At 67.2% G+C, this 57,671-nt stretch carries 45 protein-coding genes, 3 tRNA genes and 1 pseudogene (1 of these 49 running past the window's edge); 36 read left to right on the forward strand and 13 right to left on the reverse strand.

What is annotated here, in order from left to right:
* The 3 genes and pseudogenes from D472_RS25635 to D472_RS0115255 all read right to left on the reverse strand — a co-directional run.
* A pseudogene (locus D472_RS25635) lies at positions 1–1,043 on the reverse strand (tetratricopeptide repeat protein); the annotation flags it as partial.
* Positions 1,044–1,201: 158 nt separating this feature from the next.
* Positions 1,202–2,143 carry a hypothetical protein gene (locus D472_RS27990; RefSeq protein ID WP_017605346.1) on the reverse strand — a complete coding sequence of 314 codons (942 nt, stop codon included), beginning with the start codon at positions 2,141–2,143 and terminating at the stop codon, positions 1,202–1,204.
* A 96-nt stretch (positions 2,144–2,239) separates the two neighbouring features.
* A complete protein-coding gene (locus tag D472_RS0115255; protein WP_017605347.1) occupies positions 2,240–3,430 on the reverse strand; it encodes a DUF695 domain-containing protein in 1,191 nt (396 codons plus the stop codon).
* A 66-nt stretch (positions 3,431–3,496) separates the two neighbouring features.
* Here D472_RS0115255 and mnmA point away from each other — a divergent pair, with 66 nt between their 5' ends.
* The 11 genes from mnmA (at position 3,497) to gatA (ending at position 17,732) form a co-directional block, all read left to right on the forward strand.
* Positions 3,497–4,603, forward strand: coding sequence for a tRNA 2-thiouridine(34) synthase MnmA (gene mnmA / locus D472_RS0115260; protein WP_017605348.1), 1,107 nt, complete (start codon positions 3,497–3,499; stop codon positions 4,601–4,603).
* A 305-nt stretch (positions 4,604–4,908) separates the two neighbouring features.
* Positions 4,909–5,409 carry a DedA family protein gene (locus D472_RS0115265; protein WP_017605349.1) on the forward strand — a complete coding sequence of 167 codons (501 nt, stop codon included), beginning with the start codon at positions 4,909–4,911 and terminating at the stop codon, positions 5,407–5,409.
* An 89-nt stretch (positions 5,410–5,498) separates the two neighbouring features.
* Entirely contained in the window at positions 5,499–6,149 is a 651-nt protein-coding gene (locus D472_RS0115270) for an HAD-IA family hydrolase (protein WP_017605350.1), read from the forward strand.
* A 20-nt stretch (positions 6,150–6,169) separates the two neighbouring features.
* Positions 6,170–7,204, forward strand: a complete 1,035-nt coding sequence (locus tag D472_RS0115275) for a methionine synthase (RefSeq protein WP_017605351.1) — start codon at positions 6,170–6,172, stop codon at positions 7,202–7,204.
* A gap of 26 nt (positions 7,205–7,230) precedes the next feature.
* Entirely contained in the window at positions 7,231–9,435 is a 2,205-nt protein-coding gene (gene ligA / locus D472_RS0115280; RefSeq protein WP_017605352.1) for an NAD-dependent DNA ligase LigA, read from the forward strand.
* 131 nt (positions 9,436–9,566) lie between these two features.
* Positions 9,567–11,615, forward strand: a complete 2,049-nt coding sequence (locus tag D472_RS0115285; RefSeq protein ID WP_017605353.1) for a putative bifunctional diguanylate cyclase/phosphodiesterase — start codon at positions 9,567–9,569, stop codon at positions 11,613–11,615.
* A gap of 149 nt (positions 11,616–11,764) precedes the next feature.
* Positions 11,765–12,100 (forward strand): hypothetical protein, encoded by a 336-nt coding sequence (locus tag D472_RS0115290; RefSeq protein ID WP_017605354.1) that lies wholly within the window; start codon positions 11,765–11,767, stop codon positions 12,098–12,100.
* Between the two features lie 66 nt (positions 12,101–12,166).
* Positions 12,167–14,515, forward strand: coding sequence for a TPR repeat region-containing protein (locus D472_RS25650; RefSeq protein ID WP_017605355.1), 2,349 nt, complete (start codon positions 12,167–12,169; stop codon positions 14,513–14,515).
* Positions 14,516–14,610: 95 nt separating this feature from the next.
* Positions 14,611–15,855: an outer membrane protein assembly factor BamB family protein gene (locus D472_RS0115300; protein WP_152447967.1), complete on the forward strand. Its 1,245-nt coding sequence runs from the start codon at positions 14,611–14,613 to the stop codon at positions 15,853–15,855.
* An 80-nt stretch (positions 15,856–15,935) separates the two neighbouring features.
* The gene (gene gatC / locus D472_RS0115305) at positions 15,936–16,235 is read left to right on the forward strand and encodes an Asp-tRNA(Asn)/Glu-tRNA(Gln) amidotransferase subunit GatC (protein ID WP_017605357.1); all 300 of its coding nucleotides are present in this window, start codon (positions 15,936–15,938) and stop codon (positions 16,233–16,235) included.
* Entirely contained in the window at positions 16,236–17,732 is a 1,497-nt protein-coding gene (gatA, locus tag D472_RS0115310; protein WP_017605358.1) for an Asp-tRNA(Asn)/Glu-tRNA(Gln) amidotransferase subunit GatA, read from the forward strand. It abuts the gene before it with no gap.
* A gap of 71 nt (positions 17,733–17,803) precedes the next feature.
* Here gatA and D472_RS29315 read toward each other — a convergent pair whose 3' ends face one another.
* The 4 genes from D472_RS29315 to D472_RS0115330 all read right to left on the reverse strand — a co-directional run bounded on the left by D472_RS29315 (position 17,804) and on the right by D472_RS0115330 (position 22,036).
* Positions 17,804–17,938, reverse strand: a complete 135-nt coding sequence (locus D472_RS29315) for a hypothetical protein (protein ID WP_017605359.1) — start codon at positions 17,936–17,938, stop codon at positions 17,804–17,806.
* Positions 17,939–18,016: 78 nt separating this feature from the next.
* The gene (locus D472_RS0115320) at positions 18,017–19,243 is read right to left on the reverse strand and encodes a thioester domain-containing protein (RefSeq protein WP_017605360.1); all 1,227 of its coding nucleotides are present in this window, start codon (positions 19,241–19,243) and stop codon (positions 18,017–18,019) included.
* A gap of 184 nt (positions 19,244–19,427) precedes the next feature.
* Entirely contained in the window at positions 19,428–20,633 is a 1,206-nt protein-coding gene (locus D472_RS0115325) for a thioester domain-containing protein (RefSeq protein WP_017605361.1), read from the reverse strand.
* Between the two features lie 236 nt (positions 20,634–20,869).
* Entirely contained in the window at positions 20,870–22,036 is a 1,167-nt protein-coding gene (locus tag D472_RS0115330; protein ID WP_017605362.1) for a thioester domain-containing protein, read from the reverse strand.
* 248 nt (positions 22,037–22,284) lie between these two features.
* Here D472_RS0115330 and gatB point away from each other — a divergent pair, with 248 nt between their 5' ends.
* From gatB to D472_RS0115395, 12 genes are all read left to right on the forward strand, one after another.
* Positions 22,285–23,793: an Asp-tRNA(Asn)/Glu-tRNA(Gln) amidotransferase subunit GatB gene (gatB, locus tag D472_RS0115335; RefSeq protein WP_017605363.1), complete on the forward strand. Its 1,509-nt coding sequence runs from the start codon at positions 22,285–22,287 to the stop codon at positions 23,791–23,793.
* Between the two features lie 183 nt (positions 23,794–23,976).
* The gene (locus tag D472_RS0115340; protein WP_017605364.1) at positions 23,977–26,682 is read left to right on the forward strand and encodes a GGDEF domain-containing phosphodiesterase; all 2,706 of its coding nucleotides are present in this window, start codon (positions 23,977–23,979) and stop codon (positions 26,680–26,682) included.
* Positions 26,683–27,298: 616 nt separating this feature from the next.
* Positions 27,299–29,059 (forward strand): acetolactate synthase large subunit, encoded by a 1,761-nt coding sequence (locus tag D472_RS0115345; protein ID WP_017605365.1) that lies wholly within the window; start codon positions 27,299–27,301, stop codon positions 29,057–29,059.
* Positions 29,060–29,079: 20 nt separating this feature from the next.
* Positions 29,080–29,604 (forward strand): acetolactate synthase small subunit, encoded by a 525-nt coding sequence (gene ilvN, locus D472_RS0115350; protein WP_017605366.1) that lies wholly within the window; start codon positions 29,080–29,082, stop codon positions 29,602–29,604.
* 35 nt (positions 29,605–29,639) lie between these two features.
* Complete coding sequence (gene ilvC, locus D472_RS0115355; protein WP_193373471.1) at positions 29,640–30,635, forward strand: ketol-acid reductoisomerase; 996 nt, start codon at positions 29,640–29,642, stop codon at positions 30,633–30,635.
* A 342-nt stretch (positions 30,636–30,977) separates the two neighbouring features.
* Positions 30,978–32,567, forward strand: a complete 1,590-nt coding sequence (gene serA / locus D472_RS0115360) for a phosphoglycerate dehydrogenase (RefSeq protein WP_017605368.1) — start codon at positions 30,978–30,980, stop codon at positions 32,565–32,567.
* 521 nt (positions 32,568–33,088) lie between these two features.
* Positions 33,089–34,153 (forward strand): 3-isopropylmalate dehydrogenase, encoded by a 1,065-nt coding sequence (locus D472_RS0115370; protein WP_017605370.1) that lies wholly within the window; start codon positions 33,089–33,091, stop codon positions 34,151–34,153.
* A gap of 220 nt (positions 34,154–34,373) precedes the next feature.
* Positions 34,374–35,489 carry a branched-chain amino acid aminotransferase gene (locus tag D472_RS0115375; RefSeq protein WP_017605371.1) on the forward strand — a complete coding sequence of 372 codons (1,116 nt, stop codon included), beginning with the start codon at positions 34,374–34,376 and terminating at the stop codon, positions 35,487–35,489.
* Between the two features lie 335 nt (positions 35,490–35,824).
* The gene (gene cimA / locus D472_RS0115380; RefSeq protein ID WP_017605372.1) at positions 35,825–37,435 is read left to right on the forward strand and encodes a citramalate synthase; all 1,611 of its coding nucleotides are present in this window, start codon (positions 35,825–35,827) and stop codon (positions 37,433–37,435) included.
* Between the two features lie 325 nt (positions 37,436–37,760).
* Positions 37,761–38,759 (forward strand): ABC transporter permease subunit, encoded by a 999-nt coding sequence (locus D472_RS0115385; protein WP_026117726.1) that lies wholly within the window; start codon positions 37,761–37,763, stop codon positions 38,757–38,759.
* Positions 38,756–39,628 carry a carbohydrate ABC transporter permease gene (locus tag D472_RS0115390; protein ID WP_017605374.1) on the forward strand — a complete coding sequence of 291 codons (873 nt, stop codon included), beginning with the start codon at positions 38,756–38,758 and terminating at the stop codon, positions 39,626–39,628. The genes D472_RS0115385 and D472_RS0115390 overlap by 4 nt, the downstream gene beginning before the upstream one ends.
* Positions 39,629–39,658: 30 nt before the next feature.
* The gene (locus D472_RS0115395) at positions 39,659–41,062 is read left to right on the forward strand and encodes an ABC transporter substrate-binding protein (RefSeq protein ID WP_017605375.1); all 1,404 of its coding nucleotides are present in this window, start codon (positions 39,659–39,661) and stop codon (positions 41,060–41,062) included.
* Between the two features lie 58 nt (positions 41,063–41,120).
* On the opposite strand, the gene D472_RS0115400 is transcribed toward D472_RS0115395, so the two are convergent.
* Positions 41,121–41,882 (reverse strand): DUF3152 domain-containing protein, encoded by a 762-nt coding sequence (locus tag D472_RS0115400; RefSeq protein ID WP_026117727.1) that lies wholly within the window; start codon positions 41,880–41,882, stop codon positions 41,121–41,123.
* Positions 41,883–42,053: 171 nt separating this feature from the next.
* On the opposite strand from D472_RS0115400, the gene D472_RS0115405 reads away from it, so the two are divergent.
* The 6 genes from D472_RS0115405 to D472_RS0115430 all read left to right on the forward strand — a co-directional run bounded on the left by D472_RS0115405 (position 42,054) and on the right by D472_RS0115430 (position 45,769).
* The gene (locus D472_RS0115405; RefSeq protein ID WP_017605377.1) at positions 42,054–42,854 is read left to right on the forward strand and encodes a fumarylacetoacetate hydrolase family protein; all 801 of its coding nucleotides are present in this window, start codon (positions 42,054–42,056) and stop codon (positions 42,852–42,854) included.
* A gap of 83 nt (positions 42,855–42,937) precedes the next feature.
* Entirely contained in the window at positions 42,938–43,813 is an 876-nt protein-coding gene (locus tag D472_RS0115410; RefSeq protein WP_017605378.1) for a GDSL-type esterase/lipase family protein, read from the forward strand.
* A 25-nt stretch (positions 43,814–43,838) separates the two neighbouring features.
* The gene (gene gltX / locus D472_RS0115415; RefSeq protein WP_083903491.1) at positions 43,839–45,284 is read left to right on the forward strand and encodes a glutamate--tRNA ligase; all 1,446 of its coding nucleotides are present in this window, start codon (positions 43,839–43,841) and stop codon (positions 45,282–45,284) included.
* Positions 45,285–45,465: 181 nt separating this feature from the next.
* Positions 45,466–45,537: transfer RNA gene (locus D472_RS0115420), tRNA-Gln, on the forward strand.
* 51 nt (positions 45,538–45,588) lie between these two features.
* Positions 45,589–45,664, forward strand: a tRNA-Glu gene (locus D472_RS0115425).
* A 29-nt stretch (positions 45,665–45,693) separates the two neighbouring features.
* Positions 45,694–45,769, forward strand: a tRNA-Glu gene (locus D472_RS0115430).
* 50 nt (positions 45,770–45,819) lie between these two features.
* Here D472_RS0115430 and D472_RS0115435 read toward each other — a convergent pair.
* Complete coding sequence (locus D472_RS0115435) at positions 45,820–46,506, reverse strand: IclR family transcriptional regulator (protein WP_017605380.1); 687 nt, start codon at positions 46,504–46,506, stop codon at positions 45,820–45,822.
* 135 nt (positions 46,507–46,641) lie between these two features.
* Here D472_RS0115435 and leuC point away from each other — a divergent pair, with 135 nt between their 5' ends.
* From leuC to D472_RS0115450, 3 genes are all read left to right on the forward strand, one after another.
* Complete coding sequence (gene leuC, locus D472_RS0115440) at positions 46,642–48,039, forward strand: 3-isopropylmalate dehydratase large subunit (protein ID WP_017605381.1); 1,398 nt, start codon at positions 46,642–46,644, stop codon at positions 48,037–48,039.
* Positions 48,040–48,068: 29 nt separating this feature from the next.
* Entirely contained in the window at positions 48,069–48,665 is a 597-nt protein-coding gene (gene leuD, locus D472_RS0115445; protein ID WP_017605382.1) for a 3-isopropylmalate dehydratase small subunit, read from the forward strand.
* A gap of 359 nt (positions 48,666–49,024) precedes the next feature.
* Positions 49,025–49,306, forward strand: coding sequence for an HU family DNA-binding protein (locus tag D472_RS0115450; RefSeq protein WP_014910144.1), 282 nt, complete (start codon positions 49,025–49,027; stop codon positions 49,304–49,306).
* A 104-nt stretch (positions 49,307–49,410) separates the two neighbouring features.
* Here the strand turns inward: D472_RS0115450 and cofC are convergent, their stop codons facing one another.
* Complete coding sequence (gene cofC, locus D472_RS0115455) at positions 49,411–50,058, reverse strand: 2-phospho-L-lactate guanylyltransferase (RefSeq protein WP_017605383.1); 648 nt, start codon at positions 50,056–50,058, stop codon at positions 49,411–49,413.
* Positions 50,059–50,240: 182 nt separating this feature from the next.
* Here cofC and D472_RS0115460 point away from each other — a divergent pair, with 182 nt between their 5' ends.
* Genes D472_RS0115460 through D472_RS0115475 form a run of 4 tightly spaced genes read left to right on the forward strand, consistent with a single transcriptional unit; the run spans position 50,241 to position 54,472 of the window.
* The gene (locus D472_RS0115460; RefSeq protein ID WP_017605384.1) at positions 50,241–51,005 is read left to right on the forward strand and encodes a lysophospholipid acyltransferase family protein; all 765 of its coding nucleotides are present in this window, start codon (positions 50,241–50,243) and stop codon (positions 51,003–51,005) included.
* The gene (locus D472_RS0115465) at positions 51,002–52,066 is read left to right on the forward strand and encodes an NAD(P)H-dependent glycerol-3-phosphate dehydrogenase (RefSeq protein ID WP_017605385.1); all 1,065 of its coding nucleotides are present in this window, start codon (positions 51,002–51,004) and stop codon (positions 52,064–52,066) included. The genes D472_RS0115460 and D472_RS0115465 overlap by 4 nt, the downstream gene beginning before the upstream one ends.
* 11 nt (positions 52,067–52,077) lie before the next feature.
* Positions 52,078–53,295 (forward strand): trans-sulfuration enzyme family protein, encoded by a 1,218-nt coding sequence (locus D472_RS0115470; protein WP_017605386.1) that lies wholly within the window; start codon positions 52,078–52,080, stop codon positions 53,293–53,295.
* Positions 53,296–53,350: 55 nt separating this feature from the next.
* Positions 53,351–54,472 (forward strand): D-alanine--D-alanine ligase family protein, encoded by a 1,122-nt coding sequence (locus D472_RS0115475; RefSeq protein ID WP_017605387.1) that lies wholly within the window; start codon positions 53,351–53,353, stop codon positions 54,470–54,472.
* A 241-nt stretch (positions 54,473–54,713) separates the two neighbouring features.
* On the opposite strand, the gene D472_RS0115480 is transcribed toward D472_RS0115475, so the two are convergent.
* The 3 genes from D472_RS0115480 to cydD all read right to left on the reverse strand — a co-directional run.
* Positions 54,714–55,475 (reverse strand): EI24 domain-containing protein, encoded by a 762-nt coding sequence (locus D472_RS0115480; protein ID WP_017605388.1) that lies wholly within the window; start codon positions 55,473–55,475, stop codon positions 54,714–54,716.
* Between the two features lie 9 nt (positions 55,476–55,484).
* Positions 55,485–57,215 (reverse strand): thiol reductant ABC exporter subunit CydC, encoded by a 1,731-nt coding sequence (gene cydC / locus D472_RS0115485; RefSeq protein WP_017605389.1) that lies wholly within the window; start codon positions 57,213–57,215, stop codon positions 55,485–55,487.
* On the reverse strand, positions 57,212–57,671 hold part of the coding region annotated (cydD, locus tag D472_RS25655) for a thiol reductant ABC exporter subunit CydD (protein ID WP_017605390.1) (this coding region is incomplete at its 5' end). Its footprint extends 626 nt past the window's final position; 460 of 1,086 annotated nt are visible. The genes cydC and cydD, both read right to left, overlap by 4 nt.

Genomic DNA, 57,671 nt, shown 5'->3' on the forward strand with positions numbered 1-57,671 from the left:
TGGTCGTGGGCGGTGATCACCAGCGGGGTGGCACGGGAGATCAGGTGCAGCCGTTCCAGGGACGCCAGCGCCAGCCGAACCTCGTGTGCGTCCAGGACGCGGGGTGGGCGCAGGCGCCGGCCCAGGTGGCCACGGACCGGTCCAGACACCAAGACCTGTTCGGGTGTGGTCGGCGGGCCGAGTGAGCAGATCAGTTCCATGAGTGGGCGCGCCAGCCCGGTCGGATGGTGCTGGTCGGCCCGTGCCAGGGCCGCTTCCCGGGCATCGGAGTGTTCGCGGAGCAGGGCCAGGTAGGCGGCGCAGGTGATGCGTTGGTCGGCCATGTGGGCCACGGCCTGCCCCAGCGCGAGCGGTGATCGGTTCAAGGCCTGAGCGAGGGCGTCCCGTTCCCGAGGGTCGTGCGGGACGCCGGCCTCGGTCAGGGCGGTGCGCAGGTACGCGCTGGCCTCGGATTCGGTGAAGACGTCCACGCTGACCAGGCACCGGCCCCGGGGCCCGAACCGTTGTCCGGGCAATCGAGTGGTGACGATCATCCGGCCTCGTTCCCGGCCGGTGGGCGGCCACAGGTCCTCGACCCCGCCGGGGTCGGCCAGGGAGTCCCACACCACCAGCCAGTGTCGCTCGGTGCCGGGGGGCGGGGCGTGCAGCCACGACAGCAACCGCCCGGCGGCGAGTTCGGGATCGTCGGGGCAGTGCTTCAAGAGCCGTCGCGCGGCGTGGGCGTAGGCGAACACCACCCCGTCCCGACTCGTGGCGTCGGCCCAGACCAGCAGGGTGTCGGGGTGCCGGTCCAGGAGGGCTCGGGCGTGGTGTGCGGCCAATTGGGTCTTGCCGACGCCGCCGGGGCCGGTGAGCACCTGGTGCGCGGCGGGTTCCCCGAACCCGGCGAGGGCCTCGTCGAGGATCGGGGACGGTTTCCTGGGATGGAAGGGGCAAACCCGTTCGGGGACGGGGACGGCCCCGGTCTTGAACTGCGAGGTCATCGGGTTTCGGCGGGTGTGGAAAGCATCGGCGTTGTCGCCGTGTCCGTGGCCAGAAGTCAACAGCCGTACCCTTCCCGGGGTCCGAGGGAGTCGTTTTCAGCCCCGGTGAAGGGGTTTCGGTCGATCCAGTTCCCTTTACCCAGGGGAGTCAACCCCATCGTTTTTGTTAGGCCAGGTCACCGCTGTGCACTTTTTCGGGCACTCGGACCACCCACCCATCACCCACCCACGATGGCCTGGGCGAGGTCGTAGCGTTCATGGGGTTCCTCCAGGCGCAACGAGTGGGCCAGGACGCGCAAGTCGTCCGCGCCGATCGAACCCACCGGCCGTACGCTCGCGATGGTCTCGTCGGAGAGGACGACACGGATCTCCACGGCCGCGCCCCGGTACACCGACACCAGCGAACCGTCCTCGAGGCAGTTCACCCCGGTGAGGTCGCACTCGGCGAACACGCCTTCCTCACCGCGCTCCTCGGACCAGCTCACCACGTACACGCCCTCGGTGGCCGTGTGCGCGTAGGTCAGCCGTAGGCCCTCACGAACCTCGTGCACGCCCACCGGGACCCAACCCTCATGGTCCAGCACCACGATCGGGTACTCGAACTCCTCGACCTGGGAGAGGGAACGCTCATCGGACCGTCGCTCGCGCAGGTGGTCGGCGACCAGCGGAAGCGCCACCAGGACGGCGATCACCACGGCCAGACCGGGTAGCACGCCCGGTCGCCGGTATTTCAGTGCCCGGTGGGTGAGCACGCACGCACCCATGGCCACGGTGGTCACCACCGCCGTGGCCACCACGCTGAGCAGGGTCGTCCCGCCGGGCAGCGGCTCGAATACGGGGGGCAGGAAGGACAGGACCATCGGTACGGCCATCCCGGTCCCCACCACCAGGGCCGCGGTCGAGTTCGGATGACTCGCCCCGGCACCCATGAGCCAGTGCCGGGACAACGACCACATGAGCAGCATGACACCGACGGCGACCGGGGCGAGCAGCAGGGCGCCCAGGCCCGCACCGCTCAGGGTCAGGGCCCGGGCGGTGTCCCACATCCCGATCGGGAGCAGCGCCATGATGGGGGACCCCACCAGGCACAGAACGAGGATCGCACCGACCGCGGCGGCCCGGGGTCGGTCCGTGGACACTCGTGTCGGCACGTCGTCCATCAGACTCGGATCAACCTCCCGTGGGAGGAATCACGCTACGCCGGTCGACGCCCGTGCGCCAGGGGCGCAACGCGGGATCCGGACCGTCCTTCGAGGTCAGCGACCGAGGCGACGCACGTAGGGTCGGCGGGCCAGGTTGAACTGCGACCACTTGGGGTCGAGTTGGGTGCGCAGTTGGACGCCGCCCTGGGGCCAGTCCATCAGGGCGGCCTCGAACTCGGGCAGTACCCCTGAGTCCGGGTCGAGGTAGTAGATGTACATCCGTTGCCCGGAACCGGTTTGTCGCATGAACAGGGCGCCGTCCTCCCCGAGGATCCGGGCGAGCCCGGTCTCCAGTTCGGCCAGGGCGGTGGTCGAGGACTCCTGGGGCAGCCGATCACCGTCGGCGTCGGTGTAGGGCACCAGGACCTGTACGAACAGCGACAGGGCGGGGAAGTCGCGACGGGTGACGGGGTGGCGGAGCAGGATCTCCACCGGGCCCTGCAAGGGCAGACGTCCGTGCAGGGTCACCCAACCCCCGGTGCCACCGAGGAGGTCGCCCATCTGTTCGGCGACCGCGGGCATGGAGGTGGGCGGGAGCGGGTCCAGGGGGCGCTCGGCGAGGGAGGTCACCTTGCCCACCCAACGGACCACCTCGTCCTCGCCCAGGGCGAGCATGGTGACGTGGTCGGCGACGGCCTGGCGGGTCTGGTCGGACAGGAACATGTTGTCGGGGTGGTAGACGCCCACATCGATCCTGCCGTTGGCCTGGTCGACCCGCATGGACACCGACACGTGCGACAGGTCGAGTTCGTGCTCGTCCCACAGGACCGTGCTGGAGAGTCGATCGTGGTCGGCGGGGCGCACGGGGTGGAAGAGCCACCGGTCGTCCTCGGGTGCCGCGCGGAACCAGCGTTCGGCCTGGATACGCGCCTCCTCGGAGACCCCCGGACGCAGCGTCAGCGCGTAGGCGGGCGCGTCGGTGAGTTTGGAGGGGTCATCGAGCGCGGCGAGCTGTTCCAGCAGTACGGCCGGGTCGATGTCGGTCGACAGGTCCAGATCCTCCAGCCCGGCCCGGGGTTCGGGCGCCTCGCCGATCTCCCAGTCCAGGTCCGGGTGGATCGCCCGCAGCAGGGCGGAGATCCTTTCGGACGTCTCAGAGTCCACTGGGGCACCGGAGTCCACGGATTCGGCCAACGCCGAGCGCAAGGAGGGCCAAGCCTCCCAGAAGGCGGCCAGACCGGCGGTGGCGGCCGTGGCGGCGGAGTCGGTGGGGTCGTTGGAACGACGACGACGGAACAGAGCCATGTGTCGATTTTCGCAGAAACAAACGAGTACCGCCGCCTCGGAGAGGGCCATACCCTGGACAGCACTATGACTTTGCGTGTACTGGCCGCCATGTCCGGCGGAGTCGACTCCGCGGTTGCCGCGGCCCGTGTGGCCGAGGCGGGATACGACGTCACCGGCGTTCATCTGGCCCTCTCCAAGAATCCACAGTCCTACCGGAGCGGCGCTCGTGGCTGCTGCACCGTGGAGGACTCCCACGACGCGCGCCGGGCGGCGGACGTCATCGGCATCCCCTTCTACGTGTGGGACATGTCGGAGGAGTTCGATCGGGAGGTGGTCCAGGACTTCGTCGCCGAGTACGAGGCGGGCAACACCCCCAACCCGTGTCTGCGCTGCAACGAGAAGATCAAGTTCGAGGCGGTGCTGGACCGCGCCGTCGCTCTGGGTTTCGACGTGGTGGTGACCGGACACCACGTTCGCAAGGTCGATGGTCGGCTGGTGCGCAGCGTGGACGAGGCCAAGGACCAGTCGTACGTGTTGGGCGTGCTCAACGCCGAGCAGTTGGAGCACGCGATGTTCCCGCTGGGCGACTGCACCAAGGAGGAGGTGCGGGCCGAGGCGGAGCGGCGTGGTCTGTCGGTGGCCGACAAACCCGACAGTCACGACATCTGTTTCATCGCCGATGGTGACACCGCCGGGTTCCTCAACAAGCGGCTGGGGGAGAAGCCCGGGCCGATCCAGGACGAGGACGGCAACGTGGTGGGCACCCACAAGGGGTCGCACGCCTTCACCATCGGTCAGCGCAAGGGCCTGGGGCTGAGCGGAGCGCCGAACCCGCGATACGTGCTGTCCATCGAGCCGGTGAACAACACGGTGACGGTGGGGCCGCGCGAGTCGCTGCGGGTGGACGAGATCGTGGGGAACAGGCCGGTCTGGAGCGGCAGCGCGCCGTTGACCGAGCCGACCGAGTGCCACGTGCAGTTGCGGGCGCACGGCGAGGTGTATCCGGCCACCGTGTGGCAGCGCGAATCGGAGGGTGGTCCCGAACTGGTGGTCCGTCTGGCCGAGCCCGCCCGAGGGGTGGCCGCCGGGCAGGCCGTGGTGGTCTACGACGGTGACGCGGTGCTGGGGTCGGCGACCATCGCCACTACTTCCCGCGCCGAGGAGGGTGTCCCCCAGGTCGGGAAGGTGTGATCTGGGCGGTGTCCTTCAGCGCCTCCGCTTCGCTTTGGCGTGTTCGGGCGCCTGGGAGTCAGGAACCCTCGGCACCTACGGTGTGATGGCCCCTACCTCGCGATCCCACCTACGGAGCCTCCACGGGTTTCCAGAAGAAGCCAGGGCCCGACGGCGCCCGAACGGACACCCCCGTGGCCCACCGAACAGGACCTGGATCCTTCAGACGCAGGACACTAGATCCTGTTTTCCGCCCTTTGCCCCTTGTCAAGGTTAGGTTAGGCAATGCAAAGTTGGTGTGGTCAAGGGCTGTAGGGGGTCGTTCCGTGCCGCAGTTCGCGTTCCTGGAGGGGCAACCCTTCTGGGTGGTCTACGCCACCCTGCTCGTGGTGATCATGCTGCGTGCCCCCGCCACCCACCTGCTCGGCCGGGGCGTGGGCGCCGGGGCCAACCGTGGCCGACTCGGGGAACGTCTGGGCCCGAAACTGGAGACGGCCAAGCAGCGAATCGACCGCTACGGCGCACCCGTGGTCACGCTCAGCTTCCTCACCATCGGCATGCAGACCGCCGTCCACTTCGCCTCGGGCACCGTGCGCATGCGCTTGCCCGTCTACCTCACCGCGACGTTCGTCGGCGGGCTGATCTGGGCCGGACTGTGGGGCACCGTGATCTCCGGTCTGGGCGGCACCTGGCTGGTGTTGTTCCTCGACTCGCCTTGGACGGCGGTGGGCGTGGTCGTGGTGGCCGTGCTGATCGTCGGCCTCCTGGTGCTGCGTCATCGTCGGCGCGACGGATCCGACCAGGAAACCTTCGCCGAGGTCCCCTGAGCCCCCTTCGTGCTGGGCCACGGCTCCACCTCCACGGGGCTTGGAGAGCGGGGCCCAACGGTGGTCGACCAACCCTTAGCGTTGAGGCCATGCACATCAACGTGGACGCGATCCTGTTCGACATCGATGGCACCCTGGTGGACTCCACACACGCGGTGGAGCGCACCTGGCGAGTGTGGGCCGAGGCCCACGGCGTCGACCCCGAGGCCGTCCTGGAGGTCTCCCATGGGCGCCGCTCACAGGACACCATCGCCATGTTCCTACCGTCCGAACGGGTCGACGCCGCCGTGGAGGAGTTGGAGGAACTCGAACTCGCCGCCGTTGACGGGACCCTGGCCTTGCCCGCCACCGGTGAACTCCTCAAGGCCCTGCCGGCCGATCGCTGGGCCGCCGTCACCTCGGGTGGACGTCGACTGATGTGCGAACGCCTGGCCGTGGCCGGGTTGCCCGTCCCGGACGTGCTGGTGGCCGCAGAGGACGTGAGCGTGGGCAAACCCGATCCGCAGGGCTATCGGATGGCCGCCGCCGCGCTCGGCCATCCTCCGAGGCGCTGCCTGGTGGTCGAGGACGCGCCCGCCGGTGTTCGGGCCGGCCTGGCCGCCGGTGCCACCGTCCTGGCGGTGGCCACCTCCCACGAGCGCTCCGCTCTGGCAGGTCTGGGCGCCGCCGCCGTGGTGGACGACCTGACGGCCTGCACCCTGCGCACCACGACCGAGGGTCTGGAGCTCTTCCTCCGCTGAACATCGCGGTTGCCCTAACCTTGGGCAACGTGAGTCAACAGCACCCCTACCCCTGGCCCATCGCGTCCTTCACCGGTGTCGGATCCTGGCCCGGCGATGACCCCGATGAGGCGGTGCGCACCGTCCTCGGGGAACTCCCGGACCTGCCGCACCTGCCCGAACTCCCCGGGCGGGGCGCCGGCGCCGACATGATCGGCCGTACCGGGACCCTCCTGGTCGACCTGCCCATCGAGGTCCAGCCCACCGGCTGGCGGGTCGTGGACACCCCTGGCCGCGACCTGGCGCGGGGGGCGAGCTTTTTGTCCTACGACCTGGACGCCCTCACCGAGCACGCGCACTCCTACACCGGACCGCTCAAGGTCCAGGTGGCCGGACCGTGGACCATGGCGGCCTCGGTGGAGCTGCGCAACGGTCAACGTCTGGTCAGCGACCTCGGAGCGGTGCGGGACCTGGCCGAGTCACACCTGGAGGGTGTGCTCGCCCACCTGGCGAACGTGCGCGCACGTGTGCCCGGCGCCGAACTCGTGGCGCAGATCGACGAACCCTCGCTGCCCGCGGTGTTGGTGGGGTCCCTGCCCACCGCCAGCGGCTACGGCCTCCTGCCCTCGGTGGACCGGGTGCGGGTGGAGACGGTGTTGCGGAACCTGTTCGAGGCGCTCCGTGAAGCGGGGGCGACCCCCGCCGTCCACTGTTGCGCCCCCTCGGTCCCCGTGGACCTGTTGCGTCGCAGCGGCGCCCGCGCCCTGGGGCTGAACGCGCACCTGGTGGGCCGCGACCACGACGAGATGATCGGCGCCGCCGTCGAGGACGGGGTGGGCCTGATGTTGGGCGTCGTACCCGCCGTGGGGGGCCGCGAAATGTCGGACCCGGCGACTAACGTCGACCCCGTACGCGAGCTGTGGAATCGACTGGGGTTCAGCCCTGACCTGCTGTCCCGCGCCGTTGTCACCACACCGACCTGCGGGTTGGCGGGTGCCTCCCCGCACCACGCCAGAGCGGCCCTCAAGGCCCTCCGTGACGGGGCCCGGGTCCTTCGGGACGAGCCCCGCAAGTGACCCCGAACAATCCAGAAAGGCAGGCCGTGAGCGCGCCCGACAACACCGAAGTCCCCGACCAGGCACGCGCCCGCCACGCCGAGTTGTGTCGTGACCTGGACGACCACGGCTACCGGTACTACATGGGCAAACCCATCATCTCCGACGCCGAGTACGACCGGCTCATGCTGGAGCTGCGCGAGATCGAGGACCGGTACCCGATCCTGATCACCCAGGACTCGCCCACCCAGAAGGTCGGCGCGCCCATCAGCGTCGACTTCGCCGAGGTCGAGCACCTGGTGCGGATGGAGAGCCTGGGCAACGCCTTCGACTTCGACGAGCTCACCGCCTGGGCGGACCGTGCCTCGGCGGAGGTGCCGGTCGACGCCTACCTGTGCGAGCTCAAGATCGATGGGCTCGCCGTGGACCTGGTCTACGAGAAGGGGCGCCTGATACGCGCCGCCACCCGGGGCGATGGCCGGGTGGGTGAGGACATCACCCTGAACGTGCGGACCATCGCGGTGGTGCCCGAGCGGCTCGACGAGAGTGTTCGCGCGGCCCCCGAACTGTTGGAGGTGCGCGGTGAGGTCTTCCTCCCGGTGGAGGACTTCACCGAACTCAACAAGCGCATCGCCGACGAGGGCCGGCACGCGCCGTTCGCCAACCCGCGCAACGCCGCCGCCGGTTCGCTGAGGCAGAAGGATCCTCGGGTGACCGCCACCCGCCCGTTGTCGATGATCGTGCACGGTGTGGGCGCGTACACACCGGCTCTGGGTGAGGAGGACGTGGCCTTCACCAGCCAGTCCCAGGCCTACCGGTTGCTGGGGGAGTGGGGGCTGCCGTTGAGCGACCGCTACAAGGTGCTCTCCGGCATGGACGAGGTCCGCGACTACGTCGCCTACTACCAGGAAAACCGGCACGAGCCCGCCTACGAGATCGACGGCATCGTCGTCAAGGTGGACGACTTCGCCCTTCAACGACGGTTGGGCTCCACCAGTCGAGCACCGCGCTGGGCGATCGCCTACAAGTACCCGCCCGAAGAGGTCACCACCCGATTGCTCGACATCAAGGTGGGTGTGGGCCGCACCGGGCGCGTCACCCCCTACGGGGTCATGGAACCGGTCGTGGTCGCGGGTTCGGAGGTGGAGTTCGCCACCCTGCACAACGCCCAAGAGGTGGCCCGCAAGGCGGTCCTGATCGGTGACGTGGTGGTGCTGCGCAAGGCGGGCGACGTCATCCCCGAGATCGTCGGCCCGGTGGTGGAGCGTCGTGAGGGCACCGAACGCGAGTTCGTCATGCCCAAGGACTGCCCCGAGTGCGGCACCGAGTTGGGGCAGCAGAAGGAGGGCGACGTGGACCTGCGCTGTCCCAACGCCCGCTCCTGCCCCGGTCAACTGCGCGAACGCCTCGCCTTCATCGCCGGGCGCAAGGCCTTGGACATCGAGGCCTTGGGGTACGTGGCCGCCACCGCCCTCACCCAACCGTTGGAACCCGCCGAGCCACCGCTCAAGGACGAGGGCGACCTGTTCGACCTCACCGTCGAACAACTGTTGCCGATCCGCACCCACGTGCTGGATCCGGACACCACCGAGCCCAAGACCGATCCCAAGACGGGTGAGCCCAAGGTCGTCTCCTTCTTCGCCAACCTCAAGGGCGAGCCGAAGAAGACGGTGGACAAGCTCTTCGAGCAGTTGGAGGAGGCCAAGAGGAAACCGCTGTGGCGGGTCCTGGTCTCCCTGTCCATCCGGCACGTGGGCCCTCGCGCGGCCGAGGACCTGGCTCGACACTTCCGGTCCATGGACGCCATCCGCAACGCCACCGAGGAGGAGTTGGCCGCGGTGGACGGGATCGGCCCGACCATCGCCAGGTCCGTGCGCGAATGGTTCGAGGTGGACTGGCACGCCGAGATCGTTCGCAAGTGGGCGGATGCGGGCGTGCGGATGGAGGACGAGGGCCAGGCCCCGGGTTCGCGCCTGTTGGAGGGGGTGACGGTGGTGGTCACCGGTTCCTTGGAGGGGTTCACCCGCGACGGGGCCAAGGAGGCCATCGCCGAGGAGGGCGGCCGGGCCACGAGTTCGGTGTCCAAGAAGACCTCGTTCGTGGTGGTGGGCGACGCCCCCGGTTCCAAGTACGACAAGGCAGTGAAGTTGGGGGTGCCGGTACTGGACGAAACGGGCTTCAAGGTCCTGCTGGAGGAGGGGCCCGATGCGGCGGAGGCGGTACGAATCAACCCTTCCGACGATCCGTCCTGATTGACAAATAATTTCACCGATAGTTTCCGCCGTGCGACAGTTGGTGACGAAACCTCGTAAGCTGGACGCCAATACCCCGGATATGGACATGGCCGTATCCGGGTTTACGGTCATGAAGCTCGAGGACGCGGATGAAGGACCCCAACAGTAATCGGGACATCGGCCCCCGGATCGGGACCCCGCTGTGGCTCTACATGGCGGGTGCCACCGTCGCGGGGGCCGCCATGCTCACGGCCTCCACCGTGGGGCTCGGTCTCGATCAGCTGTACCGGCTGTCCCAGGAACCGCTCACCTGGGTACTGCTGTGCATGGTGGCCCTCGGTGAACTCAAACCCATCGCCATACCCGGCCGACCACCGGGCACCGGCGTCCCCACCTCACTCCCCTTCAGCTTCGCCCTCGTCATCTTCTACGGGCTTCCCGTCGCCGCCCTCGTCCAGTGCGCCGCCACCATCGTCGCCGGCGTGGCCCGTGGGCACGCCGCCCACCGCACCGCCTTCAACTCCGCCCAGTACGTTCTGACCCTGGGCGTGGCCGACGCGGTCCTTCGTCTGACCCTCCCCCTGCTCGTGGTCACCCCCCGCGTCCCCGAGGGGGCGGAACTCGTCGCCATCGCCCTCGCCGGAACGGCCTCCTTCGTCGTCAACCGCGTCCTGGTGTCGTGCGCCGTGGCCATGCACGAACGCGTGCCACTGAACCAGGTCATGTTCAAGGGGCTGCGCCAACAGGTCTACGTGAACGCAGTCCTGCTCGGCCTGGCGCCACTCGTCGTCCTGGCGATGGTCCACTCGGTCCTGTACGTGCCCCTGTTCCTCCTCCCACTCGGGGCCCTGCACGCCAGTGCTCTGCTACTGGTCAAGCGCGATCACCAGGCCAATCACGACGAACTCACCGGCCTGGCCAACCGCAAGCTCCTCACCGTCCGTTCCAGGCGGGAGATCGCCCAGGCGGATCAGCACGGCACCCGGGTGGGCCTGCTCCTACTCGATCTGGACCGGTTCAAGGAGGTCAACGACACCCTGGGGCATCCCACCGGGGATCGTCTCCTACAGACCCTCGCACGCCGCCTCAGCCACAGTGTTCGCCCCAACGACCTCGTCGCACGCCTGGGCGGAGACGAGTTCGCCATCCTGTTGCCCCACGTCCGCGACTCCGCCGCCGCCCGTGAGGTGGCCCTGCGTCTGCGCGGCGCCCTCGCCGAGCCGGTCCGCCTCGACGGCATGGACTTCGACCTCCAGGCCAGTACCGGTATCGCCCTCTACCCGGACGACGCCCCCGACTTCGCGCTCCTGCTGCAGCGCGCCGACGTCGCCATGTACGTGGCCAAGTCCGACCGCACCGGCGTGGAGTGCTACGACCCCACCAAGGACCGCAATTCCACCGCTCGCCTGAGCATGTACAGCGAACTGCGCCGTGGCCTGGCCGACGGCGCCCTGGAAATGCGCTACCAGCCCAAGGTCCGCCTCCTCGACGGCCGACCCGTCGGCCTGGAAGCGCTGGCCCGCTGGCGCCATCCCACTCGAGGACTGCTCGGACCCGACGAATTCCTCCCGGTCATCGAACACACCCACCTGCTCCGTGCCTTCACCACCCAGGTGCTCGACATCACCCTGGCCCGTATCGCCCGTTGGGAAGCCACAGGACTCACCTTGCAGGTCTCGGTCGATCTGGGCGTGGACGAACTGCTCGACCCCGAGCTGCCCGAAACCGTCGCCGCCGCCCTAAGCGAACACGAGGTGCCCGCCGAGCGGCTCGTCCTGGAGATCAGTGAACGCACCCTCATCACCGACAACGACGCGGCCACCATCGCAGTGGAACGGCTGCGCGACCTCGGGGTGGGCCTGGCCCTGGACGACTTCGGTACCGGCCACTTCACCCTCGCCCAACTGGCCGAACTACCCCTTGACGAGATCAAGCTCCACGAGTCCTTCACCACTCGTCTGGCCGATGACGGATCCGGCGGACACACGGTGGTGCGCGCCGCCATCGCCCTGGTCCGGGCCTTGGGCATGCGAGCCACCGCCGAAGGAGTGCACGGTGCTCGGCTGGCCGAGGCCGCCTCAAGGGCCGGCTGCCACGTGGCCCAAGGGAATCACTTCGCCGAACCGCTGGACCCCCGTGACGTGCCGGCCTGGCTGGCCGAGCACGGAATCCGGCCCCGGACCCGACCCCGTGGATGACCGGTTGTGGCCATGGAACCCGATACCGCAGTTCAAGGACGTGTTCGGGGCCGGGCGACCCGAGCTCGGTGAGCGCCGCAAGGGTCACCATGGGTGGCGGGCTGTTAACTTGACCCTCACCCCACCCAAGAGTCCAAGGAAGATCCCCCATGCCTTCGCACGAGGTAGGCGTCAACGTCACCGACGCCTACGGAGCCGGTGTCAACGCCGAACAGTACGCGTCCTCGTTCAACGGACTGCACGCTGATTTCAACGACGTGTTGGACGCGGCCAAGGACGCTTGTGCCGAAGATCCCCGGGTCACGGGTTGGTCCTCCTACGGGGAGGAGCAGGCCGAGGCCATCGCGAGGGTCGAACACCACGGAGTCGGGCTGGCGGAGAACATTCAGGGTGGTGCTGCGGAAGTAGCCAACACCGATGCCCAGGCGGCCGATACCTACGGATCGGTGGACGTGCCGTCATACCTTCCGGGTACCTACCACTGACCCTGCTTCACCAGCCCTCCTCCCGACTCCTCAGTCGGTTCAACACCTTTGACGACAAGGTAATCCGTGTATTTCTCTCCCCCCAAGTGTGATGTCGAGACCGCGAAACTCGATCAAGCAGCCGATGACATGCTCGACATCGTCGCCCGTATCACCGGCAAGAGCGGAGATCTGAAGGAACTCTTCGACGACGGGGCCAAGGAGTTCTCCGACCTGATCGCCCAGGACGTCTACTCGGTCGCCAATGACAATCACGGAGCCTGGACCTCGGCGTTGGCCACCTGCTGGCATGTGTGGGGTGTGCTGACCAAGTGGAGCGGTGATGTGGATCGTTACAAGGCCAGAATCGCCGGCCTACAGGAAGAATGGGACACGGCGGTCGGCAACAACTTCGGTCTCGACCCGGACGACATCGGTTTGGTCGAGGCCCGCCGGGCGCTGGCCGGGGTTCTCAACGATCGCGCACGCGGTTATTGGGAGACCTTGGAGGAAGAAGCCGAAGACAACTCCGACAACCTGCAGGGCGGGCCCACAGTGGCCAACCTGCGAGAACTCATCGATGCCGGGGTGCTCGGGTTCGCGGCCTACAACGCCACGCGCCAAATCATGTACTATCCGTCCACTTTCGACACCGGCGAGAGGGACGGGGAGGCCTTTCTGCCGTACGTGACCGGTGAGAAGGAACCGGACGATGAGTACTACCGGCTGGTCGAGCAGCTGGCCATGCTCAACGCACTGGCCGCGGACGCCAAGCGTAACGGTGAACCGCTCCGGGATTTCCAGCTCGAGTACTTGGAGGAGTTCTACGACGCTCTGGACGGGGCCGCCGAGGGCGGGGTGGTCGGCATCCCCGCCCGGGTGGACGGTGGGCACCTGAGTGACGCAGAGCGCGAACAGATGCTGGGAACCCTGGGAGACGGGCTCTTGGTGCTGTCAGACGAAGCTACCGGCGGTAGTTACGACGTGCTGCCGGAAAGTGTGCGATCCGTCGTCGAAGGGCCTGACTTCAGCACTGACAAGTCGGGCCGTGGCGCGGGGAACATCCTCGACGACTGGAGGACGCAGGCCGCGGGCTTGAGTGAACTGTTCACCCACACGGACGAGCACTTGGAGGGTGGCGCGGAGTTCTCCACCCGGCTGATGGAAGCCGCTTCTCGTGAGGTGGAGCGGCTCGGCGCCCCGGGCGCGGGTTACCACCGCGATGACGGTGATATGTCCAGATTCGTGGAAGTGGCAACACGTAATGATGATGCTAACCACGCACTTCTTACCGGCGAGTACCCGGAAGGCGTGGATGCCGACCTTCCGTGGAGCGGCCCCAGTGCTGAAGAGAACCGGATCAAAGCCCTGGAACACCTGTACACCCATGACTGGGGTGACGATGGGGAGGCGGTCCGGGGGATCACCGACTGGATCGCGGATGGCCCTTCGGGCGGGGACGACGACACTGAAGGTGAACGTCGTGAGGCCGCGCTGTCCGCGTTGATGGAACTTATGGAAAGCGAAGATTTCCAGGACTCCCTGTTTAATACGGGAGAGCATGTGACTGAGGATGATGTCACTTGGCACAATGCCTCGGCTGGTCATCTGAATCCTGAATTGGCGGATAGCTTCGCTGATATTTTCATCGCTTTCCAGGATGCCTTCGCAAACACGGATGGGCTCTCTGGCAATACTCCTCTGGGGGGCGGAGAGGGAATCGAGCTTACCCCTGAAGCGAGAATGGCTTTTACTCAGTTGGCTATGGGGGATCCAGACGCTGCGGGCAGAGTTTACAGTGAGGCTCTACTGCGTACAGCGGAGGCGATGGAAGAGTACTCGACCAATACTGGTGAGAGGGACCCAGAGGCGCATGTTGGCGCCGCAAGTCTGCAGGCTCTGGTGGAAGTGGCCTTGCTGAACGAGAGTATTGCACGTGAGACGAACAATCAGGAATTTGTCGACTATCGCAATAAAGTCGCTATCTCCGCGATTAACATTGTCGGTGGTGTGGCAGGGGACGTAGAAGTTTCTGGTTTGATTGTGGAGCTCGCCAAAAGTGTTGCCGGTGAGGCATTTGAGGTATCTGGGACGTCAGCGGAACCTCAAATCGAGGTGAGCGGGGATTGGATGAAATCCGAACGAATGATGGGTTACGCGCTCGGTGTCGCTGCGGCGAAGGATCCAGATCTCATGGCTGAGCTTAGCGAGGAGGGGATCGCGAAGAGGGATGAATCTGGAGATCTTTACATTCCTCCGGACCACAGTACCTGGGGAAAATCTGGTTCCGATGCTCTCCTGTATAAATACTATGGTCAGATTGACGACCTCCCGTGGCCTGATGGTGAAAGTAGTGCCAGAGATGCCGTGCAGGATTTTGTTATGCACTTCGATTTGATCGAGGGTAAGTGGGATGAATATCTTAAGGCTAAATAGTGAAAATTATAATATCAAAATCGGATACTCGCTTTGGATTTTCTGAGTTCGGTATTTCTGCGCCTTTTTGTTTTGGGCTCAGGGTGACCGCGTGTATGTCCCTTGTGTTGCTGGTGGCTGGTTGTTTTTCTTTGGGGTCTTCCCATGGCACACATGAACCTGGAGTTCCCCCGGGGTATGTGGAGTCGGTTGGTGAGATTGCCTGGAGGTGGGAGCCACCTCGGGGAGGCGGAGAGGGTTTCATTCGCGAGACGAGTGAGGGGTTTGTCGTTCTTCTGGAGGGTGGCGCTTTCGCTCTTTCAGGGGAGACTGGTAAGGAACTCTGGTCGTACTATGACTCCCAAGAAAAGTTTGTCTCCGAAGTGACCGACAATGGAGAGTATGTCGTGCTGCACGACAAGGAGACGTTTCGAACGGTTCTCTTGGAAAAGGAGACTGGAAAGGTATTTCAAGAATACAACCTCGATATGGATGAATTCGATCACACATATCGCGTGCGGTCTGGCCACCAGCATGATGCCTTGAGGGGTATCACCGGCGACACTTGGGTCGTTCGCTGGCAAGACCAGGTGATTTCCTATGGCCTGGATACAGGGGAGGAGCTCTGGGCTGCCGTCGATGTGGCACATTGTTCTGATCAGGGGTCGGTCGATGCACTGAGTGTGCAGGGCGATGTGGTGGTAGTAGCGACCACTTGTTACGAACAACCTGAGGAAAAAGAGTCGGTGGAGTGGATCCAGGGCTGGGACTTCACATCAGAACTGGTCGGGATCGACCCTGAGAGCGGGGAGGAGCTCTGGCGTGTTGAACACACGATTGGGCGCAGCCCCATTGAATCCCTGCAGCGTGATATCAGTTTTTATCCGGGAGGACTGGTGGGCGTCCACTACCTCGACTCCTATGACCTGGAACCTTCACTTCTTGACATAGAAGCGAAGGAGGTCACTGACCTGGAGACACGCAGTCTTCTATGGGTCTCTCCAGACGGGTCCCGTCTGGGTCTGTGGGACACCGAGACCGGTGATTACTTGATCCAGAGTCGCTCAGGTGAGACCGGACGCACGTTGAAACCCGAGGTCGTGTCCACGCATGAGAAGCTCGTGACTGAGGGTTTCAAGGTCGGTCTGGAAGACGGGATGCTCTACCTGAATGGAGGGGTGATGGAGGATGCCTCTGCTGCTCCTGGGGGGTTCGCGCGGTTCGAGGGGTTCGATGGCTCCATGACGTTCACCTGGGGCGAAGCGGAGAGCCTAAGGGTGACCGACGCGCTCAGCGTCCCCGGAGCGGTGGCCGTCGCGTACCGGGCCGATGGCGAACCCGGTGTCATGGGCCTCAGGTGAGACAGAGCGACACCGGGACCGGTGACGGACCAATAGGATTGTGCTGATCACCCGTCCGCCGAAGAAACGGTTCTCTGCTGATGACCGCCATCACCCGCGACGAGGTCGCACACCTCGCCCGGTTGTCACGGCTGGCGCTCGACGAGAGCGAGTACGACACGCTCGCCGCCCAGCTCGGTGACATCCTCACCGCAATGGCCAAGGTGCAGGAGGTCGCCCAAGGCGACATCCCACCGAGCTCGCACGCCCTGCCGCTGACCAACGTCTACCGCCCCGACGAGGCCAAGCCCGGCCTCACCCCTGAGCAGGCCCTGGCCGCTGCCCCCGCGGTCGAGGACCAGCGCTTCCGCGTCCCGCGGATCCTTGGGGAGGAAGAATAGATGAGCGACGTCATTCGGCTGAGCGCCGCCGAACTCGGTGCCGCCATCAAGGCGGGTGAGGTCTCCTCGGAGGAGGCCACCACCGCCTACCTGGATCGGATCGAGCAGGTCGACGGCGACATCGGCGCCTTCCTGCACGTGGGACGCCAGGCCGCGCTGGAGCAGGCCCGCGCGGTGGACGCCAAGCGCGCCGAGGGCGCCGAGCTGGGCCCCCTGGCCGGTGTGCCGATCGCGCACAAGGACGTGTTCACCACCAAGGACATGCCCACCACCGCGGCGTCCAAGATCCTCGAGGGTTGGCAGCCGCCCTACGACGCCACCGTCACCGCTCGCCTGCGTGAGGCGGGGATGGTCATCCTGGGCAAGACCAACATGGACGAGTTCGCGATGGGCTCCTCCACGGAGAACTCCGCCTACCAGCTCACCCGCAACCCCTGGGACACCGACCGCATCCCGGGCGGTTCCTCGGGTGGTTCCTCCGCCGCGATCGCCGCCTTCGAGGCGCCCCTGGCCACCGGGACCGACACCGGCGGCTCCATTCGCGAGCCCGCCGCCCTGTGCGGCCTGGTCGGGGCCAAGCCCACCTACGGTGGCTCCTCCCGGTACGGGATGATCGCCTTCGCCTCCTCGTTGGACACCGCCGGCCCCTTCGCGCGCAACGTGCTGGACGCCGCACTGCTCCACGAAGCCTTCTCCGGGCACGACCCGCGTGACTCCACCTCCGTGGACGCGCCCGTGCCCCCGGTGGTGGAGGCCGCCAAGTCCGGTGACGTCCAAGGACTGACGGTGGGCGTGGTCAAGCAACTCGACCACAAGGAGAGCACCCAGGACGGTGTGCACCAGCGCTTCCAGGAGACCTTGGAGACACTGGAGTCCCTGGGCGCCAAGATCGTCGAGGTGTCCTGCCCCAGCTTCGAGGTGGCCCTGAGCACCTACTACCTCATCGCGCCCAGCGAGGCCTCCTCGAACCTGGCCCGGTTCGACGCGATGCGTTACGGCCTGCGGGTCGGGGACGACGGCACGCGCAGTGCCGAAGAGGTCATGGCGCTGACCCGGGCCCAGGGTTTTGGCCCCGAGGTCAAGCGCCGGATCATGCTCGGTACCTACGCCCTGTCCAGCGGCTACTACGACGCCTACTACGGCAGTGCCCAGAAGGCTCGTACGCTGATCAAGCGCGACTTCGACGCGGCCTTCGAGAAGGTGGACGTGCTGGTCTCCCCGACCACCCCGACCACCGCCTTCCCGATCGGTGAGCGCACCGAGGACCCCATGGCCATGTACCTGGCCGACCTGTGCACCATCCCGTCCAACCTGGCGGGGAACGCTTCGCTGTCGGTGCCGTGCGGCCTGGCCCCGGAGGACGGCCTGCCGGTCGGCTTCCAGATCATGGCTCCCGCCCTGGCCGACGACCGCACCTACCGCGTCGCGGCCGCCATCGAGCGCGCCGTGACCGAACGGGACGGGGCGCTGATCGCCCGCAGCCCCTACGCGGTCTGATCCAGGTGACGAAGTAGGCCCTCACACTCGCGGGTGTGAGGGCCTTTTCCGTGTGCCACCTCGGATCCTCCTCACCCGGAAACCCTCGTCGGAGGGTCGGGTGGGGTGGTGCCATCCCCGCCCAGCGCCACCAGGGCGGCCAGGGCCAGAGCGATCACGGCGTTGCCGGTGAGCGCCGGGCCACGGGACGATCCGATCCGAACCATGGCCGTGAACGACGAAGGCCCGCCCCCGTGACGTGCACGGGAACGGACCCTGTCGTTGTTCAGGCCCTTGGACTCGGGTCAGCCCGCGATGTCCTCGGCGGCGGCCTTGCGCTTGCGGCTCAGGTAGAGGGCGCCACCACCGGCACCCAGGGCGGCGATGCCGGCCGCGACCAGACCGGCCAGCGCGCCACCGGTCACCGGCAGCTTCGGCTCGTCGTCTTCCTTACCGGGGGCCGGCTTGTCGTCCTCCGGGGTGGGCTCCTCCTCGGGAGTCTCCTCCGGGTTCGGCTTCGGGTCCGGCTCGTCGATCTCCTCGGGCTCCTCGGGCTCCGGGGTGGGCTCGGGCTCCGGGGCGGGCTCGTCGGCGGCGGACCATTCGACGTGGGCGCCGGCCTTGACCGAAACCTCGCTGTCCTCGGCGGTGATCAAGGTCTGGGTGGCCTTGGTGGCGTGCTCACCCTTGAACAGGCGACCCTTCTGGATGGTGGAGCTGGTCTCCAGCTTGAAGGAGGCCTCGCCCGCCTCGGCGTCCTCGGAGACGGCGAAGCCGACCTTGTCACCGTCGTTGACGGAGGTGACGGCCTCACCGGTCGCCAGGTCGACCAGCTCGACGCCCTCGGGCGCGCTCAGGTCGACCGGGATGTCGGAGGCGCTGGTGGAGATCTGGAACTCACCGATGGTCTCGCCGGCGGTGCCGGTGGCCGCGTCCGGGGTGACGCTCAGGGAGGCCGGGGTCTGCTCCAGCTCCTGGGCGTTCTCGACCAGGTAGTCGTAGACCTCTCGCACGGCCGGCTGGTTGCGACGGTCCAAGGTGGCGCCGTTGCTGAAGTGCCAGATGGCGGCCTGGGTACCGGCCAGAGCGTCCTGGTCGCTGATCCGGGCGTTGGTGCCGATCGCGCTCTGAAGCTCGTTGCTGCTCAGTGCCGGGTAGCTGTTCTGCAGGATCCAGAGGACCTTGCCGGGTTCGGCGAAGGAGCCCTTACCCGGGTAGTTGGCCCAGTCGTCCTCGTTGTACCAGGCCTGCGAGCGGATGCCCGTCTCGATGTCGATGCAGTAGGTGATGAGCGTGCCACCGTTTTCGACCTGCAGGTTGAACAGGGTGGTTCCGATGGTGCGCCCGTCCATGTGGACGGTGCTGCCGCTCTGGTGGTTGCTCACGTACTGGGCACGCACGTGGTCATCGCCCGGCTCGGCGGCGGCGGGGGCGGCCAGACCGAGGGCAAGGAAGGCGGCGGTGGAGACCGCCACGCCCGTACGGGAGAAGGCACGGGGAGAGAGGGAGATCTTCAACTTGTGTCCTGTCATGAGGTGCTGTGACACGTGTCCCCCGGGGCAAGAAGGAAAGCGGGAGACGGGGGAGGGGCCTCAGATCGAGGATGCGGGGCTCGAATGGGCCCTGTGAAAACAACACTACCAGTTTGGGTGTGTCCGATATTAGCGAAAGGGACCCGTTTTTGGAACGGGTCCCTTCGCCTGGAAAGCTCAGCCCCTAGGCTTGGCTGTCCTCACCTGCGGCCTTGCGCTTGCGGCTCAGGTAGAGGGCGCCACCACCGGCGCCCAGGGCGGCGATGCCGGCCGCGACCAGACCGGCCAGCGCGCCACCGGTCACCGGCAGAGTGGGCTCCTCCTCCTTGGGCGGAGCGGGCTTGTCCTCACCCGGCTTGCTCGGCTCCGGGCTCGGGGTCGGGGTGGGTTCCGGGGTCGGCTCCGGCTCCGGTTCCGGGCTCGGGGTCTGGTCTCCGTCGTCCGGCTTGGCGTCCCAACCGGCCGAGGCCGAAGCGGAGGCCTCGGTCTGGCCACCCTCGGCGGTGATCAGCGTCTGAGTCTTGGGCTTCTCCTTCTTGCCCAGGAAGAGGCGGCCGCTCTCGACCCGCGAGGTGGCGTGCAGGCTGAAGGAGGCCTCGCCCGCCTCGGCGTCCTCGGGAACGGCGAAACCGACCTTGTCACCGTCGTTGACGGAGGTGACGGCCTCACCGGTCTCGACGTCGACCAGCTCGACGCCCTCGGGCGCGCTCAGGTCGACCGGAACGTCGGTGGCGTTGGTCTCGATGAGGAACTCACCGACCGTCTCGCCGGCGGTGCCGGTGGCCGAGTCCGGGGTGATGCTCAACGCGGCCTTGGGCTCGTCGGTCTGGGGCAGTTCGACGGCGTTCTCGGTGAGGTGGGTGAAGACCGCCTCGACGGCGGCGCTATTGCCGTCACCGAGGTCCATGTCATTGCTGAAGTGCCAGATGGCGGCCTGTGTACCGGAAAGGGCGTCGCCATTGCTCAGCCCTTCCACGCCGGCGGCCTCACCGAGGGCGGCGGCGTCAAGGCGGGGGTAACCGTTCTGCAGGACCCAGTGGACCTTGCCCGGCTGGGCGAAGGAGCCCTTACCCGGGTAGTTCTCCCACTTGTCCTCCTTGTACCAGGCCTTGTTCTGGATATTGGTGCGGAAGTCGATGCAATAGGCGGTGAGGACCGTGTCCTGGTCCTTCAGTTTCAGGTTGAACAGGCTGGCCGGGGCGGAACCACCGGCCATGTACACCTTGGGTCCGCTTTCGGCGTTGCCGATGTACTGCGCCTCGACCGATCCCTCGTAGGTCTCGACGTCGTCGGCGGCGGCGGGGGCGGCCAGACCGAAGGTGAGCAGGGCCGCGGCGGAGGCGGCAAGGCCCGCACGCGCAACGGTTCGGGGGAGAAAGTGGTTACTCAAATCGTGTCCCGGTGCATCTAGGGGGTGTTACCGGATGGATCCGCCGGTGTAGGAAGGAAACGACACCGTGGTCGGGGGATGAAGGCGATGTCTCCGACGGGGCTTATGACACGGGAGCGGGCCGCGTATGCCGTGGGGATTATCGATCGCCCGCCCGATACTAGCGATCCGATTCGACCTTTCCAAGTCACTTCGCAAAAAATGTGGATCGGCTTTTCCCGTGTACACCGGCATTCTCAATCCCGGCGTTTGCGCCCCAAAACCAGAATGAGCAGGCCGGATACCACCAGGGCCCCGGCGATGACCAGAAGACCGGATACCCAGGTGCCGGTGAACGCCAACCCGTCCTCGGAATTTCGGTCACCGCCTTCGGTCGCCTGCGCCGTCGCCTCGGGGGTTCCGGCGTGGGTTTCCTCGTGGGGGGATGGGGACTGTGGCTCGACCGGCGGGGGGTGATCGTCGACGGTGGCCTCGGATGGTTCCTCGGCGTGCCAGGTGAACGTCGCGGTGGTGAAACTGGTCGCCGTTCCGGGCTCGGCGGTGATGAGCGGCTGGGTGCGAACCCCCTCGCGCCCGATGAACAGACGTCCCTCCTCCAAGGGCACGTCGCTCCCACGTACGTGCAGGGTGGCCACCCCGGACGGCACCGATGGGTCCACGTTCAGGTAGATCGGGCCGCCGTCCTCGACCAGGGAGACCTCCCGACCCTCGCCGTCGACCAACCAGGAGGCCGGGGCACCGCGCACCGACACCCGCACCGGCTCCCCGCCCGAGTTGCTCACCGTCAGCGGGCCCAGGGGTTCGGTGGGGGCGACCGCTTCCAGGTGGGAGGGAGAGACCTCCAGGGACCGGGCGGTCGTGCCGTCCCGCGCGGTGGAACTGCCTTGGACCAGATGCTCGAACAGGTGCAGTACGTCCCCGTCGTTGGCCTCCGGATCCGGGTCCACTCCGTCCAACACGTGCCACAGAGCGGCCTGGGTCGCGGCGATGGCGGTGTGCTCCTCCAACCGGGTCAGGCCCGCCGCCGAGGCCACCGTGTCCAGGGGCCGGTTCGGGTAGGAATTGCGCACGATCCAGTTCGCACGGTCGGCCGGGTCGGTGCTCGAAGTGCCGTCGCTCCATTCCGGGTGCTCGGCCCAGGCCGACTCGACATAGGCGGTGCGTGGACGCACCTGTTCGTCCAACACCGTCGCGTAGGCGCGTACCGAGCCTTGGTCGGCCACACGCAGACTGAACAGGGCGGTATCCGCCTCGACACCGTCCGTGATCATTACGGGCATGCCCGAGACCGGGTCACGGTCCACGCGAGAGAAGTCCTCCGCGAGGGACGGTGAGGCGGAAAGGGTACCGATCAGTGCGGTGGCGCAGAGCAGCGCGACGCACCGACGCAAAGTGCCGGACATGCTCGGGCGCTCCCGTGCGAAGGGCGGTCGGGCGAGAAGACCCGAACGGCGAATTCGTGTTCCTGGGGGATCAAGACTAACGGTCCGGCACCCTGAGTAACGGTAGATCTCCTCTACAGCGGCCCAATCGTGTGCTCGCCGTGACATCCGTCGGACGGGTCACAACCGTGGGTGCGGGACCAGAGGGCCCGCGAATCTCGGTAGGCTGACCTGGAAGGTATGTCCTCTACTGAAACGGGTTTGCGGCGATGGCCCACGCGGTAACGCCTAGCTTCGAGCAGGCGCTGAACAAGTACGAGCCCGTACTCGGCCTGGAGACCCACATCGAGCTGGGTACCGCTTCCAAGATGTTCTGCTCCTGCCCCACCGCGTTCGGTGCCGAGCCCAACACCCAGGTGTGCCCGGTGTGCCTGGCCCTGCCCGGCTCCCTGCCGGTGGTCAACGAGACGGCGGTGGAGAGCGCGATTCGTCTGGGACTGGCGCTCAACTGCTCCGTCGCCCCGTGGGGCCGGTTCGCCCGGAAGAACTACTTCTACCCGGACATGCCGAAGAACTACCAGATCTCCCAGTACGACGAGCCGATCTGTGTCGACGGCCACCTCGACGTCACCGTCGACACCCCCCAGGGCCCGCGCGAGTTCCGCATCGAGATCGAGCGCGTGCACATGGAGGAGGACACCGGCAAGTCCCTCCACGTGGGTGGTTCCACGGGGCGGATCCACGGCGCCAGCCACTCCAACGTGGACTACAACCGCGCCGGTATCCCACTGCTGGAGATCGTCACCAAGCCCATCACCGGCACCGGTGCCCTCGCTCCGCTGGTGGCCCGCGCCTACGCCGCCGAGCTGCGCGACCTGGCCCGCTCCCTGGGCATCTCCGACGTGCGCATGGAGGAGGGCTCCATGCGCTGCGACGTGAACGTGTCCATCAACGAGATCGGGGCCTCGGAATGGGGCACCCGCAGCGAGACCAAGAACGTCAACTCGCTGCGTTCGGTCGAGCGAGCCGTGAGTTCGGAGATCGAGCGTCAGGCCGCTGTGCTCGACGCCGGTGATCGCGTGGTCCAAGAGACCCGTCACTTCCAGGAGCACCTCGGCCGCAGCACCTCGGGTCGCTCCAAGGAGGAGGCCCAGGACTACCGCTACTTCCCGGACCCCGACCTGGTCCCGGTCGCTCCGCCCAAGGAGTGGATCGAGGAGTTGCGCGCCACCTTGCCCGAGCTTCCCGCCGCCCAGCGGGCCCGGATCAAGGACGAGTGGAAGCTGACCGACACCGAGCTGCGCGATCTGGTCAACGCCGACGCCATCGGTCTGGTCGAGGCGACCGTCGCCGAAGGCGCCCCCTCCGCCCAGGCTCGTAAGCTGTGGCTGAACGAGCTGTCCCGTCACGCCACCGAGCAGGAGGTGGAGCTGGACTCCCTGCCCATCACCCCCGCCCAGGTCGCCCGGATCATCGCGCTGGTCGCCGAGGGTACGCTCACCAACAAGTTGGCCCGTCAGGTGGTCGAGGGCGTGCTGGCCGGTGAGGGTGAGCCGGACGCCGTCGTGGAGGCCCGGGGCCTGAAGGTGGTCAGTGACGACGGAGCGTTGGGTGCCGCGGTGGACGAAGCCATCGCCGCCAACCCCGACGCCGCCGAGAAGGTGCGGGGCGGCAAGGTGGCCGCGGCCGGTGCTCTGGTCGGCGCGGTCATGAAGGCCACCCGTGGGCAGGCCGACGCCGGTCGGGCGCGTGAACTCATCTTGGAAAAGCTCACCTGATGGGTCACCCAAGGTGATCGCTCCGTCGCCATCTCTCAGCCGACCCTCAATCACCGTGTGACCTTGGTTGCGTAGGGTGTTGGTGCACGGGGGGTGTGTGCGGTCCACCGCGTCCTGAGTCGAGTGATCACGAGGTGGGTGCTCCATGGCCCAAGAGAGAGTTCGGCGGCGGGGAGGCCGGTGATGACCCTCCAAGCACGCCGCCTGTCGTTGTTCGGGCTGGGCACGCTCTTTTTTCTCTACCTTCTGGGAACGCTGATTCCGGTCGGGGAGAGCACCCTGGCGGCCACGCTGGGCCAGTGGCCCGGAGCGGTGGCCGCCGGGACGGCGGGTGTGTCCCTGCTCTACGCGGCCAAGCGTTGGACACGTACCGGCGCGGACCGGGAGGCCCACGCCGATGGGGCCGACGGGTCGGCGGCCTTGCGCTTCCTCGGCCTGGCCGCGCTCGCCTGGTGCGCGGGGGCGCTCACCCACGCCATCTCCCGAACGTTCAACGCCGGGTCGGTCTTTTCGATCACCCTGGGTGATCTGTTCGCGTTGGCCGCCCTGCCCTTCTTCGTCATCGGTTTCACGCGGTTCGCCCCTTGGCCGGGCGGTCTGCGCACGGCCACCCGGCACATCACCGACAGCTACGTGGGCGCCGCCGCGGTCTTCTCCGTGGTGTGGGTCCTGCTGTTCTCTCCGCTGTACGAGGAGCTGGGCGAGGGCGCCGGGCTGCTCGGGTTCGCCCTGGTGTACCCGGTGGCCGACATCGTGGTGCTATGCCTGCTCATGCCCCTGGTGTTCATGTCCCCGCACAGCACGCGCCGGGCGGTGCTGGTGGCCATCGGCGCGTTCATCGTCATCGCGACCTCGGACATGATCGGCGCGGTCGGCCGACTCACGGGCCCGCCGGTGGCGGGTGGAATCGAACAGCCGGTGCGCTTCTTGGGTTTCGCGCTGCTGGGCTCGCTCCCGTGGCTGGTGGAGCATCGGCCAGGGGCCCGACCTCGCCGGATCACCGGCCGAGGACTGTATCGTTTCGCCCCCGAATTCGCTGCCTTGGGTGCGGTTCTGGTGGCCACCCTCGTGTTGACGGTGGGCGGTCTGCGGCTGAACGACGTCGCCTCGGTGCTGCCCATCGCGGCCGGTACCGCCGTGGTCGTTCTGGTGGTTCGAGTACTGGGGATGTTGGAGGAGAACGCCACTCTGACCCGCATGGTGCGCAACCGTGAGGGGCACTTCAACGAATTGGCCCGCAACAGCGGCGACGTCATCTTGGTGTTGGACCGGGACGGCGGGGTCTCCTACGTCAGCCCGGGCACGGCCGAGACGTTCGGCTACCGCCTGGACGACGTGTTGGCCGCACCGGTCACCACGCTCATCCATCCCGAGGACCTGGGCCGCACTCGGGCGGTGGTGGACCTTTTCAAAGAGGGCACGGGTCAGGGGGTGCACCTTCGGTTGCGGGTACGCGCCGCCGACGGTACGTGGCGACACACCGAGTCCACGGTCTCCCTGTACGAACAGCCCGGCGAACCCGACCGGTTGCTGGTCACGACCCGTGACATCAGCGCCCAGGTGGCCCTGCAGGACCAGGTCGAGCACCTCACCTTCCACGACGGTGTGACCGGGCTGCCCAATCGGGCCTACCTGGAGGAGCGGGCCGGCAACGTGCTGGCGTACCGGGCCATGGACGACGAACCGGCCGGTGAGGTCGCGATGATCTTCCTCGACCTGGACGGGTTCACCGCCGTGAACGACTCCGCCGGGCACGTGCGCGGCGACCACATGCTGGGACAGGCCGCCCGGCGATTGCGCGGTGAGTTGGACTCCCACGCGACCCTGGCCCGCTGGGGCGGTGACGAGTTCGCCGTGTTGGTCGAGGGCGTGCCCGAGGGGCAGCGCGTGGTGGACATGGCCGAGCGGCTGGGGCGGGTGATCGCCTCCGAACCCTTCCAGGTGGCCGATCGGGACATCCTCCTGACCGCCAGCATCGGTGTGGCCTTCGCCGAATCGACCACGGACAGCGGCGAGCTGCTGCGCAACGCCGACGTGGCGATGACCCGGGCCAAGGAACGTGGCCCGGGCAACGTGGAGGTCTACGCGGCACACATGCACGACATGGTCGTGTCCCGTCTGGAACTACAGATCCGCCTGCGTCAGGCGCTCAGCAACGGTGAGTTCTTCCTCGAATACCAGCCCGTGGTGGACCTGGGGACGTCGCAGGTGACCGCGGTGGAGGCGCTGGTGCGCTGGGACCGCGACGGCGAGGTCATGGGCCCGGAGGACTTCATCGGCGCGGTCGAGGAATCCGGATTGATCGTGCCGCTGGGTGAGTGGATCCTGCGTGAGGCCTGCGAGAAGGTCGCCGTGTGGCGGGTATCGGACTGGGACATCGGCCTGTCGGTGAACCTGTCCGTCAAGCAGGTGCTCTCGCCCCGCTTCGTGAGCACCATCGAGGGCGTGCTCGCCGAGACGGGGCTGCCCGCCGAAGTGCTGACCCTGGAGGTCAACGAGGAGGTCCTGCTCGACGACGAGGGCGACGCGGTCGAACGCCTCGGTGAGCTCCGGGGTCTGGGTGTGCGTCTGGCCATCGACGACTACGGGATGGGCCACGCTTCCTTGGCGCACCTGCGCGAGCTGAGCGTGGACGCCATCAAGATCGACCCGTCCTTCATCGCCGGTCTGGGGCGCGACGACACGGTCACGCTGCTCACCCACACGATCATCCAGCTCGGCCGTGACCTGGGCGTCCAAGTGGTCGCGGAGGGCATCGAGAGGCCCGAACAGCTGGAGCAGCTGAGGGTGATGCGCTGTGACTACGGTCAGGGCTTCCTGGTGGCACGCCCGATGCCCGCGAGCGGCGTGGAGTCCCTCGTCGGTGGCGAGGCCGGAGTGAACCTCTAGCGAATCGTGTCCGAGGCGGACATGGCGGCGCGCACCCGCGAAGGTGCGGAGAAGCTCGCTACTCTTCCGGCGTGCCTCTCAGCGGGCTGAAGGGCTACGAGTTCGAGACCGAGGTCATCGGACCTGCCTCGGGCTGGAAAGAGGTGAAGTGCCCGGCTCGAGGGCGGCCGGATCGGTGACCAAGGTGCCGGAGGCCAAGGACCACGAAGCTCGAGGACGTCTTCGGCGATCGATCCGCGAAGGACTGTTAAGTCGGACTTGAGGGATGACCTCGACCCGCGTTACGTGTTCTCCGTTACACAAGACGAAGGCTTTCGTCTTGTTTGTGCAGGTCAGGGCGGTGATGCTTCAGTTGGAGTGGTCGCATCCTGACATGTTCGTCTCAATTAATGAGACAAAATGTAGTTCTGGTTGACGCGCGCACGTTCCTTCGGCCAATGTTAGAAGCGTGCAGAACAACTCCCTGATTCTCGTACTTGGTCGGCGCGCAGCCCACTGAGTCACTTCTGCTGCGCGCCACCCCTCGACCGCCACCGGGCGGTGGGGGTTTTTTTATTGCCGAACCAAGCCCACCAGAGCCCGAGGCCGCTCTGGGCCCTCGCTGAAGGATCTTGAGATGACCGAGCAGATGACCGGCGCACAATCGCTGATCAGGTCGCTGGAGCACGTCGGCGTTGACACTGTCTTCGGGATTCCCGGCGGTGCCATTCTTCCCGCGTACGACCCCCTCTACGACTCGGCCAAGGTGCGTCACATCCTCATGCGCCACGAGCAGGGGGCGGGGCACGCGGCAGAAGGATACGCCTACGCCACCGGGCGTCCCGGGGTGTGCATGGCCACCAGTGGGCCGGGGGCCACCAACCTCGTCACCCCCTTGGCCGACGCGCACATGGACTCCGTGCCGATGGTCGCCATCACCGGGCAGGTCGCCTCCCCGATGATCGGGACCGACGCCTTCCAGGAAGCCGACATCTGCGGCATCACGATGCCCATCACCAAGCACAACTTCCTGGTCAAGGACGTCCGCGAGATCCCGCGCACGATCGCCGAGGCCTTCCACATCGCCTCCAGCGGACGTCCCGGTCCGGTCCTGGTCGACATCTCCAAGGACGCCCTTCAGACCGACGCCGACTTCGTCTGGCCCGAGCGCCTGGAACTGCCCGGTTACCGCCCGGTCACCAAGCCGCACGGCAAGCAGGTTCGTGAGGCCGCTCGGATGATCGCCGACGCCAAGCGCCCCGTCCTGTACGTGGGTGGTGGTGTCCTGCGCGCCGGAGCCGCCGCCGAACTGCGGGTCCTGGCCGAACTGACCGGTGCCCCCGTGGTCACCACCCTGATGGCCCGTGGTGTCTTCCCCGGCTCGCACCCGCTGTACGTGGGCATGCCGGGCATGCACGGCGACGTCGCCGCCGTCGGGGCCCTGCAAAAGGCCGACCTCATCGTCGCCCTGGGCGCCCGCTTCGACGACCGGGTCACCGGGAGGCTGGACAGCTTCGCCCCCGACGCCAAGATCGTCCACGCCGACATCGACCCGGCCGAGATCTCCAAGAACCGTCACGCCGACGTGCCGATCGTCGGTGACTGCCGCGAAGTCCTGGCCGACCTGGTCGTGGCCGTGCGCGCCGACCAGGAGAAGGGCCGCCAAGGCGACTACGAGGCCTGGTGGCACCGGCTGAACCAGCTCCGCACCACCTACCCCAAGGGTTACGACGCCCCCGACGACGGGAGCCTGTCGCCCCAGGCGGTCATCCAGCGCCTGGGCCAGATGGTCGGCCCCGAGGCCACGTACGTGGCGGGCGTGGGCCAGCACCAGATGTGGGCCGCTCAGTTCATCGACTACGAACGGCCGGGCTCCTTCGTCAACTCCGGTGGCCTGGGCACCATGGGCTTCTCCGTTCCGGCGGCCTTGGGCGCCAAGGTGGGCGAACCCGACCGCGTGGTCTGGGCGGTCGACGGTGACGGCTGCTTCCAGATGACCAACCAGGAACTGGCCACGTGCGCGGTCGAGGGCATCCCGATCAAGGTCGCCGTGGTCAACAACGGCAACCTGGGCATGGTCCGCCAGTGGCAGACTCTGTTCTACGAGGGCCGTTACTCCAACACCGACCTACAGACCGCGCCCCGTGACGAGAAGGTCCGTATTCCGGACTTCGTTCGTCTCTCGGAGGCCTACGGTTGTGTGGGGCTGCGTTGCGAGCGTCCCGAGGACATCGACGCCACCATCGAGAAGGCGATGTCCATCAACGACGTCCCCGTGGTCGTCGACTTCAGCGTCAACCACGACGCCATGGTCTGGCCGATGGTCGGTCCGGGCGTCAGCAACGACAACATCCAGTACGCGCGCGACATGGCGCCGAACTGGGAACACCAGGACTAGTAGGAGAAGGCCGAACCACCATGAGCAGTCACACGCTTTCCGTTCTGGTCGAGGACACCCCGGGCATCCTCGCCCGGGCCTCCGCGCTCTTCTCCCGTCGTGGGTTCAACATCGACTCCCTCAGTGTCAGCACCACTGAGTACCCCGGTCTGTCCAGGATGACGATCGCGGTCAACTGCGACCTCCACCCCTTGGAGCAGGTGACCAAACAGCTCAACAAGCTGATCAACGTCGTCAAGATCGTGGAGATGGACACCACCGCGTCGGTGCAGCGTGAGCTGCTCCTGGTCAAGGTCAAGGCCGACGCGTCCAGCCGCACCCATGTGCTTCAGACGGCCGAGCTCTTCCGCGCGCACGTCGTGGACGTCAGCCCGGACGTCGTCGTCATCGAGGCCACCGGCGACCCCGAGAAGCTCGATGCCCTGGTCAAGAACCTGGAGCCCTTCGGAATCAGGGAACTGGTCAAGTCAGGGCTGGTCGCCCTGGGCCGGGGACCGCGTTCGATCACGGACCGCTCCTTGCGAGCGGTCGAGCGCAGCGCCTGAGCCTCCGCAAACTTAGAAACAAGGAGTAACCCCAAGTGGCAGCACAGATGTACTACGACGACGCCGCGGACCTCGCGCTCATCCAGAGCAAGAAGGTCGCCGTGATCGGTTACGGCAGTCAGGGGCACGCGCACGCGTTGTCGCTGCGGGACTCGGGCGTGGACGTGCGGATCGGTCTGGCCGAGGGCTCCAAGAGCCGGGCCAAGGCCGAGGAGGAGGGGCTGCGGGTCCTCAGCCCCGCGGAGGCCACCCGTGAGGCCGACGTCATCATGATCCTGGTCCCGGACCACATCCAGCGCGACCTCTACGCCAACGAGATCGCCCCCAACCTGGAGGCCGGCAACGCGCTGTTCTTCGCGCACGGCTTCAGCATCCGCTTCGGTCTCATCGAGGCCCCCGAGGGCGTCGACGTCGCCATGGTCGCCCCCAAGGGGCCGGGTCACCTGGTTCGCCGGCAGTACGAGGCCGGGCGCGGCGTGCCCTGCCTGGTCGCGGTCGAGAAGGACGCCAGTGGACAGGCCTGGGAGCTGGCCCTGTCCTGGGCCAAGGGCATCGGTGGTACCAAGGCCGGTGCCATCAAGACCACCTTCACCGAGGAGACCGAGACCGACCTGTTCGGTGAGCAGGCCGTGCTGTGCGGTGGCACCGAGGAGCTCGTCAAGGCCGGTTTCGCCACTCTCGTGGAAGCGGGCTACCAGCCGGAGATCGCCTACTTCGAGTGCCTGCACGAGCTGAAGCTGATCGTCGACCTCATGTACGAGGGCGGCATCTCCAAGATGAACTGGTCGGTGTCGGACAACGCCGAGTTCGGTGGCTACACCCGCGGCCCGCGCGTGATCACCGAGCGGACTCGCGAGGAGATGCGCAAGATCCTCGGTGAGATCCAGGACGGTAGCTACGCCAAGGAGCTCATGGCCGAGTTCGATGCCGGGCAGCCGACCTTCACCAAGCGCCGTGAGGCCGAGCAGAACGAGCAGATCGAGAAGGTGGGCGCCGAGCTGCGTCCGCTGATGAGCTGGCTCAAGGCCTAGGTCGTGTTTTTCGGCGCCTCCGCTTCGCTTTGGCGTGTTCGGGCGTTTGGGGGCCAGGAACCTTCGGCACCTACGGTGTGATGGCTCCTACCTCGCGATCCCACCTACGGAGCCTCCCCGGGTTTCCAGAAGAAGCAGGGCCCGACGGCGCCCGAACGAATGACCCCTGTGGCGGGGCGTAGCGCAGAGGGGGAAAGGTGACACATCTTTCCCCCTTCTTTTCTGCCCCTCGCCCAAAGGGCTTCCCTACCTCACAAGTAGACTTTTGACCGGCCGTCACACCCGATTCGGGCAGCGTCTTTACCTGCACGATCGGGTCGTATCACCTGAAAAGGAACCGTTGTGACCAAACCCGTCGTACTCGTCGCGGAAAAGCTCTCGCCCGCCGGAATCGCGCTGCTCGAAGAGGACTTCGAGGTGCGCCATGTGGACGGGTCCGACCGGTCCCAACTGCTTCCGGCTCTGGCCGGCGTCGATGCCCTGATCGTGCGTAGCGCGACCCAGGTGGACGCCGAGGCCGTGGCCGCGGCCGACCGCCTCCAGGTCGTGGCCCGTGCCGGGGTGGGGCTGGACAACGTCGACGTGGACGCCGCCACCAAGGCTGGCGTGCTCGTGGTCAACGCCCCCACCTCCAACATCATCAGCGCCGCCGAGCAGGCCATCAACCTGTTGCTGGCCAGTGCCCGTAACACCGCCCCCGCGCACAACGCCCTCATCAACGGTGAGTGGAAGCGTTCCAAGTACACGGGTGTGGAGCTGTACGAGAAGGTCGTCGGCGTGGTCGGCCTGGGCCGGATCGGGGCCTTGGTCGCCCAGCGCTTGCTGGCCTTCGGCACCAAGGTCATCGCCTACGACCCCTTCGTGCAGCCCGCTCGCGCCGCCCAGATCGGCGTGGAGATGGTCTCGTTGGACGAATTGTTGGAGCGCAGTGACTTCATCACCATCCACCTGCCCAAGAACAAGGACACGCTGGGTCTGATCGGCGACGAGGCACTGACCAAGGTCAAGCCCTCGGTGCGGATCATCAACGCCGCGCGTGGTGGCATCCTCGACGAGGACGCCCTGTACCGGGCACTCAAGGACGGTCGGGTGGCCGGCGCGGGCATCGACGTGTTCGCCAAGGAGCCCACCACCGACAGTCCGCTGTTCGAGTTCGAGAACGTCGTGGTCGCCCCGCACCTGGGCGCCAGCACCACCGAGGCGCAGGAGAAGGCGGGTACGCAGGTCGCCCGCTCGGTCAAGCTGGCCCTGTCCGGCGAGTTCGTGCCGGACGCGGTGAACGTGCAGGGCACCGGGGTGGCCGAGGAGATCAAGCCGGGACTGCCGCTCACCGAGAAGTTGGGTCGGGTGTTCACCTCGCTGGCCGGCGCGCTCGCCGCCCGGATCGACGTCGAGGTGCGCGGTGAGATCGCGGGGCACGACGTGAAGGTCCTGGAGTTGGCCGCGCTCAAGGGTGTGTTCACCGACGTGGTCGAGGACACCGTCACCTTCGTGAACGCGCCGCTGCTGGCCAAGGAGCGCGGGGTCGAGGTCAACCTCGTCACCAGCGACGACAGTGCCGACTGGCGCAACCTGATCTCGGTGCGCGGTGTGCTGGCCGACGGGACGCGGGTCTCGGTCTCGGGCACGCTCACCGGACCCCGCCAGTTCGAGAAGCTGGTGGAGATCAACAACTACACGATGGAGATCAGCCTCGACGAGCACATGGTGTTCCTCTCCTACGAGGACCGCCCCGGTATCGTCGGCAAGGTCGGTGCCCTGCTCGGTGACGCGGACGTCAACATCGCGGGTATGCAGGTCATCCGCGACAAGGAGGGCGGCAAGGCGCTGATCGCCCTGACCGTCGACTCCGCGGTGCCCGAGGAGATCCTCACCTCGATCTCCGGCGAGATCGAGGCGGACCTCACCCGTCAGATCGACCTGGAGAACTGACGGATCCGGATGTGACCGGGTCGGGCCTCGTCGCGTTGTGGCGACGGGGCCCTTTCCCATCTGCGGAAACATCAAGTCGTCTCACATGGTGGGAATCTCTGGTCATATAGTTGGACATCCGATATTCTGAAGGCCTAGGAGTCGAGGCCGCGCCCGCCCCCACCGGGGCCCGCGCAGGCGACTTCGGCAGCGATCCCGCCGGGGCGAGCTCCTTGTCCCCCTTTTCGTGGACAACGTCGCCCACGCCCATCAGTGGTGGCCCGGTCATGCCCACCGGTCATCGCGCAGCGCATTCGGAGGATCACATGTACGACATGATCGAATACCCGTCCACGCCCGACACCGAGGACGAGGTCGCCCGCGCGCTACAGGACGCGATCAACCGCCGCGGTTGAGTCTTTTCGCGGGTGGATGGCTGTATCGGTCCCTCGGGCCGGTACAGTTGTCTCACTTACTGTTCAATTGATCTCGCCATATGAGAAACCGCCGGCGGGATCACGTCCGAGTCGAAGGCAGTCCGTATGGCAGCGCGCACCGTGAAACTGGCCGTCATCCCCGGCGACGGGATCGGCCCCGAGGTCGTCGCCGAAGGCCTCAAGGTGCTGGGGGTCGTGGCCGCCCAGCACGACCTGGCCATCGAGACCACCGAGTACGAACTGGGTGCCAGGCTCTGGCACCGCACCGGTGAGACCCTGCCCGAGTCGGTCGCCACCGAACTCGCCGAACACGAGGCCATCTACCTGGGAGCGGTCGGAGACCCCTCCGTGCCCAGTGGTGTCCTGGAGCGCGGCCTGCTGCTGCGCCTGCGCTTCGACTTCGACCACTACGTCAACCTGCGCCCCGTCCGGCTCTACCCCGGCGTGGACAGCCCTTTGGCGGGCGTGTCCCCCGAGGACATCGACATGTTGGTCGTGCGCGAAGGTACCGAGGGCCCCTACGCCGGCGCCGGCGGTGTGCTGCGCAAGGGCACCCCGCACGAGATCGCCACCCAGGACAGCGTCAACACCCGTTTCGGGGTCGAGCGCGTGGTTCGGTACGCCTTCGCCAAGGCCGCCGAGCGTCCCCGCAAGAAGCTCACCCTGGTGCACAAGGACAACGTCTTGACCTTCGCCGGTGAGTTGTGGCAGCGCACCGTCAAGGAGGTCGGCGCCGAGTACCCCCAGGTCTCGGTGGACTACTGTCACGTCGACGCCGCCTCGATGTTCTTCGTCAACCAGCCGGGTCGCTTCGACGTGGTCGTCACCGACAACTTGTTCGGTGACATCATCACCGACATCGGTGCCGCCATCACCGGTGGTATCGGTCTTGCGGCCAGCGGTAACATCAACCCGGACAACACCTTTCCCAGCATGTTCGAGCCGGTCCACGGCTCCGCGCCCGACATCGCGGGTCAGGGCAAGGCCGACCCCACCGCCACGGTGCTCTCGGCCGCCACCATGCTGAACCACCTGGGGGTGCCCGAAGCCGCCCGACGTATCGAGGACGCGGTCTCGGCGGACCTGAAGACCCGTGCCCGAAGTGGTGCGGTCCGGTCCACCTCCCGGATCGGCGACGACCTCGCCGCGCGAGTAGCCGAGCAGGGCTGAGGCGATCGCCTACGGCCCTGTCTCGAACAGCGGGCGCGGCCGTAGGGGGACATCCAGCCACTTCACGACCCATGAGCGGGCGCGCCCGGAGTACCCGGCGCGCCCGTTGTCCGTTCGGTCCTTCTTGGTCCGCCCTGGCCCCGGGTGCGCTCTTCCGACACACTAGATTCCAGGTCGGCGGCGCTGCCGACCCGATGCATCCGAGAGGACCACCGACAACATGAACAACAACACCACCACCACTGGGTTGACGTTCGACGTCCAGCTCTCCGACCGGCGGAAGACCCCGTCCGAACGTGAGGCACTGCTGGAGAACCCCGGGTTCGGTCAGGTGTTCACCGACCACATGGTGAGCATCCGGTACACCGAGGGCAAGGGCTGGCACGACGCCAAGCTGGAGCCGTACGGCCCCCTGTCCCTGGACCCGGCCACCGCCGCCCTCCACTACGCGCAGGAGATCTTCGAAGGGCTCAAGGCCTACCGCCACCCCGACGGTTCGTTGGCCTCCTTCCGGCCCGAGGCCAACGCGGCCCGCTTCAACCGGAGCGCCGCGCGCATGGCGATGCCCGAACTCCCCGAGGAGCTCTTCCTCAAGTCCATCGAGCTGCTTTTGGCGCACGACGGAGAATGGGTTCCCTCCAAGGAGTACTTCAGCCTCTACTTGCGCCCGTTCATGGTCGCCACGGACGTCGGTCTGGGGGTCAACCACCCCTCCCGCACCTACGTCTACCTGCTCATCGCCTCGCCGGTGGGTTCCTACTTCTCCGGCGGTGTCAAGCCGGTGACCGTCTGGCTGTCCAAGGACTTCACTCGTGCCGCCCCAGGGGGCACCGGTGCCGCGAAGTTCGCCGGTAACTACGCGGCGAGCTTCCTGGCCCAGGCCCAAGCCGTGGAGAAGGGCTGCGATCAGGTCGTGTGGCTGGACGCCCGCGAGCACCGTTGGGTCGAGGAGATGGGCGGCATGAACCTGTGGTTCGTGTTCGGTGAGGGCGAGAACGCACGCCTGCGCACGCCCCCGCTCACCGGCACCCTGCTGCCCGGCATCACCCGCGAGTCGCTGCTCGCCCTCGCACCGGACCTGGGCATTCCCGCCGAGGAGGAGCCGCTGTCCATCGAGGAATGGAAGGCCGCCGCCGAGTCCGGTGAGATGACCGAGGTGTTCGCCTGTGGCACCGCCGCGGTCATCACCCCGGTCGGGCACGTCAAGAGCGATGACGGCGAGTTCAGCATCGGGGATGGTGGCCTGGGCCCGATCACCATGCGTCTGCGCGAAGAACTCGTCGGTTTGCAGACGGGCCTGCGCCCCGACAAGCATGGCTGGATCACCAAGTTCTAGGGACACCGCTCGTCCCGGCGAGGGCCGCCCCGAGCTCGGGGCGGCCCTCGCTCTCTCCCAGGGAGCGACACTTCGCAAACGTCCGGCCTGAGAAACTTCTGTCTCGCCGGCTGAGACATTTGGGGCCTGAACTGCGCTTCTGATCAAAGCATGTGGCACACTGGCCTCATGCCGTCCCAGATCGTGATTATTCAGGGGCGCGCTGGCTGACGCCTTCCCGCGAAAGAGCAGGGAAGAGAACCGGACCCTGCCAGCGCGCTGACCTCTCGTGTCCACGAGGGGTCTTTTTTGTTGGCCGGGACCGTCTTACACCTTCACCTTCGGGAGTTCCACCCATGAGGGACGACAGTTTCCACGTCTTCGACACCACGCTGCGCGACGGAGCCCAGCGCGAGGGGATCAACCTTCGGGTCTCCGACAAACTGGCCATCGCGAAGCTGCTGGACGACTTCGGGGTGGCGTTCATCGAAGGCGGGTGGCCCGGGGCCAACCCCAAGGACACCGAGTTCTTCCAGCGGGCTTCACAAGAGCTTCAGCTGGAACACGCGCAGCTCACCGCGTTCGGCGCGACCCGCCGGGCCGGTGTGAGCGCCGCCGACGACCCACAGGTGGCCGCGTTGCGCGACAGCGGCGCGTCGGTCGTCACCCTTGTCGCCAAGAGTGACGACCGGCATGTCGAACGTGCCCTGCGCACGACGCTCGAGGAGAACCTCGCCATGGTCTCCGACACGGTCTCCTACCTGAGCCGACACGGACAGCGCGTGTTCGTGGACTGCGAGCACTTCTTCGACGGTTACCGGCACAACGCCGAATACGCCCTGTCCGTGGTCCGGGCCGCGGCCGAGGCCGGGGCCGACGTGGTGGTCCTGTGCGACACCAACGGTGGCATGCTTCCCGCCGACGTCACCCGTGTGGTCACCGAGGTGTTGGAGGCCACCGGGGCGCGTCTGGGCATCCATGCCCAGGACGACACCGGCTGCGCCGTCGCCAACACCCTGGCCGCCGTGGACGCGGGGGCCACCCACGTGCAGTGCACCGCCAACGGGTATGGCGAGCGGGTGGGCAACGCGAACCTGTTCTCCGTGGTGGGCGCGCTCACCCTCAAGCACGGCCGGGAGGTCCTGCCCAAGGGCTGTCTGGGCGAGATGACCAGGGTGGCCACCGCGATCGCCGAGATCGTCAACCTGGCCCCCGACACCCATCAGCCCTACGTGGGGATCTCGGCCTTCGCGCACAAGGCCGGCCTGCACGCCTCGGCGATCAAGGTCGACCCGGACCTGTACCAGCACACCGATCCCGAACTGGTCGGAAACCGGATGCGCATGCTCGTCTCCGACATGGCCGGGCGCGCCTCGGTGGAACTCAAGGCCCAGGAGTGGGGCCTGGACCTGACGGGGGACCGTGAGCTCTCCGGCCGGGTCGTGGAACGGGTCAAGGGCCTGGAACTGTCCGGGTACAGCTTCGAGGCCGCCGATGCCTCCCTGGAACTGCTGCTACGCGAGGAGCGGGGGGAGCCGGTCCGCTACTTCGAGACCGAGTCGTGGCGGGTCCTCACCGAGCGTCGCCCGGCCGCCGGCTCCAGCCCTTTGTCCAACGACTACGAGAGCCTGACCGAGGCGACCGTCAAGCTGCGGGTGAAGGGTGAGCGGGTCATCGCCACCGCCGAGGGCAACGGCCCGGTCAACGCGCTGGATCGGGCACTGCGCAATTCGATGGAGAACGTCTACACGGCGCTGGGCGGCTTGGAATTGACCGACTACAAGGTCCGGATCCTGGAAGGCGCCTCGGGTACGGACGCGATCACCCGGATCCTCATCACCTTCAGCGACGGAGTCGAGGAGTGGACGACCGTGGGGGTGGGGCCCAACGTCGTGGACGCCTCCTGGGTCGCGTTGGAACAAGCCATCACCTACGGGCTGCTGCGTCAGGGCTATCCGCGGGACTGAGCCTCGGGCGGGTGACGGAATCGTCACGTTCTTCCGTCACCCGCCGTGCCGATTCGAGAGGAGGCACAGGTCAGGGCTTTGAAACTTACTTACAGGTAAGAAATCCCTGTCCGTCAGGTCATAGCCAGTGTGTCCAGAGCCGCTCGATACTGCGAACTTTCGGGAAGTTCGCGATGTACGAGTGGTGATGGATGTCGGACATAACCGTGGTGCGCCCCGCCGTTGGCGTGCTGTTCGTCTCTCAGAGGAGCGCAGGTCATTCGCCCCCTGAAGACTGCGTGACGTGTTCTCGACCACGACTCGTGCACGGGGCGGAGGCAACGGCGTGACCACCGGCTCGGAGACCGACCGGCGCGTCGCTCCACCAACCCCTCCCACACCCCAACGCAAACGCGCACGTTCGGGAAGGGACGCCCTGCTCGCGTGGGGTTTCCTGGCCCCCTCCGTCGCGATCTTCGCGCTCTTCCTCCTCTATCCGCTGGGCCGTACCGTCTATCTGTCGATGCACGGCAACGACATCATCGGCCAACCCAACCGCTTCGTCGGGCTGAGCCACTTCGCCGAGATGGCCTCGCCCGAGTTCCTCCAGATCCTGGTGACCACCGTGGTGTTCACCCTCGGAGTGGTCGTCCCCGGCGTGGTCGGTGCCCTGGTGATCGTTCTCCTCCTGGAGGGCGTGCTAGAGGGAAGGGGTGGGGCGAAGACCTCCGTTGAGGGTGGTGGCGTTCGGCGGGCGGGCCAGAAGTTCCTGCGCGGTGCCTTCGCCCTCCCCTTCGCCTTCTCCGTGGCCAGCGCCTCGGTGATCTTCTCCGTGTTCTACAGCCCCGGTAACAGCGTGCTCAACGGCATCCTGTACCGCCTGGGCCTGGACCAGGTGCCCTGGCTGACCTCCCAGGAGATGGCCCTGTGGTCGGTCATCATCACCACCGTGTGGATGAACCTGGGATACGGGGTGCTGGTACTCGCGGCGGGCATCGGCTCCATCCCCAAGGAGATCAACGAGGCCGCTCGCATCGACGGTGCCACCGGGCCACGCCTGGCCTGGGACGTCACCATTCCGATGCTCGGTCCCCAGCTCTTCTTCCTGATCGTCATCTCCACGATCAACGCGCTGCAGAGCTTCGGCCAGATCCACATCCTCACCGCGGGCGGGCCGGTCGGCTCCACGACCACCCTCGTCTACTCCATCTACCAGGACGCCTTCGCCTACGGCACCAGCGACTTCGGTCGGGCCAGCGCCCAGGCGCTCGTCCTGCTGTTGGTGGTCTTGGTGTGCACCGTCATCCAGTTCGGTGTCATCGAACGGAAGGTGCACTACTCGTGAGGACCACGACCGTTTCTCGGCCCACGCCCCTGACCCGACACAGACCCACGGCCGGACACGTCCTCGGTCGCGTCCTGCTGTACGCCATGCTGGCCGTGCTCCTGATCCCGGTGCTCTTCCCCGTCTACTACGTGTTCGTGGGAACACTCATGGAACCCCGGGAACTGTCGACCTTTCCCGCCAGACTGTTGCCCACCGGCGTGCACTTGGAGAACGTCCAGGGCGCCCTGAACGCCGTACCCCTGCTGCGCATGTACGGCAACTCGTTGGTCATGGCGGGCGTCATCACCGTCAGTCAGCTCCTCACCTCGGCTCTGGCCGCGTACGCGTTCGTGTTCCTGCGCTTTCGCGGTGCCGCGGTGCTCTTCGCGCTGTTCCTGTCCACCCTGATGGTTCCGGCGGAAGCGACCTTCATTCCCAACTACCTCACCATCACCGGATGGGGCCTGGGCGACTCCTACGCGGGGTTGGTCATGCCGTTCCTGGCCTACGCCTTCGGCACGTTCCTGCTCCGTCAAAGCTTCAAACAGTTCCCCAAGGAGCTGTACGACGCCGCACGCATCGACGGTATGGGGCACCTCAGGTTCCTGTGGACCATCCTGCTGCCGCTGAGCAAGCCGGCCCTGACCGCCGTCGGTACGTACGTCTTCATCACCAGCTGGAACATGTACTTCTGGCCTTTGATCATCACTCGCAGCACCCAGATGCAGACCCTCCAGATCGGCCTGAACAGTCTTAAGGCCGGAGAGGCGGCCAACCCGGGACTCGTCCTGGCGGGCGCCGCCCTGTCGGTCATCCCCACCCTGGCCCTCGTGATCTTCGGACAGCGATTCATCGTCCGTGGACTCACCGCGGGCGCGGTCAAGTAGGGCGAGAAACACCTAGTGGAGAGAACAAGGATGAGAACCTTCCCCCACCGACGAGGCGTCAAGGCCGCGGCACTGCTCGCGAGCCTGGGCCTACTGCTCAGCGCCTGCTCCGGAGACGATGGAGGCGGTGGCGACACCGACCTGACCGCTCCGGGGCCGGAGGTCTTGGACGACCTCGACGAGGCGGTTCAGATCGAGTTCTGGCACAGCATGGACGCCACCAACGGTCAGGTACTGGACCGGCTGATCGACGAGTTCAACTCCCAGAACGAGGGCCGTGTCGAAGTCACCGGTTCCTTCCAGGGCGACTACGACGAGGCCCTGGCCGGTCATCGCGCCGCCATCCAACAGGGTGAGACCGCCGAACTCATCATGATCTACGACCTGGGCACCCAGTTCATGATCGACTCGGGGCAGACCGTGCCGGCCCAGTCCTTCATCGATGAGGACGCCTACGACACCTCCAACGTGGAGGAGGCGCTCCTCAACTACTTCACGGTCGAGGGCGACTTGAGGTCCTTCCCCTTCAACAACTCCACCCCACTGATGTACGTCAACCGGGACGCCTTCGAGGAGGCCGGACTCGACCCGGACTCCCCGCCCACCGACCTCGACGAGATCCGTGAGGCCGCCGAACAGCTCACCATCACCGACGACGACGGCACCGTCGTGCAGTACGGATTCGGCGCGGCGGTGTACGGATGGTTCATCGAACAGTTCATGGCTCGTGCCGCCACCCCCTACTGCGACAACTCCAACGGCCGTGACGGCCGCGCCACCGAGGTCCTCTTCGACGACCCCAAGGTCGTCGAGCTCGTCGAATGGTGGGAGCAGATGATCGAGGACGACCTCGCCGTCCAGATCGGCCGCAACACCGATGATGGTCAGGCCGCCTTCACCTCCGGCCGTGCCGCCATGACCCTGGAGTCCACCGGTTCCCTGGGCGGCTTCATCGAGCAGTCCGACTTCGAGGTCGGTGCCGGTTACTTCCCGTTGATCAGCGCGGGCGACCCGGGCGGTTCGATCATCGGCGGTGCCTCGCTGTGGATCAACGGCGTGGGTCACAGTCCGGAGGAGATCCGTGGATCCTGGGAGTTCGTGCAGTACCTGTTGACCCCGCAGGCCCAGTCGATCTGGCACGCGGGCACCGGTTACCTGGCGGTCAACACCGAGGGCTACGACGGTCCCGAGGCGACCGAACGCGCCGAGGAGTTCCCGCAATTCTCAGTGGCCGCGGCCCAGCTCGCCGACTCCGAGATCAATGAGAACACCGCCGGCTGCATGATGGGCGTGATGTCCGAGGCCCGCGTGGCCGCCGAGGAGGGATGGGAGGCCGCCCTGACCAGTGACCTGTCCGCCCAGGAGGCCATGTCCGACGCCGCCGACGGCGTGAGTGGCACCATCGAGGAGTACAACGCCTCCGTCCAGGACTGAGCGCGAGCACGGAGTGGACGCGCCCGGGGCCCGATGGCCTCGGGCGCCTCGTTCGGTCCTAGGCGTCGGGGTCGACCCAACCGTTGGGCTCACAACCTTGCAGATCCAGGGTCTGTTGCTGCATCACCGGGGCGGGCTCACCCTCCCCGGGGCAGTTCACGTGCCCGTGACCGAGGGTGTGGCCGACCTCGTGGTTGATCAGATAGATCCGGTAGGTCTCCAGGTCGTCGTCGAAGTGCTCCACACCCGCCACCCAACGGTTCTGGTTGATGATGGCGCGGTTGCCGTTGGCGCAGGAGACGAAACCGTTGGTGCGCAACGGCGCGCACATGCGATCCACGGTGTCCGGTGCGGCCAACAGCACCCTGATGTCGGCGTCGTCGCCGTCCACGCGCTGCAGGGAACGGTCACCGTCCTCGCCCCAGCTCCGAGGGTCGCCCAGGATCAGTTCGACCGCATCGACGAAGTCCTCGTTCTTCCCCGGGAGTCCTTCCTCGACCTCCACGGCGAAGGTGGTCAGCGGGCCCTCGCCCGTGACCTCGCCCTCGCCCTCCATGACCTGGATCTCACCGTCGGCGGTGTCGACCTCCTCCACGACCGAACGCAGCAGGACGGGAGTCTCCTCCACGTCCTCCTCCTCGGTCTCCTCTTGGGCCGTGGGGGCGGGGTGGGCGCGGGTGCCGTCCGGGACACCGTCACCGGTGGGCCCTTGCGCGGAGGTCTCCTCGGGAGTGACCGGTTCCTCACCAGGGGCGGGCACGCCGACCATCAACATCGCGGAGGCACCTGAGACCACGCACAGGCCGAGTGCCAGCCCCAAGGGGCGTCCGCGACGCCGACGGTGCCGGGCACGGTGGTGGCTACGAGTGCGCACGGTCCTCCGCCTCTCGATGGTCCATGGCTTCCAGCATGCCAGAGACGCGCACGTGGCCGGCGCGACTACGCTTCAGACGGACAGTGAGTCGTAGAGGGCTGCTTGGAGGAATCACAGGTGCGTATCGCACGTTTCGCGGCCGGTGACGAAGTCGGGTTCGGTCTGGTCGAGGCGGACACGGACAGCGGGGAGGAGTTCGTCGCGAGGTTGAGCGGTCACCCGCTGTTGGGAGACATCAAGCTCACCGGTGAGCGTGCCAAGCTCTCCGACGTGCGGCTTCTGTCGCCGGTGTTGCCGACCAAGGTCGTGTGCATCGGCAAGAACTACGCGGACCACGTGGCGGAGATGAAGGACGTCACGGGGGAGGGCACGAAGGAGCCGGTGGTCTTCCTCAAGCCGTCGACCGCGGTCGCCGGTCCCCATGATCCGATCTTCTACCCGAAGGTCTCCGAACGGGTGGACTTCGAGGGCGAGATGGCCATCGTCATCTCCCGGCCCTGCCGCGAGGTACCGCGCGAGCGCGTCAAGGACGTCATCTTCGGGTACACGGTGGCCAACGACGTCACCGCCCGTGACCTGCAAAAGAAGGACAAGCAGTGGACACGGGCCAAGGGCTTCGACTCCTTCTGCCCGATCGGTCCATGGATCACCACCGGGCTGAGCGTCGAAGAGGCCCAAGACCTGCGGCTCACCACCACCGTGGACGGCGAGAATCGCCAAGACGGACGCACGTCACAGTTCATCCACGACATCGAGGGCATCATCTCCTATGTCTCCTCCTTCATGACCCTCCTTCCGGGCGACGTGCTCCTGACCGGCACTCCGGCCGGTGTGGGACCCGTCGAGGTCGGCCAAGAAGTGGCCGTCACGGTGGAGGGCCTGGGCACCATCACCAACCGGGTGGTCGCCCGGGACTGAGTCCGAACGAACCGTGCGCGGCTTGCGGCCCGCGCACGGTCCACCCGTCGGGGCGCGCCCCGACCGAGCGGAAGGACCGCCTCTTGGCGCCCCGAAGTCGACGCATCGTGCCCTTCGCCCTCACCGGCGCACTCGCTCTGGTCGTGGCCTTGGCGGGCTCTGGATTGTGGTTGCTCGGCAGGTCCTCCGAACCCGAACGCGCTCAGGTGCGGATCATGCTCGCCGGGGATTCCATGACCCATGGCGCGGATGGGGACCGAACCTGGCGCTACCACCTGTGGAACCATCTGGAACCGCACGTGGAGGGCCTGGACTTCGTGGGTCCCTTCACCGCCCCGGCCACCCCTGAACAGATCGTGTCGCCGGAGGTGGCCGGGACCGCGCGGGGGGAGGGGGATCCCGAGGGCGTCGACTATCGGGATCCCGACTTCGACCAGGACCACAACGCCCGCTGGGGGCGCAGCCTGGCCGACGCGGCCACCACCATCACCGCCGACGTCGCCGAGCACAGGCCGCACGTGTTGTGCGTCATGATCGGGATCAACGATCTGCTGCATCCCATCGGTGAGGAGGAGATGGAGCGGCGCATCCGCGCCTACGTGGAGGGCGCCCGGCGAGGGAACCCGAACGTCCACATCCTGATCGCCCAGGCTCCGCCCATCACCCTGGTCGAAAAGGACCAGGGCTTCGCGCTGCGCCTGTACGTGTACAACGAACTGGTCCGTGAGCTGGCCGAGGAGTTGTCCATGGTCCATTCCCGGGTGGTCTCCTTCGACCTGGCCAAGGCCGAGTCCTGGGACCCGTGGACCGACACCTACGACGGCACCCACCCCAACGAGGGCGGTGAGCTGAAGATCGCAGCGGGTTTCGCCGACGCGCTCTCCCGTTCCTTCGGCCTGGGCCCGGGTTACCAGCGTCCGCTGCCGATCGTCCCCTCCCAATGGTCATCCGGTCACTGACGGGGCCGCCTATACCCTGGAACACGTGACTGAGACTCCGATTCGTACCCGCTTCGCCCCGTCGCCCACGGGCATGTTCCACGTCGGTGGCGCACGTTCCGCGCTCTTCAACTGGGCCTTGGCCCAGCAGCGACCCGAGGGCCGCATGGTCCTGCGCGTCGAGGACACCGACGCCGCGCGCAATCGCCCCGAGTGGACCGAGGGCATCATTCGCGCGATGTCCTGGATCGGCATCGACGAGAGCGACCCGCACTTCGAAGGCCCCTACTTCCAGTCGGCCTACGTCGAAAAGCACCGCGAGACCGCCCAGGAGCTGTACCGTTCCGGCCGCGCCTACTACTGTGACTGCACCCGAGAACAGGTACAGGAGCGTCGAGACAACCCGAGCCTGGGCTATGACGGTTTCTGTCGGGACCGTGGCCTGGAGGCGGGCCCGGGACGCGCACTGCGCTTCCGGGTGCCCGAGGGCGGTCCCACGATCGTTCGGGATCAGATTCGCGGCGACGTGGAGTTCGAGCACTCCGCCATCGAGGACTTCGTGATCGCCCGCGCCGACGGTTCGCCGCTGTTCGTGCTGGCCAACGTCGTGGACGACGTTCAGATGCGCATCACGCACGTCATCCGGGGTGAGGAGCACCTGTCCAACACCCCCAAACAGCAGTTGCTGTGGGAGGCGCTGGAGCTGACCCCGCCGGTGTGGGCGCACTTGCCCGTCATCGTCAACGAACAGCGCAAGAAGTTGTCCAAACGCCGTGACAAGGTCGCCTTGGAGTCCTACCAGGAGGAGGGCTACCTGGCCGAGGCGATGGTCAACTACCTGATGTTGCTGGGGTGGGGTCCGGGCGAGGACCGCGAACTCATGCCGTGGTCGGAGATGATGCCGCTCTTTCGCATCCAGGACGTGAACAGCTCCAGCGCGTTCTTCGACGAGAAGAAGTTGCGCGCCTTCAACGGTGAGTACATCCGTGGGTTGTCGGTGGAGGACTTCATCGCGCGTTGCCGGCCGTGGCTGACCGGCGAGGACACCCCGTGGGAGGCCGAGGCCTACGACCCGGCGGTCTTCGCCGCCATCGCCCCGCTGGCACAGAGCCGGGTGTCCGTCCTCAGCGAGATCGTTCCCAACGTGGACTTCCTGTTCCTGAGCGAGCCGGTGGAGGACGACAAGAGCTGGAAGAAGGCGATGAAGCCGGGTGTGGGCAAGGAGATGGTGGAGGCGGCACTGGCGCGCTTCGCCGACCCCGGGCTGGAGTGGACGGCGGACGCCCTCAAGACCGCGACCGAGGAGACCGGCGCGTCCCTGGGGCTGAAGCTGGGCAAGGCGCAGGCTCCGGTGCGCGTGGCCGTCACCGGGCGGACCGTGGGGCTGCCGTTGTTCGAGTCCCTGGAGTTGCTGGGCCGTGAGCGGGTCCAGGCGCGCTTGGAGGCCGCCCTGGAGAAACTGCGGGCCCAGGAGAAGGCCTCCGAGGGCTGACCCGTCAGGGTCGCCGTTCGGGCACTGAGGCCGAGCAAGGACCCGAGGACGAGCGGGGTGGTCGGGGCCACAGCCCTCCCACCCCGTTTTCGGTTCGCGAGCACTCGGAATGTCCGCTAGAGTTGTCTACGTCGCCGAGGGGGACAGGGAAGCGGAAGCGGCCGAAGTCCTCCCGAAGCAATGGCCTATGGTGTAATCGGCAGCACGACTGATTCTGGTTCAGTTAGTCTAGGTTCGAGTCCTGGTAGGCCAGCTTGTTCACGGTTAACGCCGTGAACACGGGGCCCTCCGGGGCCGAAAGCGCGCCCCCGTCGTCTAGTGGCCTAGGACGCCGCCCTCTCAAGGCGGTAACGGCGGTTCGAATCCGCTCGGGGGTACCACGCTTCACGTTCCATGGGAATCACGTCCTGCCCCCGTCGTCTAGTGGCCTAGGACGCCGCCCTCTCAAGGCGGTAACGGCGGTTCGAATCCGCTCGGGGGTACCAGCAGTACATCGAAGAAGGCCCTACCCTTTCGGGTGGGGCCTTCCTTCGGTTCAGCCCATGCCCTCGTAGGTGTGCAGGGACTCGCTGATCTTCTCCGCGGCGGAGACCACCGCCTGGGAGTGCATACGTCCAGGGGAACGGGTCAGGCGCTCTATCGGGCCGGACACCGAGACCGCGGCGATCACCCGGCCACCCGGTCCGGCGACCGGCGCCGAGACCGACGCCACGCCCTGTTCGCGCTCGGCGACGCTCTGGGCCCAACGGCGGCGACGCACCTGGGCCAGACCGGCCGCGGTGAAGCGGGCCCCCACCAGGGAACGGCGGATGCGGTCGGAGTCCTCCCATGCGAGCAGGACCTGGGCCGCGGAGCCGGCGTTCATCGGCAATTCGCTGCCCACGGGAACGGTGTCGCGCAGGCCACTGCTGCGTTCGGAGGCGGCCACGCACACGCGCGTGTCGCCTTGACGGCGGTAGAGCTGGGCACTCTCACCGGTGAGGTCGCGTAGCTGGACCAGGATCGGCGCCGCCACGGCGAGCAGGCGATCCTCTCCAGTGGCGATCGACAGCTCACCCAGGCGGGGGCCTAGTACGAAACGGCCCTGGCTGTCCCTGGTCACCATGCGATGACGTTCCAGGGCGACGGCGAGACGGTGGGCGGTGGGGCGGGCCAGACCGGTGATCTGGACCAGCTGGGCCAAAGACGCGGGTCCCGATTCCAGGGCGTCGAGGACGGACATCGTCTTGTCCAGGACACCGACACCGCTGGATGAGCTAGAGTTGTCCATGGCTTGATATTGCCGTCTCGATATATGGAATGCAAGTCGGCCTGAGTCCCTGGAAGACACGGAAAGACACGGAAGAGGCGATCGCTCATGGCACGCACGATGGCCGAGAAGGTCTGGGAGGAGCACGTCGTTCGACGTGCCGAGGGCGAGCCGGACCTGCTCTACATCGACCTCCACCTCGTTCACGAGGTGACCAGCCCTCAGGCCTTCGAGGGTCTGCGTCTGGCCGGTCGCTCCGTGCGCCGTCCGGACCTGACCATCGCGACCGAGGACCACAACGTCCCCACGATGGACCTCCTCGCGCCCATCGCCGACCCGGTTTCGCGTAAACAGGTCGAGACGCTGCGCAAGAACTGCTCGGACTTCGGGGTACGTCTGCACCCCATGGGCGACATCGAGCAGGGCGTCGTCCACGTGGTCGGCCCCCAGCTCGGCCTCACCCAGCCCGGCATGACCGTCGTCTGTGGCGACAGTCACACCAGCACGCACGGCGCGTTCGGTGCCTTGGCCTTCGGTATCGGCACCAGCCAGGTCGAGCACGTCCTGGCCACCCAGACCCTGCCGATGCAGCCGTTCAAGACCATGGCCGTCACGGTCAACGGCAAGCTGCGGCCCGGTGTCACCGCCAAGGACATCATCCTCGCCGTGATCGCCAAGATCGGTACCGGTGGCGGTCAGGGCTACGTCATCGAGTACCGGGGCGAGGCCATCGAGGCACTGTCCATGGAGGCCCGCATGACGGTGTGCAACATGTCCATCGAGGCGGGTGCCCGTGCCGGGATGATCGCCCCGGACCAGACCACCTTCGACTACGTCCAAGGACGCCCGCACGCCCCGCGGGGCGCCGACTTCGACGCCGCCGTCGAGCACTGGAAGAGTCTGCGCACCGACGAGGGCGCCGAGTTCGACGCCGAAGTGGTCCTGGACGCCGACGAGTTGAGCCCGTTCGTCACCTGGGGCACCAACCCCGGCCAGGGCGTGCCGTTGGACGCCTCCGTGCCAGACCCGGCCTCCTATGAGGACCCCTCCGCGCGGGCCGCCGCCGAGAAGGCACTGGCGTACATGGACCTGGAGGCCGGTACGCCGATGCGTGAGGTCCGTGTGGACACCGTCTTCTTGGGCTCGTGCACCAATGGTCGGATCGAGGACCTCAGGGCCGCGGCCGAGGTCATCCGTGGCCGCAAGGTCGCCGACGGTGTGCGCATGTTGGTCGTCCCCGGTTCCATGCGGGTCAAGGAACAGGCCAACGAGGAGGGCTTGGGCAAGGTGTTCGAGGAGGCCGGCGCCGAGTGGCGTGAAGCGGGTTGCTCGATGTGCCTGGGCATGAATCCGGACCAGCTCAAGCCGGGAGAGCGCAGCGCCTCCACCTCCAACCGCAACTTCGAGGGCCGCCAGGGCCGGGGCGGACGCACCCACCTGGTCTCCCCGCTGGTGGCCGCCGCCACTGCGGTGCGCGGCACCCTGTCCTCCCCGGCCGACCTGTAGCCGCCCCGATCCGTTAGGAGAGTCCTCTCATGGAGAAGTTCGACGTCCACACCGGTCGGGCCGTCCCGCTGCGAGAGAGCAACGTCGACACCGACCAGATCATCCCCGCCGTCTACCTCAAGCGTGTGAGCCGTACCGGTTTCGAGGACGGCCTGTTCGCCGAGTGGCGTCGGTCCGACCCTGACTTCGTGCTCAACCGCCCCGAGTACGAAGGTGCGACCGTGCTGGTCGCCGGTCCCGACTTCGGCACCGGTTCCTCCCGTGAACACGCCGTGTGGGCCCTACAGGACTACGGGTTCAAGGTCGTGTTGTCCTCCAGGTTCGCCGACATCTTCCGCGGCAACTCGCTCAAGGGCGGCCTGCTGACCGTCCTGCTGCCCCAGGAGGTCATCGACCGCGTCTGGAGCGCGGTGGAGGCCGAACCGACCACCGAGGTGACCGTGGACCTGGTGGAGCGTCGAGTCCGCGTGCCGGCCGCGCGGGTGGATGAGTCGTTCGAGTTGGACGACTACACCCGCTGGCGGTTGATGGAGGGACTGGACGACATCGCCTTGACGCTCCGTCACACCGACGACATCACGGCCTTCGAGGCGACCCGGCAGCCCTGGAAGCCGGTCACGATGTAGTCACGGCGTGGACCGGAAGGCCCTTCTGGGCACGGGATCGGGCGGTGTTGTGACGCAGCACACCCCCGATCCCGAATAATTTTACCTTTACTTCTTGTGAGCATTCGCTTACTGCCTTTGTGCGCTTAAGGGTGGCGGTGCTGGCGTCCGGAATCCGGTTATACGTAGGCTTTTGAGGCCCACAGAAGGGGGCAAAAGGGGCGCGTTCCCCTTGAGGTCTCCTCCAGCCCTTCCGTTGCGGAGCGTGACATCGCAGGTGAGGAGGGGGCCGACACGCCCTTCCCACAGGCGTTTGTATTTGTGTAAAGGCCTCTGCGTCCCCTAATTTCGTGCGAGCAAGGGGGAACCGGAGGAACCTTATGAACAAGCGTGACCTGATCGACGCGATCTCCGACCGTCTCGGAGACAAGAAGACCGCGACCGAAGCGGTCAACGCTGTGCTTGAGACCATTCAGGCCACCGTGGCGTCGGGCGACAAGGTCGCCATCACGGGCTTCGGCGTTTTCGAGAAGTCCGAGCGCGCGGCTCGCACCGCCCGCAACCCCGCGACGGGTGCCACCATCAACGTCCCCGCGAGCTTCGTTCCGAAGTTCCGGGCCGGCGCTGACTTCAAGGCCTTGGTCAACGGCGACAAGAAGTAGTCCGTTCGTCACCGACGAGCAGACGTGTCCGCCCGGGGTCCCACGTGGGGTCCCGGGCGGAGCGCTGTCCGGTGCCTCGAAGCCTTCAGAAGGCCACAGGCGCCTCAGAGCGCCTGTGTTGACTCATAGGGTGACAAGCGTCCCAGCAGGGCCTGTGTGCGTGGTCCCAGCCCTAGGGCGGCGGCAGCGGTCAGATCCTCCGGGGTGTCCACGTCTCGGCGCACCGATTCCACCCCCGCGAGCGACAGTTCGCGGGCCCCACCCGCCAGGTGCCGGGCACGTGAAGTGCCTTCGAAGGCCGGTTCGAAGGGTCTGCCGGGCGCCGCCGCCAACAGGGTGGTCCCCACCCCGGGCGAATCCGCGAGGAAGGACCGATCGTGCGCGGAGGCCGCCGTCAACACCCGCTCCAACTCCACCGGGCGCAGCGCGGGCAGGTCCGCCGACAACGCGCATACCCCCGAGTCCGGCCACAGGGATCGAGCGGTGCGCGCCCCGTGCTCCAAGGCCGGGTTCAGCCCACCGCCGGGTTCTCCGGGCACCACCACCGCGCCGAGCCTCGCCAATTCGGCACCCGCACGCGGATCCTCGGTCACCACGAACACCGAACCGGTGGCCGCACAGGCGCGGGCGGCGGCCACCGTGTCGCAGGCGATCGCGAGCGCGAACTCCTCGCGCAGTTCCCCGGCGGCCCGGGCCAGTCGACTCTTGGCCAGACCGAGGTGCTTGACTGGGACGATCAGGGACCAGCGCACCTCGGGCCCAAGAGCCCCGCCCCGCCTTCCAAAGCCGGTCACGCTTCCCCCGGGACATGTTGATACGGCTACGACAATGATGAGGGTAGGTGTTGGGGAATGGCGCGGCGCGGACACCCTAGACTGAATCGGTTGTGCTTCCGAGGCCTTGAGCGGGCGGGGAGCGAGAAGTGAGGAGTCCCGTGGCCAAGCAAAGAGAATCGCGATGGGTCAAGTGGGTCGTGTCCCGGATCGTGCGCTTCGCCCTCTGGCTGGTGACCAAGCCGGAGTGGAAGGGGACCGAGAACGTCCCCGCCCAAGGCGGAGTGATCATCGCGACCAACCATCTTTCCGTGACCGACCCGCTGACGGTCGCCCACTTCCTCTACATCGGTACCCGCCGCTGGCCCACCTTCACCATGAAGGACGCGGTCATGAAGATCCCCGTGGTCCGATCGGTGGCCAAGAGCACGGGACAGATCCCGATCAAACGCAACAGCGCCGACGCGGTCAAGGCACTGGGCGAGGCCGAGAAGGCGCTCGTCGAGGACGGTTCGTCGGTGATCATCTACCCTGAGGGCACCTGCACCCGGGACCCGGAACTGTGGCCGATGACGGCCAAGAACGGTGTGGCACGTCTGGCGTTGACCACCGGTGTCCCGGTGATCCCCGTGGCGCACTGGGGTGAACAACACCTGCTTCCCTACGGCGAGAAGAAGCCCCACTTGCTGCCCCCGCGCAAGCGCGTCCAGTTCAGGGCCGGCCCCGCCGTGGACCTGTCCGAGTTCCGGGACCAGCCGATCACCACCACCGTGCTGGACGGCGCCACCCGGGCGATCATGGCCGACATCACCGCCCTTCAGGCCGAGATCCGAGGTGAGGAAGCGCCCACGGAGCCCTTCGACTTCAGGAAGGCTCGCAAGAAGCGGGCCGACAGTGACAACGGGAAGAACAACGCGGGGGCATGAGCGAGCACATGAGCGCTGACAAGGTGAAGGTCGCGGTCCTGGGCAGTGGTTCCTGGGGGACCACGTTCGCCAACGTCGTCGCCGACGCCGCGGACCTGGCCGGTAGGTCGGGGGAGGGCCCCACCGTCGAGGTGGTCCTGTGGGGGCGCCGGGCCTCGGTCGTGGACGCGATCAACGACAGCGCACAAAACCCCGAATACTTTCCGGGCGTCCTGCTCAACGCCGGACTGCGCGCCACCACCGACCCGGCCGAGGCACTCGTCGAGGCCCGGGTCGTGGTGCTGGCCGTCCCCTCTCAGTCGTTGCGCGCCAACCTCGCCGTCTGGAAGGAGCACATCCCCTCCGACGCGGTGGTGGTCAGCCTCATGAAGGGGGTCGAGCTCGGCACCCTGATGCGGATGAGCCAGGTGATCGCCGAGGCCCTGGAGTTCCCCGAGGAGCGGATCGCGGTGGTCTCCGGCCCCAACCTGGCCGGGGAGATCGCCGAACGCCAGCCGGCCACCGCAGTGGTGGCCTGCCCACACGAGGAGACCGCCGTCTTCCTCCAAGGGCTCTTCAAGTCGGCGTACTTTCGCCCCTACACCAGTACCGACCTGGTCGGCGTGGAGATCGGCGGCGCCATGAAGAACGTCATCGGTCTGGCCGTGGGCGTGGCCGAGGGCATGGGGTTCGGGGACAACACCAAGGCATCGCTCATCACCCGCGGCCTGGCCGAGACCACGCGTTTGGCGGTGACGCTCGGCGCCGACGAGCACACCCTGTCCGGCCTGGCCGGAATGGGGGACCTGGTCGCGACATGCTCCTCCCCGCTGTCGCGGAACCGGACCTTCGGTGAGAAACTTGGCGCGGGCAAGACCCTCGAACAGGTCATCGCGGAGACCAGTCAGACGGCCGAAGGGGTCAAGTCCTCCGAGTCGATCCTCGAACTCGGATGGGCCCACGGGGTCGACATGCCGATCACCGAGTCCGTCGTCAAGATGATGCACCACGATCTGAGTCCGGCACAGGCGCTCGCGCAGTTCATGTCGCGCAGCACCAAGCCGGAGCGGTACGGAGTCTGAGAGCGAGCACGATGTCACACACAGCCGAGTCCGGACAGAAGGGTGAACACACCAGGGCGGTCTCCCTTCCCCGGTCGTTCGTACCCGCCGGACGCCCGATGCGGATGCCCGTCCACCGTGCCACCACGTACGAGTTCGACAGCTCCCAGGAGTTCGCGGACGTCCTGAACGGCGTCCGAGACGGCTACTCCTACGCGCGTATCGAAAGCCCCACCGCGGACGCCTTCGCGGAGGCGGTCGCGGCGTTGGAGGGTGTGGGATCGCCGGGCCCGGTGCGTGGGCAGTCCTTCGCCTCCGGCATGGCCGCGATCAGCACCGTCCTGTTGGCCCTGACCGAGGCCGGGGCGCACGTGGTGGCGGCCCGTTCCATCTACGGCAACACCTACTCACTGCTGAACGGGCTGCTCCGTAGGTTCGGGGTACGCACGGACTTCGTGGACATCACCGACCTGGACGCCGTACGCGCCGCCGTGACCCCCCACACACGCGTGGTGTTCACCGAGACGCTGTCCAACCCCACCATGACCGTCTCCGACCTGCCGGGCCTGGCACGGATCTCCCAGGAGGTCGGCGCCGCCCTGGTGGTGGACTCCACGTTCGCCTCTCCCGCGGTGTGCCGGCCCTTGGAGTTCGGCGCGGACGTCGTGGTGCACTCGGCCACCAAGTATCTGGGCGGCCACAGCGACGCCACGGGCGGTGTGGCGGTGGCCTCACCCGCCCTGATGGAACGCATCCGTTCGGCGCGGGTGGACCTGGGGCCGTGTCTGGCTCCGGACGAGGCGTACCTGCTCCACCGTGGCCTGGAGACCTTGCCCCTGCGGGTTCAGCGTCAATGCGAGACCGCCGCGACCCTGGCGGCCGCCTTGGAGGGGCACCCGGCCGTGGAACGGATCGACCATCCCTCGCTCGCCTCGCACCCCGAACACGTCCTGGCCGGCAAGTTGTTCGACACCGGTCGTTACGGTGCCGTGGTCACGGTGCACCCCAAGGGCGGCCGGGAGGAGGGCATGGCCTTCGTCGACCGCCTGAGGGTGGCCGTCATCGCCGCGTCCCTGGGCGGTACACACACCCTGGTGGGACACGTGTCCTCCACCTCGCACCGGAACATGACCGAGGCCGAGTTGGCGGACGCGGGCGTCTCCCCGGGCGCGGTACGGTTCTCCATCGGTCTGGAGGATCCCCAGGACCTCGTCGATGACGTCTTGGTGGCGCTCGACGGGGAAAACTGAAGGGGACGATTCACCCCGTTCCGGTTCCATCGGTAGGCAGATAAGGTCAGGCAGCATGTCCCAGCAGCGCAAGATTCGGGTCGCCGTCGTCTTCGGCGGGCGCAGTTCCGAGCACGAGATCTCCTGCGTCACCGCGGGCAGCGTCCTGTCCGTCATCGACCCGGACCGCTACGAGGTCGTGCCGGTGGGGATCACTCCCACCGGTAACTGGGTCCTGGCCTCGGGAGACCCCGAGAGTCTGCGCATCGACACGGAGACCAAAGCGTTGCCGAGCGTCTCCGAGGATGGTCTCGACCTGGCGCTGCCGTTCGACGTCGCCGGCCAGCTCATGACCGTGTCACCGGAGGAAGGGCCACGGCGTCTGGCCGAGGTGGACGTGGTGCTGCCGTTGCTGCACGGTCCCTTCGGCGAGGACGGCACCATCCAAGGGCTCTTCGAGATGATGGGCGTGCGCTACGCGGGCGCCGGGGTGTTCTCCAGCGCCGCGGCCATGGACAAGGTGTTCATGAAGGCGATGCTGGTGGGCAACGGCATCCCCACCAGTGACTTCGTCGCCATCACCGATCGCACCTGGAAGAACGAGCGAAAGCGGATCCTGGACGACGTCGCCGAGTTGGGCGCGACGGTCTTCGTCAAGCCGGCCCGCGCCGGCAGCAGCGTGGGTATCTCCAAGGTGAAGGACTCCTCCGACACCGACGCGGTGATCGCCGCCGTGGAGGCCGCCCGTGAGCACGACCCCAAGGTCCTGGTGGAGGCCCAGGTCCTCGGTCGAGAGATCGAGTGCGGCGTGCTGGAGTCCGAGGACGGTGGCGTGCCGGACGTCTCCCACCCGGCTGAGGTGCACGTGGCCGAGGGCTTCGACTTCTACGACTTCGAGGCCAAGTACCTGTCCACGTCCAGCTTGACCATCCCCGCGCGGATCCCGGAGGAGGTCACCGCCCGCCTGCGGCAGATGGCCGCCGACGTGTTCGAGGCCATGGGGTGTGAGGGGCTGGCCCGAGTGGACTTCTTCTACACCGAGGACGGACGGGTCCTGGTCAACGAACTGAACACCATGCCCGGCTTCACCCCGGCCTCGGCGTTCCCGCAGATGTGGGAGGCCACCGGAGTGGACTACGCGGCACTGGTGGAGCGGATGATCACCACGGCCCTGCGCCGAAATCCCGGCCTGCGCTGACGGTACCTGCTCGATTCCCTGGGGACCCCTCCGGAGAAGACCTGCTCTGGAGTGGTGCTTTGGCCGCGCTCGGAAACGTTCCGGATGCCACGGGAAGGCGCACACGCGGTGCGCCGTTCGAGGCGACTCCGTTCACCTGCCCGAACCCTTCGGCATCGAGGCGTCCGCTGCCGCTCTGACGACTCCGAGGTCTCGCCGGGGGCGGGCGACCACCTGGTCACCCGCCCCTTCGTATCGCCTTTCAGGTTTCGGCCCCTTCGGGCAGCAGCTCGCGGGCGAGGATCGTTCCTCCCGCGGTCGCGGCCGGGAACACCGCCACGGCCACGAACGGGATGGCCAGCAGGAAATAGGTGGGAATCGCGAAGCCCAGGACCCGCCAGCGGTGCCGGCCCATGTGGCGCCGTCGGTCCCGGATCCGGAACATGCCACGCCGGTCGAAAGAGCTCGCGGTGAGTTCGATGCCCAGCAACCAGCCGCCCATCACGGCGGTCAACACCGGACCCAAAAGCCAGCCCAACAACGGGATCAAGCCGAGCAGGAACGCGCCCACGGTCACCACGAGGGAAACCAGCACCATGCCCACGGACTGGCGGAGGGCACGAACGATCGAGGCCATCAGTGACTCCTCGGCGGCCTCGGGAACCTCCCCCAGTTCCTCTTCGACCATTTCGGCGATCCTGTCGTAGATCGGCGCCCCCAGGGTCAGGGTCACCGTGGTGAAGGCCACGACCATCACCAGGATCGACCCCACCAGCAGGCCCAGGGCCAGGGCGCCGCGCACCAACCCCCGCCAGGTGGTGTCCCAATCGGCGGCGAACGGTGTCGCCCAGGCCACCAGGTCCTCCAGGTTGAGGAACAGGGTGATCAGTGCCGCCAGGAAGAGCAGCGAAGTGATCAGCGCCGGAAGGGCGCCCAGGAAGAACAGACGGGGTTTGCGCAGGACGATGCCCAGACCGCGCAGGAGCGTGCCGAAACCGGCGAGGGCCTCACGTACGGGATTCACAGCCGAACCCTAGCGCTGGTACACGTCCCCGTACCATCCATCCTCCGCCACCAGTTCGGTGTGGGTGCCCGATTGCAGCACCCGACCGTCACGGACCACGTAGATCCGGTCCACCCGGTCCAAGCCGGTCAGGTCGTGGGTGATGAGCAGGGTGGAGAATCCCTCGGCCGCGGCGAGCAGGTCCGCCATGACGGCGTCGCGGGTGTCCGGGTCCAGGTGGGCGGTGGGCTCGTCCAGCACCAGCACCCGGGGCGCGGCCAGCACCGCGCGCGCCAGGGCCAACCGTTGGCGCATCCCACCGCTCAGTCCCAGCCCGTGCGAACCCACCTGGGTGTCCAGACCCTTGGGCATCGATTCGACCTCACCGGCCAGCCGCACACGGCGCAGCGCGGCCCACAGTTCGTCGTCCGGCGCCCCCGGCTTGGCCAGGCGCAGGTTCTCACGCAGGGTGGAACCGAACACGTGCGGGTCCTGTGGCACTCCGGACACCGATCGACGTACCTCATCGGCGGGATAGTCGGTGATGTCGATGCCGCCGATCTCCACCCGACCCTCGTCGGGGTCGCGAAAACGCAGCAGAACCGAGGCCAAGGTGCTCTTACCCGCCCCGCTGGGACCGATCACGGCCACCGTGGCCCCGGCGGGGATCTCCAGGTCCACCCCGTCCAAGGCCCACGGTTCCCGGGGCCCGTAGCGCACCCTCAGGTCACGAACGTGGACGGTGGCCTCCGAGTCCGGATCGATCCGCAGGCCCTCCTGGGAAGGGGGCGCGACCGAGGGAGGGGTGTCCAAGACCCCGAACAGGCGAGCTCCGCTCGCCCGGATCGATCCCAGCCGGGAGGCGACGGCGGGCAACGGCGCGACGATCTCGAAGGCGGCGAGGGTGGTCAACACCAACACCGCCAGGGCGGTGGGCCCGATCGTGCCATCCTCCACGGCGAGCACCCCCAGGAACAGCGCGCCCCACACGGTCAGTCCGGTGATCAGGGTGTTGGCACCCTCGCTCAGGCCGAGGATGGCCGCGTCACGCCGGGCCAGACGGGTGAGTTCGGCGTCGGCCTCCTCCACCCGGGCGACCTGGCGGTCCATGGCCCCGTAGGCGACCAGGTCGGGGGCGCCCTGAAGGGTGTCCACGAGGGCGGTCGAGAGCGTTCCGCGCGCCTTGGCCTCGCGTTGTCCGGGTTTTTTGTTCAGGGCGGCGGCCATCAGGGGCACGGCGAGTCCGGCGAGCAGCAGCCCGGCGGCCAACGTCAGGCCGCCGGGTGCGTACACCACGGTCAGGACCAGCACGGCGGCGCCACCGGTGACCACCGACACCAGGGGCGGGGTCAGCCCTCGCACCAGCAGGTCGAGGGTGGCCTCGGTGTCGTTGACCAACCGCGAGACCAGATCGCCGGAGCGGAACCGACCGAAGGGTTCGGTACGGGCCAGACGTTCGTACACCCGTACCCGAACCCGTGCCAGGACACGGAAGGCCGCGTCGTGGGTGACCAGACGTTCCAGGTAACGGCTCACCCCCTTGCTCACGCCCAGGGCACGGGTGGCGACCACGGCCACGCTCAGCGCGGTGATGGAGGGGTGGTTCGCGGCGGTGGCCAGCATCCACGCGGCCACCCCCAGCAGGGCCACCCCGGATCCGGTGGCGGCGGCACCGAGCAGGACGCCCAAGGCGAAGCGCGCGCTACGCGGCCGTGCCAGGGCGATCATCCGGCTCAGTGGGTCGGTGGAGATGGCGCTCATCGGAGGACCTTCTCGGTCGGAAGCGACAGATGGGCGGTACGCAGGTGGCCACCCGCCACGGACTCGGCCCAGCCGGTGTCGTGGGCGACGATCACCGCGGTGCGACCTTCCAAGAGCCGAGCCACGGCGGTGCGCACCGCTGCGGCGTTCTCCGGATCCAAGTGGGCGGTGGGTTCGTCCAGCAGGACCAGAGGGGCGTCGCGGCACATCGCCCGGGCCAATGCGATCCGTTGACGCTGACCGGCGGACAGGCGAGTACCGCGTTCACCGAGTCGGGTGTCGTAGCCGTCCGGCAGGGCGGAGACGAACTCGTCGGCCTCGGCCAGGCGTGCGGCCTCGCGAACCCGTTCCAGGTCGGCTCCGGGTGCGCCCAGTCGGATGTTGTCGGCCACGGACACGTCGAACAGGTAGGGGTGCTGGGGAACCCAGGCGATCCCCAGTCGCCAGTCGTGCGCC

The sequence above is a fragment of the Nocardiopsis alkaliphila YIM 80379 genome (genome assembly GCF_000341005.1).
Classification (GTDB): Bacteria; Actinomycetota; Actinomycetes; order Streptosporangiales; family Streptosporangiaceae; genus Nocardiopsis; species Nocardiopsis alkaliphila.

Excerpts from the sequence above, each read along its gene's own strand:
- gatC (WP_017605357.1), top strand. The coding sequence starts at position 15,936 with ATGACCGCCATCACCCGCGACGAGGTCGCACACCTCGCCCGGTTGTCA.
- gatA (WP_017605358.1), top strand. The coding sequence starts at position 16,236 with ATGAGCGACGTCATTCGGCTGAGCGCCGCCGAACTCGGTGCCGCCATC.
- D472_RS0115300 (WP_152447967.1), top strand. The coding sequence starts at position 14,611 with ATGTCCCTTGTGTTGCTGGTGGCTGGTTGTTTTTCTTTGGGGTCTTCC.
- cydC (WP_017605389.1), bottom strand. The coding sequence starts at position 57,215 with ATGAGCGCCATCTCCACCGACCCACTGAGCCGGATGATCGCCCTGGCA.
- D472_RS0115435 (WP_017605380.1), bottom strand. The coding sequence starts at position 46,506 with ATGTCCGTCCTCGACGCCCTGGAATCGGGACCCGCGTCTTTGGCCCAG.
- D472_RS0115255 (WP_017605347.1), bottom strand. The coding sequence starts at position 3,430 with ATGGCTCTGTTCCGTCGTCGTCGTTCCAACGACCCCACCGACTCCGCC.
- D472_RS0115320 (WP_017605360.1), bottom strand. The coding sequence starts at position 19,243 with ATGACAGGACACAAGTTGAAGATCTCCCTCTCTCCCCGTGCCTTCTCC.
- mnmA (WP_017605348.1), top strand. The coding sequence starts at position 3,497 with ATGACTTTGCGTGTACTGGCCGCCATGTCCGGCGGAGTCGACTCCGCG.
- D472_RS0115270 (WP_017605350.1), top strand. The coding sequence starts at position 5,499 with ATGCACATCAACGTGGACGCGATCCTGTTCGACATCGATGGCACCCTG.
- leuD (WP_017605382.1), top strand. The coding sequence starts at position 48,069 with ATGGAGAAGTTCGACGTCCACACCGGTCGGGCCGTCCCGCTGCGAGAG.
- cimA (WP_017605372.1), top strand. The coding sequence starts at position 35,825 with ATGAGGGACGACAGTTTCCACGTCTTCGACACCACGCTGCGCGACGGA.
- leuC (WP_017605381.1), top strand. The coding sequence starts at position 46,642 with ATGGCACGCACGATGGCCGAGAAGGTCTGGGAGGAGCACGTCGTTCGA.
- D472_RS0115330 (WP_017605362.1), bottom strand. The coding sequence starts at position 22,036 with ATGTCCGGCACTTTGCGTCGGTGCGTCGCGCTGCTCTGCGCCACCGCA.
- D472_RS0115475 (WP_017605387.1), top strand. The coding sequence starts at position 53,351 with ATGTCCCAGCAGCGCAAGATTCGGGTCGCCGTCGTCTTCGGCGGGCGC.
- D472_RS0115450 (WP_014910144.1), top strand. The coding sequence starts at position 49,025 with ATGAACAAGCGTGACCTGATCGACGCGATCTCCGACCGTCTCGGAGAC.
- D472_RS0115375 (WP_017605371.1), top strand. The coding sequence starts at position 34,374 with ATGAACAACAACACCACCACCACTGGGTTGACGTTCGACGTCCAGCTC.
- D472_RS0115465 (WP_017605385.1), top strand. The coding sequence starts at position 51,002 with ATGAGCGAGCACATGAGCGCTGACAAGGTGAAGGTCGCGGTCCTGGGC.
- D472_RS0115285 (WP_017605353.1), top strand. The coding sequence starts at position 9,567 with ATGAAGGACCCCAACAGTAATCGGGACATCGGCCCCCGGATCGGGACC.
- D472_RS0115470 (WP_017605386.1), top strand. The coding sequence starts at position 52,078 with ATGTCACACACAGCCGAGTCCGGACAGAAGGGTGAACACACCAGGGCG.
- D472_RS0115340 (WP_017605364.1), top strand. The coding sequence starts at position 23,977 with ATGACCCTCCAAGCACGCCGCCTGTCGTTGTTCGGGCTGGGCACGCTC.
- D472_RS0115395 (WP_017605375.1), top strand. The coding sequence starts at position 39,659 with ATGAGAACCTTCCCCCACCGACGAGGCGTCAAGGCCGCGGCACTGCTC.
- gatB (WP_017605363.1), top strand. The coding sequence starts at position 22,285 with ATGGCCCACGCGGTAACGCCTAGCTTCGAGCAGGCGCTGAACAAGTAC.
- D472_RS0115370 (WP_017605370.1), top strand. The coding sequence starts at position 33,089 with ATGGCAGCGCGCACCGTGAAACTGGCCGTCATCCCCGGCGACGGGATC.
- D472_RS0115345 (WP_017605365.1), top strand. The coding sequence starts at position 27,299 with ATGACCGAGCAGATGACCGGCGCACAATCGCTGATCAGGTCGCTGGAG.
- ilvN (WP_017605366.1), top strand. The coding sequence starts at position 29,080 with ATGAGCAGTCACACGCTTTCCGTTCTGGTCGAGGACACCCCGGGCATC.
- D472_RS29315 (WP_017605359.1), bottom strand. The coding sequence starts at position 17,938 with ATGGTTCGGATCGGATCGTCCCGTGGCCCGGCGCTCACCGGCAACGCC.
- D472_RS27990 (WP_017605346.1), bottom strand. The coding sequence starts at position 2,143 with ATGGACGACGTGCCGACACGAGTGTCCACGGACCGACCCCGGGCCGCC.
- D472_RS0115290 (WP_017605354.1), top strand. The coding sequence starts at position 11,765 with ATGCCTTCGCACGAGGTAGGCGTCAACGTCACCGACGCCTACGGAGCC.